This is a genomic window from Vibrio sp. Y10_XG_PY6 (genome assembly GCF_024181795.1).
Lineage (GTDB): Bacteria > Pseudomonadota > Gammaproteobacteria > Enterobacterales > Vibrionaceae > Vibrio > Vibrio diabolicus.
This window is the reverse complement of sequence record NZ_JAMZAQ010000009.1, coordinates 1-52,443: the sequence shown is the minus strand read 5'-3', so window position 1 is coordinate 52,443 and position 52,443 is coordinate 1. Positions and strand designations below refer to the sequence as shown.

The window sequence follows — 52,443 nt, the reverse complement described above, 5'->3', positions numbered from 1 at the left end:
AGCCATTCCTAATGCCTATCGAAGACGTATTCTCAATCCAAGGTCGTGGTACAGTAGTAACTGGCCGTATCGAGCGTGGTATCCTAACTGTAGGTGACGAAGTTGCTATCGTAGGTATCAAAGACACTACTACAACTACATGTACTGGTGTTGAGATGTTCCGTAAGCTTCTAGACGAAGGCCGTGCAGGTGAGAACGTTGGTGCACTTCTACGTGGTACTAAGCGTGACGAAGTTGAACGTGGTCAAGTACTAGCGAAGCCTGGTTCAATCACTCCACACACTAAGTTCGAATCAGAAGTATACGTACTGTCTAAAGATGAAGGTGGTCGTCACACTCCATTCTTCAAAGGCTACCGTCCACAGTTCTACTTCCGTACAACTGACGTAACTGGTGACATCCAGCTACCAGAAGGCGTAGAAATGGTAATGCCAGGTGACAACGTACAGATGACTGTTGAGCTAATCGCACCAATCGCAATGGACGAAGGTCTACGTTTCGCGATCCGTGAAGGTGGCCGTACAGTAGGTGCTGGTGTTGTTGCTAAGATCTTCGACTAATTCATAACGAATTAAACGAAATCTTGCACTCTTCTTCTTTATGAAGAAAGCGCATCGAGAAAGGGAAGCTTAGGCTTCCCTTTTTTATATCTAAATTATATTTGGTTATAAGTGTTCGTAGAAAATACGTTAATTTTTTAATTTAAAAACAGAATATTACCGGCTCTATTTTTCAACACCTTTAGTCGTAACACCTAACCCTCTGATCTTTGCCTACTGTCACCAAATCTATATAACAAAATATTCTGAACAGGCCTATCAATGCGACTGGTAACAAGAACTATTCTTGTTTATATTGGTTGCCACAGGTTAATTTAATAGGTTTTTGAGTATGTACGTTTGTCTTTGCCATGGGGTCTCCGACAAGAAAATTAGGAAGTTGGCGATAGATGAAGGCGTAACGGATATTAAAGGAATCAAAAAATGCACAGCATTGGGTAGCCAATGTGGTAAGTGCATCAGACAAGCCAAGGATATTTTAGCGGAAACCAGTTACACGGTATTCAAACAAGCTAGCTAATTACTGTGAGCATGCGGTAATTAAGTAATTATCTGCCTAGCGTTTTGACACCTTCTCATTTGCTTCTACATTTAAATGAAGCTAAAGAGGAGGTTTTTGTCATGAAAGGCGATCCAATCATCATCCAACATCTCAATAAAGTGCTCGGAAATGAGCTCATCGCTATTAATCAGTATTTTCTTCATGCTCGAATGTATAAGGACTGGGGGTTAAAGCACCTAGCAGATAAGGAATATCACGAATCTATCGATGAGATGAAACATGCCGATCATCTGATTGAGCGTATTTTGTTTCTTGAGGGCTTACCGAATCTACAAGATTTAGGCAAGTTGATGATAGGTGAAGACACTAAAGAAATGCTCGAGTGTGACTTAAAGCTTGAAATGGCCGCCATTCCAGATTTAAAAGATGCGATTGCCTATGCTGAAGACATTCGAGACTATGTGTCTCGCGATCTGTTTCAAGATATTCTTGAAGATGAAGAAGAGCATGTTGATTGGCTAGAGACGCAACTTGGCTTGATTGAAATGTCTGGCATTGAGAACTACCTCCAAGCGCAATACGTAGACGAAGAGTAATAACGTCCAGGATTTTGCGCACTTCAATTGTAAGAAGAAAAGAGCACCTGACTCGAAAATCAGGTGCTTATCCCCGCTATCTGGTCTAATCTCTTTTATTATCGGCTTTTTAAGGATATTGCTCGCAATCTTGCCTATGAAGTTTGATTTCTATCCGATAGAATTTATGCCCCCTTACCTAAAAATAAAAAAGAGAAACGTCCATGTCTGAAGACAATCGCCAAGCAGCCACTCCAGAAGAAGAACATCGCCAAAAAGCATTGGATTACCATGCTTATCCAACCCCAGGGAAGATTGCTGTCGAATTGACAAAGCCTGCGGAAACGGCGGGTGATCTTGCCCTTGCTTACAGCCCTGGTGTTGCAGAACCAGTGCGTGAGATCGCACAAAACCCTGATAACGTGTACAAGTACACAGCGAAAGGCAACATGGTTGCTGTTATTTCTAACGGTACCGCTATTTTAGGTCTAGGTAACCTAGGTCCACTTGCATCTAAGCCAGTAATGGAAGGTAAAGCGTTACTGTTTAAGCGTTTTGCAGGTCTTGATTCTATTGATATTGAAGTTAAGCACCGCACGATCGATGAATTTGTTGATACTGTCGCAAGCATTGCAGACACCTTTGGTGGTATCAACCTTGAAGATATTAAAGCACCAGATTGCTTTGAGATTGAAAAGCGTTTAATTGAGCGTTGTGATGTACCAGTATTCCACGATGATCAGCACGGTACTGCGATTGTAACGGCGGCAGGCATGCTGAACGCGATCGAACTTCAAGGTAAGAAGCTTGAAGACTCAACGATCGTTTGTCTTGGCGCTGGTGCTGCAGCTGTTGCGTGTATGGAGCTGCTGATTAAATGTGGTGCAATGCGCGAAAAAATTTACATGCTGGATCGTAAAGGTGTGATCCACACTCGTCGTGATGATCTTAATGAATACAAGCAGCTATTCGCAAACAACACGGACAAACGCACATTAGAAGATGTGATTGAAGGCGCGGATCTGTTCCTAGGTGTATCTGGTCCAAACCTATTGCCAGCGGAAGCGTTGAAGCTGATGGCAGATAAGCCAATCGTATTTGCATGTTCGAATCCAGATCCTGAAATTAAGCCTGAACTTGCCCACGCTGTTCGTGATGATTTGATCATGGGTACTGGCCGTAGTGATTACCCGAACCAAGTAAACAACGTATTATGTTTCCCATTCATCTTCCGTGGTGCTCTTGATGTGCGCGCAAGTGAAATCAATGATGAAATGAAACTTGCAGCCGTTGAGGCGATTCGTGAGCTAGCAAAAGAGCCTGTACCTGAAACTGTATTGAAGGCCGCAGGCGTCGATAAGCTTGAGTTTGGTGCAGACTACATCATTCCAAAACCAATGGACTCACGTTTACTACCACGTGTTGCAAAAGCTGTGGCTCAGGCGGCAGTTGATTCAGGTGTTGCTCGTATCGAGATGCCTGAAAACTACATGGCAGAGTAATATATCTATTAGATGTGATGTACAAAAAATGGGACGCAATCGCGTCCCATTTTTTATGTCATTCTTTTGTCTCGAGATAAGAATTGCTATCTGAAGCCTCAAGCCTCGCTTTTTTACTCTTCGTCAAACGACTCAAATTCGATGCCCATTTCCGTCATCAGTGCTTTTACTTCTGTTGGAATATCATCTGGACGGTCTTTACGAAGGTCTTCATCTGTTGGAAGTGGCTGACCTGTGTACGCGTGCAAAAATGCTTCGCATAGTAATTCACTATTGGTTGCATGGCGTAAGTTATTGATCTGACGGCGAGTACGCTCATCAGTTAGCACTTTTAAAACTTTTAGCGGGATAGAGACGGTAATTTTTTTTACTTGTTCGCTTTTTTTGCCGTGCTCTGCATATGGGCTAATGTATTCGCCATTCCAGTCAGCCATTGCACACCTTCATTTATGTAATCGGTTAAAAATAATTTAGGTGCTGATTTTAGCTGCATTTACCGCCATAAGCAAAGACATATAGACGTCTAGAAGTGTTGACGTCTCATTTTTTGACGAGTAAAGTGAACAGAACAGCAAAGGAAGCGTGTTGATCACTTTATTTTACTCATTAGATATAGCGCATTCCTATTTAGAAGTCATTACCCGTGAAAGGATACACCCATGAGCTCTCGCAAACCTGCGACCATTGCAGTACGCACTGGTATTGAATCAGACAGCCAATATCACGCTGTCGTTCCACCTATTTATCTTTCCACTAACTATGGTTTCCCTGCCTTTGGTGAAGTACCTAAGTATGATTACACGCGATCTGGAAATCCAAACCGCGGACTGTTGGAAAGTGCGTTATCTGAACTCGAGTCTGGAAAAGGAGCGGTTGTCACGAACTGCGGTACGTCTGCATTAAATTTATGGGTGTCCGCTTTTCTTGGCCCTGATGATCTCATTATTGCTCCTCACGATTGTTATGGCGGCACCTATCGTCTTTTTAATACCCGAGCCAACAAAGGCGATTTTAAGGTTCAGTTTGTCGATCAATCAGACGAGCAAGCTTTGGATGCAGCATTAGCACAAAAACCAAAACTCATTTTGCTAGAAACTCCGTCAAACCCTCTGGTTCGCGTAGTGGATATTGCAGCTACCTGTGAAAAAGCGAAACAAGTCGGCGCGTTAGTTGCGGTGGACAATACCTTTTTGACACCCGTGTACCAAAAACCTTTAGAGCTAGGTGCGGATTTTGTTATCCACTCCACAACGAAGTACATCAACGGTCATTCAGACGTGATTGGTGGCGTGATCATCACCAAAACAGAAGCGCATGCAGAAGAGCTTGCATGGTGGGGAAATTGCATTGGTGCGACTGGCACACCTTTCGATAGTTATATGACGTTGCGAGGCATTCGTACACTTGGTGCTCGCATGCGAGTGCATGAAGAGAGTTCACAGCAGGTACTGGCTTATCTCCAGAAGCAAGGGTTAGTTAAAACCATTTATCATCCAAGCCTGCCGGAGCACCCAGGTCATGACATTGCTAAAAAGCAGCAAACTGGTTTTGGCTCTATGCTGAGCTTTGAGTTTGCCGGTTCGTTTGAGCAGTTAAAAGTGTTCGTTAAAGAGCTCCAACTGTTTTCATTGGCTGAGTCATTAGGTGGAGTTGAAAGCTTGATTTGTCATCCGGCATCCATGACGCATCGCGCTATGGGAGAGGAAGCACTTGCAGATGCGGGGGTATCGCATCAACTATTGCGTTTGTCTGTCGGCTTGGAAGATGCACAAGATCTCATCACAGATTTAGAGCAAGCATTCGCTAAAGCTGCCCAACAATAGGAGACGATAATAATGACTTTACAACGTCAGCTGCATAAGTTTGGTGGCAGTAGCTTAGCAAACCCAGAATGCTATTTACGCGTTGTGGATATTCTTAAGGAGTATTCGACGGAAAATGATCTTGTGGTCGTCTCGGCGGCAGGAAAAACCACTAACCGCTTGATTGAGTTCCTGGAAGGGCTAGACAAAGATGGCCGAATCGCGCATGAAGCACTTCAAAGCCTAAGGCAGTTCCAAACGGAGCTAATAGAAAACTTGTTGGAAAATGAAGTACAAGAAGAGCTATTAGCGTTACTGCATGATGAGTTCAGTACCTTATCTGAGCTGACAGCACCACTCACTGGCGCGCAAAAAGCCGCGGTACTAGGACACGGAGAAGTTTGGTCTGCTCGCCTATTGGCCGCGTTATTATCTCAACGTTCTATCCCCGCTGTTGCACAAGATGCACGAGCGTTTTTACGTGCGGAAGCCGGGACTCAACCTGAAGTTGATCGCGCTCGTTCATATCCTTTGATAAAAGAAGTTCTCGCGCAACACAATCATAAACGTGTGGTAATTACTGGCTTTATGGCTCAGAACGAGGCGGGCGAAACCATTTTACTTGGTCGTAATGGCTCTGACTATTCTGCAACTGTCATTGGTGCTCTGGCTGAAGTGAGCACGGTCACCATTTGGAGTGACGTTGCCGGTGTCTATAGTGCCGATCCGCGTTTGGTGGCAGACGCGTGTCTGTTACCGTTACTTCGATTGGATGAAGCCAGCGAACTCGCCCGTTTAGCCGCCCCAGTCCTACACAGTCGTACACTTCAGCCTGTGGCGCAAAGTACTATGGATCTCAACCTCAAATGTAGCTATCTGCCGGAATCGGGCTCTACTCGTATTGAGCGTGTCTTGGCGTCTGGCCGTGGCGCTAAAATTATTACCTCGCTGGATGATGTTTTATTGGTGCAGCTGTCTTTCATGCATGGGCACGACTTCGAAAAAACACAGAATGATGTATTACAAGCGTTGCAGCGAGCGCAATTGGAGCCATTGGCATTTGAGGCACAGCCCGATCAACACACGTTGCGCTTGGCGTATACCGCAGAAATTTCTGGTGGCGCACTGAAACATTTGCAAGAGCTTGCGGTTGAAGCGGAGATTAAGCTCAAGGAAGGCTACTCGCTCTTAGCGGCGGTAGGCGCTGGCGTTACGAAAAACGCCAACCATTGTTTTGGTTTTTATCAGAAGTTAAAACACTCTCCGGTTGAATTTATTTCTGAAACTGAGTCGGGGCTGAGTTTAGTCGCCGTTTTGCGTCGTACTGATACCGAAGTGTTGGTTCAAACGATTCATAGCCAGTTGTTCCAAGCGCAAAAGCGCGTGGCGGTGGCTTTATGTGGCAAGGGCAACATTGGTTCTAGCTGGTTAAATTTATTTGCAACTCAAAAAGGTGAACTCGAAAAACGTCATGGAATGAGCTTTGACCTTGTAGCGGTCGTGGATAGTCAAACCTACTGGTTCGATGAGCAAGGTATTGATGCAGCAAGTGTTGCTGAACGATTTGATGATGAAAGCCTAGCAAACGATGGGTCTTGGTTGACTCACTTAGGAGCGCTAAAAAATTACGATGAAGCCGTAGTGCTTGATGTGACAGCGAGCAAAGACTTAGCTCAGCGCTATGTAGAAATTGCGCAGCAGGGCATTCATTTGATTTCCGCTAACAAAGTGGCGGGTTCGGCTGATAGCCAGTATTACCATCAGGTTCAAGATGCATTCGCTAAAATTGGTCGTTATTGGCTGTACAATGCGACGGTTGGTGCGGGGTTACCGATAAACCATACCGTGCGAGATCTACGTGAAAGTGGTGATGAGATCGTTGCTCTATCGGGTATTTTCTCAGGGACGTTATCATGGTTATTCCAACAATTTGACGGCTCAGTACCATTTAATGATTTAGTCGACCTCGCTTGGCAGCAAGGTTTAACAGAGCCTGATCCTCGTTCTGATTTAGATGGTTCAGATGTGATGCGTAAGCTGGTTATCTTAGCTCGAGAGTCTGGTCTCGATATTGAGCCGGGCAGCGTTAAGGTTGAATCTCTGGTACCAGAAGAATTAAGAGAACTTAGCATCGATGACTTCTTCGATAACGGAGGGCTGTTGAGTGAAATACTGCAAGAGCGCCTGACAAAAGCACAGAGAAACGACCAAGTGCTTCGCTACGTTGCTCGTTTAGAAAAAAATGGTAAAGCGACGGTGGGAGTAGAAGCGTTATCTCGTGAACATGCACTCGCCAACCTACTGCCGTGCGACAACATTTTTGCCATTGAAAGTAAGTGGTACAAAGATAACCCACTCGTTATTCGAGGGCCTGGCGCAGGAAGAGAAGTGACAGCTGGCGCGATTCAATCCGACCTCAACCGATTAGCCGGTTTATTCTAAAGTTGCGAGATACCTAAAACCCTGGAACCCGACCAGGGTTTTTTATTTTTCCTTCAGTGCCATACTGAAGTATCGGCTTGTGATAAGTGGTGAAATAATGTTCAAGTAATAACTTGAACTATCCTCATTATTAACTTGAGAAAAATTCATAATTACAAGGTTGACATTAAATCGTATTCAATACATTCTGTAGACATATAGACGTCTAAACGTCGATTTAAGGAATTTGTTTTCGTGGCGGAGTGCCACAGGGAGAGTAAGATGGGATACACGCACGCAGGCCATATTGACGCCTTGAACCAGAATATTGCTGAGTTGTCAGACAACATCAATGTATCATTTGAGTTTTTTCCACCAAGCAGCGCTAAGATGGAAGAGACACTCTGGAATTCAGTGCACCGTCTTAAAACGCTCCAACCTAAATTTGTTTCTGTGACTTACGGCGCTAACTCTGGCGAGCGTGACAGAACGCACTCCATCATTAAAGAAATCAAAGCAACAACCGGATTGGTTGCCGCTCCTCACCTCACTTGTATTGATGCGACTCGCGAAGAGTTAATTAATATTGCCGATGATTACTGGAATAATGGTATTGAAAATATCGTTGCTCTGCGTGGTGATATTCCTCCTGGTGGCGGTGCGCCTGACATGTATGCCTCGGATCTGGTTGAGCTGCTGAAATCACGTCACAATTTTGATATCTCAGTAGCCGCGTTTCCTGAGGTTCACCCTGAAGCTAAAAGTGCGCAGTCTGACTTATTGAACCTAAAACGTAAGGTTGATGCAGGCGCAAACCGTGCAATTACTCAGTTCTTTTTTGACGTCGAGTCTTACCTTCGTTTCCGCGATCGCTGTGTGGCGGCAGGAATTGATGTGGAAATTGTCCCTGGTATTTTGCCAGTGTCGAACTTTAAGCAAGCCTCTCGCTTTGCTGCGCAGAACAATGTGAAAGTACCAGGCTGGATGAGTAAACAGTTCGAAGGCTTGGATGATGATCCGGTGACTCGTCAGCTTGTGGGAGCAAGCCAAGCTATTGATATGGTGCGCGTACTTAGTCGTGAAGGCGTTAAGGATTTCCACTTCTACACCCTAAACCGTGCAGAGATGACTTACGCTTTATGTCATACGCTAGGCGTTCGTCCTCGCGCTGCAGTAGGTGCATAAATCGGGTTTCAAAAAGACAAAAGGCTTGCCGAGTGGCAAGCCTTTTTCGTTGTATCAAAGTAAAAGGAAATTAACCAATCACTTCAAGTTCTGTTAGGACTTCTTCAGCCCACGTGATCCACGTTTCACGTAACAGTAGGTTACGACGAAGCGTTAAACGCTCTAGGCGAGCTTGTTTGTCTAAAGTTGACGGCGTTGCGTAGTAAGCCGCTTCAATTTCTTTGTAGTGAGAAACCAGTTTGCGAGACTCTTCAACCAGTTCGGCGAGTTGATCACGGAAAGGTGTTGATGGTTGAACGGCACATGCCATCAATTTCGCTGAAAATTCATCACGAACAGTCGGGTGTGCAGTTGGTTGATCAAACCATTCTCCTAAAGCGCTGCGACCAGCATCTGTGATGGAGTAAACCTTACGGTCTGGTTTGCCTTCTTGAGGTTCTAATACGCAAGTAACCAGCTCTTTCTCGGCCATTTTATTGAGTTCACGGTACACTTGTTGGTGGCTTGCTTTCCAGAAGTAACCGATGCTAGCAGAGAATTCTTTAGTGATATCGTAACCGGTTGCGTCGCGAGTGCTAAGAACAGTTAAGATTACGTGTGGTAATGACATGTCTTCAATCCAAATGGTCAATAAACTTGTAAACAAGCTACCTATACTTTCAGCTGTGCTCTTTCTGGCACTTGAGTTTTTTAATGTATAAGTAGCACCAACAATGTTGGTCCTGTCACCTTAAAGCCGTTTATCACCTAGAGAGATGGGGAGTCCCATCATGGCTGGAGCAGGTATGATTGGATTTATGAGCTCTCAGCAGGCAAGTAGTATATAAATAATAAGCATGAAGTGGAATAGTAGGACAAAATTACCCTAAAAAACTAACATAATAATCAATAGTGTTAACTTGTGGTTTTTTATTCTTTTTGTGTGGTAATTTTTGGGTTTTTTATAGTTTATTAAACTGCCTTTTGGTTGCGCAATTATCCAGCGCCCAAAAAAAGCTGAGCACTTGCTCAGCTTTTTTATTACAAATGAAGCGATTAGCCTGTGTTGCGCATGCCAGCTGCAATACCAGCAATTGTCACCATTAGCGCTTCTTCTAGGTTTGCAGATGCTTCTTCGGTTTGGCGTGTACGGTATAGCAACTCGGCTTGTAGCATGTTCAATGGCTCAACGTAGATGTTGCGCAAGCGAATCGATTCGAGTCCCCAAGGGTCATGCTGCATCAAGTTTTCGTTGTTCTCTACATTCAGTACTGCTTTGATATCTTCTTGAAGCTGAGCGCGAAGCTTTTCACCGAGTGGACGGAGTGATTCATCCACCAATCGCTCATCGTAATAGCGAGAAATATCGATATTACACTTCGAGTACACCATTTCTAACATGCCAAGGCGAGTCGAGAAGAACGGCCATTCACGACACATCTCTTCGAGCAGCGCTTGGTGACCTTTATCGATCGAGTATTGAATTGCTTCACCCGCACCTAACCATGCTGGAAGTACCAAACGATTTTGGCTCCACGAGAAGATCCATGGGATTGCACGTAAGCTTTCCACTCCGCCCTTCGGATTACGTTTTGCAGGACGAGAGCCAAGTGGCAACTTACCGAGCTCGAGCTCTGGTGTCGCTTGACGGAAGTAAGGCACAAAGTCAGGCTCGCCGCGAACTACGTTGCGATAAGACTCGCAGCTAACTTCTGATAGCACTTCCATTAAGTCGCGCCATTCTTGTTTTGGCTCTGGCGGTGGCAATAGGTTAGCTTCTAGAATCGCGCTCGCGTAAAGGTTAAAACTGTTTACGGCGACATCTGGAAGGCCCAGTTTAAAGCGGATCATCTCGCCCTGTTCTGTTACGCGCAAACCACCTTTCAAGCTTTTTGGTGGTTGAGACAGAAGTGCAGCGTGTGCTGGCGCGCCGCCGCGGCCTACTGTACCGCCACGACCGTGGAATAGAGTCAGTTCAACACCTTCTTCTTCCGCCACTTTAACTAACGATTCCATCGCATGGTACTGAGCCCAGCCTGCAGACATGACACCCGCATCTTTCGCTGAGTCAGAGTAACCAATCATGACCATTTGGTGGTTTTGGATAAAGCCACGGTATAGGTCGATACCCATCAGCTGTTTGATGACCGATTCTGCATTGTTCAAGTCGTCTAGCGTCTCGAATAACGGGCAAACATCCATACGATATGGGCAGCCAGCTTCTTGCAGAAGTAGGTGGACTGCTAACACATCTGATGCAGTGCGTGCCATAGAAATAACGTAGGCACCGAATGCTTCACGCGGTTGTGCGGCAATAATCTTACAGGTGTCCAAAACCTCTTTGACAGGTTCTGATGGTTCCCAATCACGAGGCAGAAGAGGACGCTTAGATGCGAGTTCGTTGGTTAGGAAAGCAATCTTATCTTGCTCGCTCCATTGTTCGTAATCACCAATGCCTAAGTAGCGGGTTAATTCAGACAATACGTCTGAATGACGCGTGCTCTCTTGGCGGATATCAAGGCGAACAAGATGAATACCAAATGCTTTTACGCGGCGCAATGTATCTAGTAGAGAGCCATTTGCGATCACACCCATGCCACATTCATTTAGCGACTGGTAACAGGCATACAGAGGTGCCCAAAGTTGCTCGACTTTTTGCAACGGAGCTTTAACGGCCAGTTTTTGACCATGGATCTTAGCATCGAGAATATCTTTGGTTTCGTTCAATAGTGAGCGAAGTTGTTTCAGGATTGCACGATATGGTTCGTGCTGATCTTCGCCAGCAAGTTCACGAACTTGATCGTTTGAAACCGTCATAGACAGTTCACTGATCAACTCGTTGATGTCATTGAGATAAAGATCTGCGGCTTTCCAACGAGACAGAAGCAATACTTCACGTGTCACGCTATGAGTGACAAACGGGTTGCCGTCGCGGTCGCCCCCCATCCAAGAAGAGAAGTGCACAGGGCGTGCATCAATTGGTAAACCTTCACCCAAGTAAGACTTCAGACGATCATTCATTTCACGTAAGAAGTCTGGAACCGCTTCCCATAGTGAGTTTTCAACGACTGCAAAACCCCATTTTGCTTCATCCAGCGGAGTAGGGCGCTGTTGTCGAATTACGTCTGAATGCCAGCTTTGCGCGATCAGTTGCTCTAAACGACGCTCGGTTTTCTTGCGCTCTTTAGAAGAAAGATCACTCAGTTCCAACTTTGATAAGCACTCGTTGATCTTGACCAACTTGTTGATCATCGTGCGACGCGTGATTTCCGTTGGGTGAGCCGTCAAGACCAATTCAATATTCAGATCACGAACCGCTTGCGCAGTGTCCAGTTTGCTCACATCGTTTTGTACCAGTTTAGAAAACAGCGAGTTAATCGCGTCTGGTTCACAAATGTGCTCTTCACAATGGCGTGAAATCGTGTGGTATTGCTCAGCAATATTGGTGAGATTTAGAAATTGGTTAAACGCACGGGTAACGGGCGTTAGCTGCTCATCGGGTAGGTGTTTGATTTCTTCTATCAAGCTTTCCCTGTCTGCTTGATTACCTGCTTGAGCCGATTTGGATAATTTACGAATGGTTTCCACTTTCTCGAAGATTTCTTCGCCATGGGCATCGCGAATGGTGTTACCCAATAAGTGGCCTAACATGCGCACATTACTTTTGAGTGCGGCGTATTTCTCGTTCATTGTCGTCCTGCCTCGTAAAAAAACTACATCCATTGTCCTTGTTAAGACTCCAATCTAGCGAAAAGCACCAGTTATAGTCAAATAAAGCAGACTAAGTTTGCAATTATTCCGCTGTCTCCTGATTTAGAGCAAATTTACGGCAGCTGTAGAATAAGAAGTGAAAATTAATTACAAAATAACAAGTTAAAGAAGTGTTAAGGCTAGCGCTAAATTGTGAAGATAAAAAGATGCAGCTCAATCGAGCTGCACTGACTTTTGAGTTTATTCGCGTATTAACAGCAATACTTGACCATTGCCTTTGAAAGCACATCAATTGTGGGATCGATAAAATCAAATGAGAGAAACTCATCCGGTTGGTGCGCTTGGTCAATTGAACCCGGGCCAAGAACTAAGGTTGGACAGAGCTGTTGTAAGAAGGGCGCCTCAGTACAGTAGTTCACGGTTTCTGAACTGGTTTGGCAGATCTCTTCAACACCACCGATAAATGGGTGGTCATGTTGGCATTCGTAACCCGGAATTGGTTCATGTAACGGAATTATCTCCAAGCGTCCAGGCCACTTTGTTTCGACTTCTTTTAATGCTCCGCGCAGCATATTTTCTAGGCCATCCAGGCTGATCCCTGGTAGCGGGCGAACATCATAGTGCAGCTCACAGCAACCACAAATACGGTTAGCGCTGTCACCGCCGTGAATGTGTCCAAGGTTTAGGGTAGGGCTTGGAATGGCAAAACCCGGGTGGTGGTATTCTTTCACCAATTTATCGCGCAGTTGCATCATGGCAAACATCACTTCATGCATGATCTCAATCGCGTTAACGCCTAAGGCAGGATCGGATGAATGGCCTGACTTACCCGTGACCCGAATTGCATTCGCCACATGACCTTTGTGGCCGCGAATAGGAACGAGGCTGGTAGGCTCACCAATAATGCAGTAATCCGGCTTAAAAGGGGCGTTTACGGTGAAATGTCGTGCACCCAACATGGTGGTTTCTTCGTCACAAGTGGCTAACACGTATAGCGGCTTGGTTTGTTTGCTCCAGTCGACTTTTTTGACGGCTTCGTAAATAAAAGCAAAAAAGCCTTTCATGTCTGCCGTGCCTAAACCGTAAAAGCGATTGTCTTTTTCAGTCAGCTTATGTGGATCAAAATTCCATCGTCCTTGATCGAATGGCACGGTATCACTATGGCCCGCAAGTAAAAGGCCGCCTTCACCCTCACCCATACGTGCAATCATATTGTGCTTGCCTGGCTCGACCTCGATCACTTCAACGCTAAAACCCAGATCTTTAAACCAAGATGCGAGTTTTTCGATGACTTTTGCATTGCCCTGATCCCAGCTCGGATCCGTGGAGCTGATAGAAGAGGTGCTGATGAGTCCTTCATAGACCTCTAGAAAAGTTGGTAATTGCATGGATTCTTCAAATCTCCTGTTGACAGACAGACCACAAAAATGTAAAACACATATTAAATCATATTTAATGAATAAAAAATCAAAATAAAGCAAAAATTAAATATGAATAGTCATTTGAGCCTTTAAGTATATGGATGTCACACAATGCTAAAAACCACGATTATTGGAGCCAGCGGTTACACCGGCGCAGAGTTAGCGTTAATGGTTAATAAACACCCACAACTCACGCTATCAGGTTTATACGTTTCCGCCAACAGTGTTGATGCAGGAAAGAATATTGCGCAGCTGCACGGTAAGTTAGCAGGCATCATTGATATTCCGGTCTCGCCACTAACGGATCCACTGCAAATCGCTCAAGAATCGGATGTGGTGTTTTTAGCAACGGCTCATGAGGTGAGCCACGATCTAGCCCCAACTTTCTTGGAGGCAGGCTGTCAGGTATTCGATTTATCGGGGGCATTCCGCGTCCAAAGTGAAGGTTTTTACAACACCTTTTATGGCTTCGAGCATCAACATAATAACTGGCTAGATAAAGCTGCATACGGCTTAGCAGAGTGGAACCAGGAATCAATTAAAACTGCTCCCTTAGTTGCTGTAGCTGGTTGCTACCCGACTGCTTCGCAGTTAGCCATCAAACCTCTACTCGAAAATGCATTAGTGGATACCAATCAATGGCCTGTCATTAACGCGACCAGCGGTGTGTCCGGAGCTGGGCGTAAAGCTTCTATGGTGAACAGTTTCTGTGAAGTGAGCTTGCAACCTTATGGTGTATTTACTCATCGTCACCAACCAGAAATTGCTCAGCACTTAGGTTGCGATGTGATTTTTACTCCGCACCTAGGCAACTTTAAACGCGGCATTCTTGCCACGATCACCATGAAGCTAGCATCAGGCGTTACAGAGCAACAAGTCGCTCAAGCATTTGAACAAGCTTATCTAGGAAAGCCAGCCGTGCGTTTAAAAGGCGATGGTATTCCACGTATTCAGGATGTCGAAAATACCCCTTTCTGCGATATCGGCTGGAAGGTACAAGGCGAACACATCATTGTGATTTCAGCCATCGACAACCTACTCAAAGGTGCATCAAGTCAAGCGATGCAATGTCTCAATATTCATTATGGTTACCCAGAACTGACAGCGTTGCTGTAGTCGTTGAAAGAGGGAAATGCGATGACGCAAACCAATCAAGCTCCTTTAGTCATTAAGCTAGGCGGTGCTGCTCTATCTTGCACTCAAACCTTAAGCCAACTGTTTGGTGCCATTGCGGCTTACCAAAAATCGGCACAGCGACAAATTGCCATCGTTCATGGCGGTGGCTACCTAGTTGATGAGTTGATGGCAAAGCTTCAGCTTGAAACCGTAAAGAAAAACGGTTTACGCGTAACGCCTTACGATCAAATTCCGGTGATTGCAGGCGCGCTTGCAGGCACAGCGAATAAGCTACTTCAAGGTCAAGCCATCGCAGATGGACTCAATGCAGTAGGTCTTAGCCTTGCGGATGGTGGTTTGTGTCTTGTTGAAGAACTTGACCCAGAGTTGGGCGCGGTAGGTAAAGCATCACCGGGTGATTCAACGCTATTACAAGCGGTATTAAACACAGGCGCACTGCCGATCATCAGTTCAATTGGCTTAACCACAGATGGCCAGATGATGAATGTGAATGCTGACCAAGCCGCAGTCGCGGTTGCGGGCGCATTAGATGCGGAGTTGGTCCTGCTATCAGACGTGAGTGGTGTATTAGATGGTAAAGGCCATTTGATCAAAACCCTGTCGGAACAACAAGCGAACATGTTGATCGATGGACATGTGATCACAGACGGCATGATCGTCAAAGTTAAAGCTGCTTTGGAGGCGGCCAATGATCTTGGTCGCCCTATCGAAGTCGCGACCTGGCGTTACCCAGAAAAATTAGTACAGCTATTCGCTGGTGAAAGTATTGGAACGCAATTTTTGCCTCAATAAGCATCAGCAAAAGAATTCAATATTAGGAAGTAGTAGTTGGCACTGACCGCCGAGCGCAGCGCCAGTTAAGTTTGGAGAAGAAAGATGAGCAAAGTGAACGTAAATAAAGTGGTAGTCGCATACTCAGGCGGTCTAGATACCTCAGTAATTATCCCGTGGCTAAAAGAGAACTACGATTGTGAAGTCGTTGCTTTCGTTGCCGATGTTGGTCAAGGCGCAGAAGAGCTAGAAGGTATTGAAGAGAAAGCAAAAGCTTCAGGTGCTTCTGAGTGTTACATCGCTGATCTGAAAGAAGAGATGGTGGCGGATTACATTTACCCAACGCTAAAAACCGGCGCGTACTACGAAGGTAAGTACCTGCTGGGTACATCAATGGCGCGTCCAATTATTGCTAAAGCACAGGTTGAAGTCGCACGTAAAGTGGGCGCGGACGCATTGTGTCACGGCTGTACAGGTAAAGGTAATGACCAAGTTCGTTTCGAAGGTGCATTCGCAGCACTAGCACCAGATCTACAAGTGATTGCCCCTTGGCGTGAATGGGACCTAGTGAGCCGTGAAGAATGTTTGGATTACCTAGCTGAGCGTAACATTCCTTGTTCAGCGTCTCTTACTAAGATCTACTCACGTGATGCAAATGCATGGCATATTTCCACTGAAGGTGGCGTCCTAGAAGATACGTGGAACGCACCAAACGAAGATTGCTGGGTATGGACTGTAGACCCAGAGCAAGCACCAAACGAAGCGGAATACGTCACGCTGAAAGTAGAAAAAGGTGAGGTGGTCGAAGTTGATGGCGAAGCGATGACACCATACAACGCGTTGGTTTATCTAAACGAAAAAGGTGCGAAGCACGGTGTTGGTCGTATCGATATCGTTGAAAACCGTCTAGTAGGAATGAAATCTCGTGGCTGCTACGAAACACCGGGAGGCACCATCATGATGGAAGCGCTGCGTGCCGTTGAACAGCTCGTGCTAGACAAATCATCATTCGAATTCCGTGAAGAGCTGGGGCTAAAAGCGTCTCACCTTGTGTACGATGGTCGTTGGTTTACGCCGCTATGTAAGTCGATCCTTGCCGCTTCAGAAGAGCTAGCGCAAGACGTGAATGGTGAAGTGGTTGTTAAGCTCTACAAAGGCCAAGCCACGGTAACGCAAAAACGTTCTGACAACAGCTTGTACTCAGAAGAGTTCGCAACTTTTGGTGAAGATGAGGTTTACGACCAAAGCCATGCGGGTGGTTTCATCCGTCTTTACTCGCTATCAAGCCGTATCCGTGCGTTGAACAGCCAGAAGAAATAATCTCTCCACATCTCGGATTGAGTAAAGACCTGCTATTGGCAGGTCTTTTTTGTTGGCTTAAGTCTATGAGCACAAAGATGCAAATACATTCCTTTTGAATATATATGTAAAAATATTGAATTTATACTTTATTTTTTGTCGAAATTGCCGTAACGTTGACCCATAAGAAAAAGTGAGCAAATGACCATCAAATTGGTTACTACTCATTCGAGAACGTTAGAGTAAGCAATAGTCATCAGGAGAAACGCAATGGCATTATGGGGCGGAAGATTTACCCAAGCGGCAGACACTAGATTTAAAGAGTTTAACGATTCGTTGCGTTTTGACTACCGATTGGCTGAGCAAGACATCGTAGGTTCAATCGCATGGTCTAAAGCTCTGCTTTCTGTAGATGTTCTATCGGCAGAAGAACAGCAAAAGCTGGAACTTGCTTTAAACGAGCTGAAGTTAGAAGTGATGGAAGATCCTCACCAAATTCTTCGCTCAGATGCAGAAGATATCCACTCGTGGGTTGAACAGCAGCTGATTAGTAAAGTGGGAGATTTAGGTAAAAAACTCCACACTGGGCGTTCTCGTAATGACCAAGTAGCGACAGACCTAAAACTTTGGTGTCGTCAGCAAGGCCAGCAACTGTTGATTGCTTTAGATCGTCTGCAAGCACAAATGGTTCATGTTGCTAAGCAGCACCAAGGCACTGTATTGCCTGGCTATACTCATCTTCAGCGAGCTCAACCTGTCACCTTTGCTCACTGGTGTTTGGCTTATGTTGAAATGTTCGAGCGTGACTACTCTCGTCTGAATGATGCCTTACAGCGTCTCGACACTTGTCCACTTGGCTCGGGTGCTTTAGCTGGCACGGCTTATCCGATTGATCGTGAACAATTAGCTCATAACCTTGGTTTCCACCGCGCTACGCGTAATTCACTCGATTCGGTTTCGGATCGTGATCATGTGATGGAACTGATGTCGGTGGCCTCGATTTCTATGTTGCACCTTTCTCGTCTTGCAGAAGATATGATCTTCTACAACTCAGGGGAGTCTAACTTTATTGAGTTAGCGGATACGGTGACGTCTGGTTCGTCATTGATGCCACAGAAGAAAAATCCGGATGCACTTGAGTTGATCCGTGGTAAGACAGGGCGTGTCTATGGCGCATTATCGAGCATGATGATGACAGTGAAAGCCCTACCATTGGCGTACAACAAAGACATGCAAGAAGATAAAGAAGGGTTGTTTGATGCGTTAGATACATGGAATGATTGCATGGAAATGGCAGCGCTGTGTTTTGATGGCATTAAAGTGAATGGTGAGCGTACGCTTGAAGCTGCGAAGCAAGGGTATGCGAACGCGACTGAGTTAGCTGATTACTTAGTGGCGAAAGGCATCCCATTCCGTGAGGCGCACCATATTGTGGGCGTAGCGGTGGTAGGGGCAATTGATAAAGGCTGTGCGCTGGAAGAATTGTCTCTGCAAGAGCTAAAAACCTTCTCTGAGGTGATTGAAGATGATGTGTATGACATTCTGACAATAGAGTCTTGTTTGGAAAAACGTTGTGCGCTGGGTGGCGTTTCGCCTCACCAAGTCGCTTATGCGGTAGAGCAAGCGGATAAACGTCTGAGCCAGCGTGACAGCTCGGCAGTGAAAGTGCGTCCTGCACGTTTGACGGACATTGAAACACTAGAGGGCATGGTGGCTTATTGGGCGAATCTCGGTGAGAATCTACCCCGCTCTCGTAATGAGCTCGTGAGAGATATTGGCTCCTTCGCGGTGGCTGAGCATCATGGTGAAGTGACAGGTTGCGCTTCTCTATATGTGTATGACTCAGGGTTGGCTGAAATACGCTCTCTTGGTATCGAAGCAGGCTGGCAAGGTCAAGGACAGGGCAGTGCAATCGTAAATCACTTGGTTGAGAAAGCACGTCAAATGGCGATAAAGAAGGTCTTTGTCCTCACTCGAACGCCAGAGTTCTTTATGAAGCAGAGCTTCTTACCAACATCGAAGTCGCTGTTGCCAGAAAAAGTCTTGAAAGATTGCGATCAGTGTCCACGTCAGCACGCGTGTGATGAAGTGGCGCTAGAGATCAATTTAATGGAGCAAGTGATCCAAAAATCGTATGTGGCATGAGCTGAAATTTCGGAGTGATTTTATTAGCATTCAATGACATAGTTATTCTCTGATTCACTTACATCAGTATTTGCTAAAAAAATCGAAAAAATTTGGAACCTTTGAGAGGAAGCTCGGTCTATTAAAGTACCACTGCTTTTTCTTAGAAGAATCTAAGAGAGCCCCAGAACTGATATTGGTTTTGGGGCTTTTTTCTATCTGCCACTTTACTCTTTTTTATCCGTCTCTTTTCGTCCTCGCCGACGTTGCCACGGCAAGATGACAAAACGCATCCATAAATGCAAAAACAATAAAATATTGAAAGCGAAACCAGCAAAGATCAAAGCGATCGACTCGATGCTTTGTGGATCATCTTTGAACGCAAACCACCACACAATCCAGCACAGTACCGAAAGCACCGTTAACTGATCCAAGCATCGTTGGCAACGCCCAAGCTTTTTCCAAAACCAATGTTCCTCGCAACGGCGACAAGTCATAGTGTTTTCCAAGGCATCAGTGTTGCTTCAGATTATATACCCAACACAAAGAGAGAAAGCGTTTTTTGTCGCAGCTTAGAGCGCAGGAACACAACCAAAAATGGAAAGTTAGCTTTGTAGAGCTTATGTGGCACGTGATTGATGTATGGTGCGCTGTCAGTCTTTAATAGGAAAAATAATCATGTCGACAGAATTGAAATTTGCGCTGAGTATCGCTGGTGGCTTTTTTACGATCGGTGTAGTCGCGATCATCATGGTAAGTCGTTACGCAATGATGGCAGTGTAGTACTTATGTAATCGCCTCAAAGTAGTCAACAGAAAGCCTCGTTAATCACGAGGCTTTCTGTTTTGTTTGGTATGTAAAGACTGGCTCGATTGAGCATGAAAGCGTTAGCAACCAGGCCCACAGTCAAGGCAATGTTTCACCATTTCTGGCCCTAAGTGTAGTTTTGCATTCAAATCACGTAGAGCGGTGCGGACACCCTCTTCGATCACTGGATGATAGAAGGGCATATCTAGCATCTCAGAAACCGTCATTCTATTTTGGTGTGCCCAAGCCAAAAGATGCGCGAGGTGTTCTGCGTTAGGCCCCATCATCTCTGCACCTAAAAAGCGTCCAGTACCTTGCTCGCCATAGACATGTAACATCCCTTTGTTTCGTAGCATGACACGCGAACGTCCTTGATTCTCAAACGAGACTTCACCAGTAACAAAACAACCACAGCTTCCTAAGCGAGTTTCCAGTTGTTTGAAAGTTTCACCGACCATAGCTATTTGCGGATCGGAGAATACAGCTGAAATTGGCGAACGACGCAGACCTGCACGAATATCCGGGAAACGACCAGCATTATCACCAGCAATGCGACCTTGGTCAGCGGCTTCGTGCAGCAGTGGAACTTGGTTACTTGCATCACCCGCAATAAAAATACTCTCTACGGAGGTTTGCAATGTGTAGTGATCTGCGGTTGGTACACCGCGTTCATCTAATGCTACATTGGTGTTCTCGATCGCTAGCTTATCTACGTTAGGACGTCGTCCAGTGGCTGCTAAAACGTAATCAACAATAAAGGTTTCTAATTCACCGTCGTGGTTAATGAATTGGATTTCAACTTTGTCTGCGCCTGCTGTATTCGATGATGGTATGCGCTTCATGCTTTCTACTTTTACATCGGCATCAAGATAGAACTCTTCTTTAAAAGTTTTATCTGCGTAAGCCATCACCTCTGGATCTGTCAGTGGACCAACTTGACCACCAAGACCAAAGAGCTTCACTTTCACCCCTAGGCGGTGCAATGCTTGACCGAGTTCAAGTCCGATCACTCCGGGGCCAAATACCGCAACGGACTCAGGCAAATCATCCCAATCAAAGACATCATCATTAATTACGAGACGGTCACCCAACTCATTCCAAGCTGCTGGATAGGCAGGACGAGAGCCCGTCGCGATCACAATCCGTTTTGCGGCGACCTGAGTATGGTCATCTATGATAAGTGTATGATCATCGGCAAACTTCGCGTAACCTGACAACTTGTCTTCTGCGGGAATATCCTCGACGCTTTCAAGCACAAAGCCAACAAAACGATCACGTTCGCGTTTTACACGATCCATGACTTCTTGTCCGTTAATGCGTATTTCACCTTGCGGATGGATCCCAAATCCAGGCGCTTTTTCGATTTGGTGGACACTTTCTGCGGCCGCAATCAACAGCTTAGAAGGCATGCAACCGACGCGAGCACAGGTTGTTCCGTAAGGGCCGCCTTCAATCATTACTACGCTATTAGTATGAGCTTTTGCTGCTCGATAAGCGCCAAGACCAGCAGTACCACCACCAATAATCGCTACGTCGACATTAACTTGTTTCATCGTGAACTCTCGCTTTTTGTTTTTAAGCCAAGCTAGCTACATTGAGCTTGGAGAGTGAATTGGGTCGTTGAATCTGTATAAGGAGTCACCTTATCGGTAGACGACTACTTATCTAGACTAGTAGAAGAAGTGAGTTAGGGTTGGCCTCCGAGCCAAAGGCACCGGAGACCGAGGGTGTAGGCTATGGACAGCTTAGCCTAGATACGCTTCTAGCTCTTCGCTACCGCCGATGTGCTTGCCACCGATAAAGACTTGTGGAACAGTCGTGCGACCAGATATAGCTCGTAGACTAACTGTCGTTGCGTCTTTACCCAGAATCACTTCTTCATATTGAAGACCGTGGTCAATCAGGTTTTGTTTCGCTTTCATACAGAAAGGGCAGCCTGGCTTAGTGAATACCGTGATGGACTCTTGCGTTTTGTAGTCTGGCGCAATGTAGTTCAGCATGGTGTCTGCGTCTGACACTTTGAATGGGTCGCCAGGTTCGTTTGGCTCAATGAACATTTTTTCCACTACGCCGTCTTTTACTAGCATGCTGTAACGCCATGAACGTTTGCCAAAGCCGATGTCGTTTTTATCCACTAACATGCCCATGCCATCGGTGAACTCACCATTACCGTCAGGAATAAAGGTGATGTTTTCTGCTTCTTGGTCTTGTTTCCATGCATTCATCACGAACGTATCATTGACTGAGACACAAATAATCTCATCCACTCCGTGCTCTTTAAATACAGGGAACAATTCGTTGTAACGAGGTAGATGGCTTGATGAACAGGTTGGAGTAAATGCACCCGGTAAGCTAAATACGATAACGGTCTTACCTTTAAATAGCTCATCAGTCGTTACATTCATCCAAGAGTCACCTTGACGAACTGGAAAAGTAACTTGAGGGACTTGTTGACCTTCTTTAGATACAAACATAATGATTTCCTTTAACTATTTTAAATTATGCGTATAGAGCTTAGCGTTTTTCTTTGCTCTGTTTCGTTCTGTTGAGCCCATTATTGTAAAAATCCTTTGATAGCTCTAATCGTTTGGTGTTATGGTTTTGATAGGTATTAGCTATTGTTAAAAGAAGCGAATTGTGAGTTATGAATATTCGAGATTTTGAGTACTTAGTTGCACTTGCGGAACATAAGCACTTTCGCAAAGCGGCAGAAGCATGTTTTGTTAGCCAACCAACATTGAGTGGACAAATTCGTAAGCTAGAGGATGAACTCGGTACCACGCTTTTAGAGCGAAGCAGCCGTCGCGTTTTGTTTACCGATTCAGGGTTGCAGTTGGTGGAGCAAGCTAAGCGTATCTTAAGTGAAGTGAAAACTTTTAAAGATATGGCGAGTGGTCAGAGCGGAGCAATGACTGGGCCTATGCATATCGGTTTCATCCCGACGGTAGGTCCGTATCTACTACCCAAAATTCTGCCGCAGATAAAAGAAGCATTTCCTGAACTGGAGCTGTTCCTGCACGAAGCTCAAACACATCAGTTGGTGCGTCAATTAGAAGAAGGTAAATTGGACTGCTTGGTCTTGGCTTCGGTTGATGAAACGGCACCTTTTAAAGAAATCGAAGTGTATAACGAGCCGTTAAGCGTTGCGGTGCCATGTGATCATGAGTGGGCCTCTCTCGACCATGTTGATATGTTGGAGCTGAATGGTAAAACCGTTTTAGCGCTAGGAGACGGTCACTGTCTGCGTGATCAAGCGTTAGGTTTCTGTTTTGCTGCCGGAGCGAAAGACGACGAACGCTTTAAGGCAACCAGTTTGGAGACACTACGCAATATGGTCGCTGCTGGTGCAGGGATTACGTTATTGCCTCAGCTTTCTATCCCTAATGAGAAGCAAAAAGATGGCGTGTGCTATGTACCAGCCGTTAACCCTACGCCTTCGCGCAATATAGTGCTTGTATATCGCCCAGGCTCACCACTGCGTGCAAGGTTTGAAGCTTTGGCGGCGAAGATTAAAGAAGTATTGGCTTCTTACCCTTCATTGAACGCCGCGGCGTAAAAGCCGACATAAAAAAGGGAGAGCGAATGCTCTCCCTTTTGCTTTAGTGATTTAGAACAGCTCTTCTGCGCCAGAGCCGGAAGAATAAATACTGTCTTCCAAACGGTCTCCAGCGTATTCGGTAGGCTCAGTGCCTTTTTCAAAGTATTCGAACATCGATGTGCTGTCTACTTTGTGCGTTAGCATGCCAGTGTTGCGATCAATACGAACACGAATGATGTTATCTGGAATATTTTTACCTTGCTCAGGTGTTTCTTCTAGTGCAACGCGCATAAAGTCAATCCAAGCGGGTTCTGCGGTTTTCGCACCCGATTCAGCACCAGAAATTTGGCCTTTGCCTAGGTTGCTATTAACCGTTGTGCGACCAAGTGCGCGTGAGTGATCATCAAAACCAACCCAAGCAATGGCAACAACACCAGGACCATAGCCGTTGTACCAAGCATCTTTGGAGTCATTCGTTGTACCCGTTTTACCACCGATATCACGACGCCCCAGTTTTTGTGCACGCCAGCCAGTACCGTTCCACCCCGTACCTTCACGCCAGTTACCACCACCCCAAATGTTGCTGTACATCATCTCACGCATCAAGAATGCATTTTGCTCAGAGATAACCTGTGGAGCATATTGAGGTTCATCATTTTCCAGTGCGTTGTCTGTTGCCAAACCATCAATCGCGACGTCTTGTTCGCCAAACTCATCGGCATAGCGATTGTCTGGCTCATCGCTCATTTGTGGGCAATCCTTATGACAAACGCTCTTTGGATTCGCTTTAAACAGCACTTCACCGAATGCATCTTCCACGCGTTCTACGTAGAACGGTTCGACGTAATAACCTCCGTTCGCAAATACAGAGTAGCCTTGTGCCACTTTCATTGGTGTTAAGCTACCAGCACCGAGCGCGATGGTCTCTGAACGTGGTACTTGGTTAATATCAAAACCAAAACGAGTAAGGTACTGACGAGTCTCATCAAGGCCTACTTCACGCAGCGTACGCACTGCCATCACGTTCTTTGACTGAGCTAAGCCGAGGCGAAGGCGAGTTGGACCGCCATAGGTTGGTGGTGAGTTTTTAGGTCGCCAAGCCGAACCAGAACCTGCGTCCCATTTGTTAATTGGCGCATCGTTGATCAGAGTGGCTAAGGTAAGTCCCTTGTCAATTGCGGCTGAGTAGATAAATGGTTTGATACTTGAGCCAACCTGACGCACTGACATAGTGGCACGGTTAAACTTACTATGAACAAAGTTAAAGCCACCCACTAACGACAATATCGCACCATTTTCCGGGTTCATCGCGACAAACGCGGTGTTCGCTGTTGGCACTTGGCTCAGTTTCCAGCTTTGTGTCGTGTTGTCATCTTCATTGGCTTCGCTCACTTCGCGAACCCAAACTTGTTGACCTGTCGCTAGCACATCATGCGCTGATTTTGGTGTTGAGCCTTGGCGGTTTTCGGTGATGTATTTACGTGCCCAATGCATTCCAGTCCAAGGAATGGTCTGCTCTTCATGGTTTTTAACCCAAACTTGTGCAGTCTTATCATCGACTTTTGTCACGACGGCAGGATAAAGGTCACCATAAGTTGGTTGCTTCTTAAGATGCTTTTCTATTTGCTCGCTGTTCCAAGCGGTTTCACCTTCTTTCCAAAGCACTTTTTCCGCACCGCGGTAGCCGTGACGTTCATCGTATGACAGCAGATTATTTACCACGGATGTATTCGCGGCATCTTGCAGTTTAGAGTCCACCGTCATGTAGATATTCAAGCCAGAGGTATAGGCTTCTTCTTCACCGTACTCTTTCACGGCCCATGCACGAGCTAGTTCCGCCACATAAGGAGCGGAAAGTTCAATTTCAGCACTGTGGTAACGTGCCACGATAGGTTCGTTGCGTGCTTCGTCATACTGTTCTTGCGTGATGTATTTTTCATCAAGCATTCGCATTAACACGACGTTACGGCGTTTTGTCGCACGCTCAAGAGAGTAAATTGGGTTCATCGTTGATGGCGCTTTTGGCATCCCTGCGAGTGTCGCAAGCTCGCTTAACGTCAATTCATCAAGGCTCTTACCAAAGTAAACTTGAGCGGCCGCACCAAAACCATATGAGCGGTAACCAAGGAAGATTTTATTGACATAAAGTTCCATGATTTCTTGCTTACTCAGAAGCTGCTCAATGTGGATAGCAATGAAAATCTCTTTAATCTTACGCATGATCTTCTTCTCATTAGATAAGAAGAAGTTACGCGCTAGCTGTTGCGTAATGGTGCTTGCGCCCTGCTTAGCTGAACCTGAAATCGCAACTACAACGGCTGCACGAGTGATGCCGATAGGATCTATACCTGGGTGTTCGTAAAAACGGCTATCTTCGGTTGCGATTAGCGCATGAATTAAGTCTTGAGGAATTTCATCATAAGTAACAGGAATACGACGCTTTTCACCGAACTGTGCGATCAGCTTCCCGTCTTGACTAAACACCTGCATAGGTGTTTGTAATTCAACGTCTTTTAGAGTTGCAACATCTGGCAATTCAGGCTTCACGTACTGATAGAAGCCAAATATTGTGGTGACTCCAAGAATTATGCAAATCAATGTTAAAAATAATAAACGCTTTATGAACTTCACCGGAGAATCCCTGATTGGTTGAGGCTGTGTAACGGCAAACCCTTGTACTCTTAGGTCAAAAATTTAGCACATAGAGATATTAACTCTTATTTGGGTGCTAATAACAACCTTTGCACGAAGAAATTTCGGAGCGAGAGTAAGAGATGGATAAGCTAATCGTTACCGGCATCGATATAGGCCATAACAGCCTCAAAGCCGTAGTACTTAAACCCACAGGCAACAATTACGCTCTGTTGGGTTACAAAGAAATATTACTAAAGGAAGGTATTGTCGCTGAAAATAACACTATAAATCATCAAGAAATTGTAAAGACCCTAAAGCTGATTAAAAAAGAACTGCCTTTTGGTGCTAAAAAGGTCGCAATTTCAGTGCCTGATAATTCGGTGATCAGTAAAAAACTGCAAATAGAACAAAACCTTGAAGATAGCGAAGTTGAGTTTGCTGTGATTCAGGCATTTTCTCATCAATCGCCATTCCCTGTCGAAGAGCTGAGTTTAGACTTCGTCCGTCTTCGTGCCGAAGATGGGTTGCGTGGGACTGATAACTATCAAGTGTTTGCGACAAGAAAAGATGTGGTCGATAGTCGCGTGGATGCATTACAAAAATCCGGACTAAAACCCGTTTTAGTGGACGTGCATTCACAAAGTCTTGGTCATATCTGGAAGCTCACCGCCGATCGCTTTCCTGACAAAAATAAGTACTGCTTACTCGATATTGGCACCTCATCGAGCTCCTTTACCATGTTTACCGAACAAGGTGAGCTGTTTCACAAAGAGTTTGCTTGCGGCACTCGAGGAGCAAACAGCCCTGTTCAAGATGATTTGATGTCCGATGATGCTCAGGAGAAAACAGAGCTGTTTAATCGCCAAATCGTGGAACGGGTGAAACGTCAGATGCAGCTCTACACCTCAATTAATGGCTCGCAAAATATCAAAGGTATCTGGTTATCAGGGGAAGGAGCTTCGACACCAATGCTCGCGGAAGAGTTATCTCAGCAACTGTCACTAGAGTGTGAATTGCTAAACCCGCTAGGGCTATTTGAAATGAAGGTGTCCAAACGTAAACGTCGTGCCGCGGATTGGCAGCATTTCTCTACAGCCGCAGGACTCGCGATTCGTGGCATTCATTGGCTAGGAGGTGCGCGTGCTTTATCGCATTAATTTACTTCCTTGGAGAGAGAGCCAAAGAGAAGAGCACCGACGTCGTTTCATTAGCTTGGTCGCGTTAGGCATGTTGGTTGCCATTGGTATTCAATGGGGTATTGGAAAGTTTTTTGAGTACCAACAAGATCAGCAGCAGGAGCGGCTTGATTACCTTACTCACTACATTGCTGAGCTCGACCAGCGTATTGAAGCAATGAAAATCGCCGAGCAAGAGCACAGCAAAATCCTCGAACGTTTAAAAGTGGTTGAAGGGTTACAAAACGGTAGAAACAAAACGACCGAGTTTATGAACTTGATGCCAGCCGTCATTCCTGAAGGTGTATATGTCGACAAGATCAAAATGAATGATCTGGAAATTGAGATCTCAGGGATCTCTGATAGCACACCAAAACTTGCCACGATGCTGGACAACATGGAGCGTTCGGCCAAGTTGAATGATGTAGAAATGCACTCCATCGTTCACGGAAAAGCGCGTTTTGGAAAAGAGTTCCAAACGTTCAAAGTGTCTTTCATGTTCAAAGTGCCGGAGAAGAAAGTGGAGGCCCAGCATGGTTGATTGGCAGGATCTCGAAATAGATGAAATGGCAGAGTGGCCATTGTTGCCTCAGCTTGTGGTTATCGCGCTGCTGATTTTCCTAATTCAAGGTTTTGGCTATTGGTTTTACCTTAAGCCAAAAGAAGAGCAATTGAATAACTTGGTCCAGCAGGAGCAGACGCTCAAGGTGGCATTGAAGATCAAAGCGAACAAAGTAGCAGCATTGCCTCAGCTTCAATCTCAATTGGATGAACTCACCACGCGTTACGAATTATTGCTACAACAACTGCCCGCGCAAAAAGAGTTGGCTACGATGCTCGCTTCGGTGAATGAACTCGGTATCGACAATAAGTTGACCTTTACCCGTATCGACTGGGGTGAAAAGCAATCAGAGCATTTCCTCTATCGTCTTCCTTTAAACATTGAGTTAACGGGGGATTTTCATGACATCGGACATTTTTCTCAGGCGATAGCAACGCTACCTCGAATCATCACGTTTAAAGATGTGACTTGGCAGCGTGTCAGCCAAGAAAGTGAAACTCTGCACTTTAGGGTACGAGCCAATACCTATCAGTTTAAGCCAGAGGAGACGAACAATGACAAGTAAGCATTTGTTACTGGTACTGATGGGGTCTCTGCTACTTGGATGTCAGGCGAATGATGAGTCATTAACGGATTTTATTCGAGGGGTGGAGAGTCAGGCGCGTCGAGATGTCGAGAAACTTAAGCCTGCAGATAAGTATGTTGCCGTCACGTACGCACCTGAAGTACAGCGTGCGCCCTTTGAGTTACCAAAAGAAGCCACGATCGCCACTCAGCCCGTTGCAAGAAAAGATTGCTGGCAACCGCCTTCAAGAAGGCGCACTGGCAAATTAGAAAAATTCCCATTAAGCCAATTACGTTTGAAAGGAGTTATGGGCATGGGTAATACGGTTTCTGGTCTCGTTCAAGCACCCAACGGCACCGTTTATAAAGTGAAGCCGGGGCAATACCTCGGACGCAACAATGGCAAAGTGACCCACGTCAGCCATTCCTATTTGTTAATTAATGAAACGTTGCCCGACGGCTTAGGGTGTTGGCAGAAGCGTAAAGTTAAGTTGGCTTTGAGATAGCCCCATTTATTTTTGATATTGAGTAATGAAAATGAGACAAGGATTAACACGTACAACAAGGATACTAACTGGGCTCTTCTCCTTATGGTTGTTTGTATTTTTAGCCCCTTTAGTGGCAGCAGAAGAAGTATCGTCTAATGCCTTAAAGAGTATCGACTTTCGCACTAATAAAGATAAAGACGCCGTTATAGTCGTTGAACTGGCGTCACCTGCCGCGATTGTCGATGTCAAACGCGTACAGGAAGGGTTAAGTATCGATTTGCTTAATACTTCGGTAAAAGACGAGCAACTGTATCTCCTAGACGTAAAAGATTTCTCGACTGTGGTTGAAAGCGTAGAGGTGTTTCGCGATACCTCAACTACGCGCTTGGTTGCGCACATTAATGAAGAATATACGCATGATTACCGTTTAACGGGGCGATTCTTGGAAATCAAAGTGGCTAAGATCAAACCCAATGAGAAAGCCCCGGATAAAAGCATTCTAGAAAAAGAAGGCAAGCTCATTTCGATTAACTTCCAAGATATTCCTGTACGTAACGTGTTACAGCTGATTGCTGACTACAACCAGTTCAACTTGGTTGTCTCAGACTCTGTAGAAGGTAACCTCACACTTCGTCTTGATGGTGTTCCGTGGCAGCAAGTGTTGGATATTATTTTGCAAGTTAAGGGGTTAGATAAGCGTGTTGATGGCAACGTGATTCTGGTTGCTCCAACAGATGAGCTTGATCTGCGCGAAAAACAGCAACTCGAAAAGCAGCAGCTAGAACAAACGATGGGAGAGCTTTCGTCTGAAATCATCAAGGTAAACTTCGCTAAAGCATCAGATATTGCAGAGATGATCAACGGAGAAGGGAACATCAGTATGTTGTCTGAGCGAGGCAGTATGACCATTGATGAGCGGACTAACTCGTTATTGATTCGTGAGCTACCTGAAAACATTGAAGTGATTCGAGAAATTATTGAATCTTTGGATATCCCGGTGAAGCAGGTTCAAATTGAAGCGCGTATTGTGACCATCAATGAAGGCAACATGGACGAGTTGGGAATTCGCTGGGGCTTTACCTCTATTAATGGCAATAACACGGTTGGTGGTTCTATCGAAAACAACCTTGCCACGATCGGTTTATATAACGGTGGTGGTGAAGGAGAAGACGGTGGTGACGGTGATGGAGTAGGTATCGATGACTTCCTAAACGTAAACTTAGCTGCAACCAGTCCAAACGCGACTAGCATTGCTTTTCAGGTTGCAAAATTAGGCTCAGACACCTTGTTAGACCTCGAGCTTTCTGCGCTGCAACAAGAGTCCAAAGCTGAGATTATCTCAAGCCCACGTTTGATCACTACTAATAAGAAGCCTGCCTATATTGAGCAAGGTACCGAGATACCTTATCTAGAGTCCTCATCAAGTGGTGCTACGACGGTAACGTTCAAAAAAGCAGTATTGAGTTTGAAGGTTACGCCACAAATTACACCGGATAACCGTCTTGTGTTGGACTTAAGCGTTACGCAAGATAGACCTGGACAAGTCGTGAAAACAGGCACTGGTGAAGCCGTTGCGATTGATACTCAGCGTATCGGGACGCAAGTGTTAGTAAATAACGGTGAAACCGTCGTTCTTGGTGGTATTTTCCAGCACAGCATTACTAACTCGGTGGACAAAGTGCCTTTGTTAGGCGATCTGCCACTATTAGGTGCGCTTTTCCGTCGAAGTTATGAAAATGTTGGCAAAAGTGAGCTGTTAATTTTCGTCACCCCTAAGGTGGTGATTCAGTAGTTCTACCTCGTGAAAAACTGATTAAATCAAAAATAAAGTTGCAATAGTGGCACCATGCTTGGATAATTTCGGGTCTTATCACGAATTATCTGTGAGGAACTGGTGCCACAAGCCTTGTAGAACAGCGATTTAGCTGTGTTTTCTTGTGGCGATCTTATTGAATCAATGTTGTAAATTACTGCTAAACATGGCTGAGAAACGTAATATTTTCCTTGTTGGCCCAATGGGCGCCGGCAAAAGTACAATTGGTAGACATCTAGCACAGCAACTGCATATGGAGTTTGTTGACTCCGATACAGTGATCGAAGAACGCACTGGTGCAGACATCTCTTGGGTTTTTGATGTAGAAGGTGAAGAAGGCTTCCGCAAGCGTGAAGAAGCGGTACTTGAAGACCTAACACAAGAGCAAGGCATCGTGCTTGCGACTGGCGGTGGCTCTGTTAAGAGCAAAGAAAACCGTAATCGTCTTTCGGCACGTGGTGTTGTTGTTTACTTAGAAACGACGATTGAAAAGCAACTTGCGCGCACAAACCGTGACAAGAAGCGTCCTCTACTTCAAACGGACAACCCTCGCGAAGTATTGGAGCAATTAGCTGAAGAACGTAATCCTCTGTATGAAGAAGTAGCGGATTACACTGTTCGCACTGACGATCAGAGTGCAAAAGTGGTAGCCAACCAGATCGTAAAAATGCTAGAAGAGAGATAAGTTTTTATCTTTTTTTTAATTGGAGCAAACCGATGGAACGGATTACGGTCAACCTAGCTGAGCGTAGCTACCCAATCTCTATTGGCGCCGGGTTATTTGAGGACCCGGCGTACCTCTCTCAAGTTCTCTCAAACAAAAATGCAAAACAAAAAGTTGTTGTGATCAGTAATGTCACAGTGGCGCCTTTGTATGCAGACAAAATTTTAAAGCAACTCGAGCAGCTCGGTTGTAGTGCATCCTTGTTAGAATTGCCTGACGGCGAACAGTACAAAAACTTGGATGTGTTTAACCAAGTGATGAACTTCCTCCTCGAGGGGAATTACGCTCGTGATGTTGTGATCATCGCGTTAGGTGGTGGCGTTATTGGCGACCTTGTGGGTTTTGCTTCTGCCTGTTACCAGCGTGGGGTCGACTTTATTCAAATACCAACGACATTACTATCTCAAGTGGACTCTTCGGTGGGTGGAAAAACCGCGGTTAACCATCCGTTGGGTAAGAACATGATAGGTGCGTTTTACCAACCTAAAGCCGTGATCATCGATACCAACTGTTTATCGACGTTGCCTGGGCGTGAATTCGCAGCAGGTATCGCAGAAGTCATTAAGTACGGCATCATTTACGATGTAGACTTTTTTGTATGGTTGGAAGAAAACCTTGAACGCTTGTACGCGTTGGATGAAGAAGCGCTAACTTATGCCATTGCACGTTGCTGTGAAATAAAAGCGGAAGTGGTGGCTCAGGATGAGAAAGAATCGGGCATCCGCGCTCTGCTCAACTTAGGTCACACCTTTGGTCATGCGATTGAAGCTGAGCTTGGCTACGGCAATTGGCTGCATGGTGAAGCGGTTTCTGCTGGCACGGTTATGGCGGCCAAAACTTCGCATCTGCGCGGTCTTATCTCAGCAGAGCAATTTGAGCGTATTGTTGCGATTTTGCGTCGTGCCAAACTGCCTGTTCATACTCCAGAAAGTATGAGCTTCGATGACTTCCTCAAACATATGATGCGAGATAAAAAAGTCCTCTCTGGTCAATTAAGATTAGTTCTACCTACAGGCATTGGTAGTGCCGAGGTCATTGCTGATACGACACAAGACGTACTCAAACAGGCGATAGACTTCGGTCGCGATATTTAACCTTGTAATGGCGCCTTTGGGCGTCATTCTTGTAGTGTATTAAGGTTATTAGATGAGTGTTGCTCACGTTCTGGAATTAGATTCTCAAATCGAGTTGCTTGATAGGTTAGGATTGCTGACTAATTTTGGTTCCAATTTCATTGCGATTAATGGTCATGATGGTTATGGAAAATCTTGGTTAGCGCAGCGATACCTTGAAGTGGGTGCCAGTAACAAGAATCAATGTTTGTTACTTTGTCATTCTAATCAAGATGATGTGCAGCGCCGCATCCTTATTTTGAGTCAACTGGTTTCGGACGCATTGTTTAATCAGCAAGAGCCTTTACTTGATAGCCTCGAAAGACTATTGGGTGATGAGCCTTGTGATATCGCGATTGTGGTTGATGATGCGCATTTATTAAGTGAGACGCTCGTTTCTGAGCTTTGGATGCTGGTTTTAGAGGCGCATCATAAGCCGAATTGGACCATCAATGTCTTATTATTTACGCAGTCTGGGCGCTTAGAAGGATTGCTGTCACGTCTCAGTTACGGACAAGAGATAAAGCCTGTTGAGCTTGATATTGATATGTTGTCCGAAGTGGAAGCCCGTCGTTTCTTTGAATCACTTGTTGCGCGCTATGTTGATGATGAGGCGGAGAAGCGGGTTCGAGATGCATTTAAAAAAGTTGACCCAGTACCGGGTGACATCATGGCGTTAGGAGAGATGAAAGTGGAAAAAAGGATCATTATCCGCTCGATTGTCGGTTCACCGCTGAATATTGCGTTAGTGGTATTAGCATTACTGTTGCTTGCTGCTGGTGGCTATTGGTGGATGTATAATCAACCAAGCCCTGATGATAAAGCGCAGCAAATTGCTGGTAGTTTAGAGCAAACGGCTATTCCAACTTTTGAAGAGTCAGGAATCAGTGCTGCGCAGTCTTCACTACAATCTGTGACTGATGACACTAGCAGTGGCCTTGATGGCTCTGGCGCGATTGATGATTCTGATTCATTACCGCCAGCAGTAACGGAAGAAGTGGCGAGCGTTGGCAGTGATGACAATCAACAGAGAGTGGTGATTGAGTCGAATGTGGTCGATGCATTGCTTGAAGGTAAAGCTGATTCAGCAGACACAAAAGCGATTGATGATGTCGTGGGCGTTGAGAAGCAAGACGCCACTGATGAAACCAGCTCACCCTTAATAAAAGTCGTAAAACCAAATCAAGGTATGACGCAAACTTCTGCTCAGCCAGAAGAAGACGGTGCGAAGCAGTCTGTGGTTAAGTTTTCATTTGCTCGCGAAGAATTAAAAGCACTATCACCAAGAGCCTATACACTGCAGCTTGCTGCTATGACGTCAATGGACGATGTACAAGCCTTCCTCGATGAGCATCAGCTGAATAATCAAGTACGAATTTATCCTACCGTTCGCAATGACACCGAGTGGTATATCATCACATACCAAGATTATCCGACAATTCAAATGGCTCGCGATGCCGTTGCAAGCTTGCCTGATTCGGTTAAGTCGGTGAGTCCTTGGGCAAAATCACTCCGTCAGGTTCATCGCGAAATTGATCGAGTGAAATAAACCTGAGCTTCGCTGAAAAATATGTTACATTCCGCAGCCTTAATTTTTGGTCGATAGATAGAGCAGTAGATGAAAAAGCAACGAGCCTTTCTTAAATGGGCAGGAGGAAAATACGGACTGGTTGAAGACATCCAACGTCATTTACCGCCGGCTCGAAAGCTAGTTGAACCTTTTGTTGGCGCGGGCTCAGTGTTTCTGAATACCGACTATGACCATTACCTACTGGCAGATATCAACCCAGATCTGATCAATCTGTACAACCTACTAAAAGAGCGCCCGGAAGAGTACATCTCTGAAGCGAAGCGTTGGTTTGTTGCCGAGAATAACCGTAAAGAAGCCTACTTACACATTCGCGCTGAGTTTAATAAAACCGATGACGTGATGTACCGCTCTTTGGCGTTTTTGTACATGAACCGCTTTGGTTTTAATGGTTTATGCCGTTACAACAAAAAAGGCGGTTTTAACGTTCCGTTCGGTTCATATAAAAAGCCTTACTTCCCAGAGGCGGAATTGGAGTTTTTTGCCGAAAAAGCCAAGAAAGCCACGTTCGTTTGTGAAGGTTATCCAGAAACTTTTCGCCGAGCACGTAAGGGGAGTGTGGTGTATTGCGATCCTCCTTATGCACCGCTTTCAAACACGGCAAATTTCACCTCATACGCAGGTAATGGTTTCACGTTGGATGACCAGGCTGCATTAGCCGACATTGCTGAAAGAACGGCGACTGAGCGTGGTATTCCGGTTTTGATTTCTAACCACGACACTACGCTGACGCGTCGGTTGTATCACGGTGCGGATCTCAATGTAGTAAAAGTGAAGCGCACCATTAGCCGCAATGGCAGTGGTCGTAATAAAGTCGATGAGCTGCTTGCGCTTTTTCATGCCCCTGAGATGGATCAACCAAGCTCTTAGTTCTCACACTATTAAATCTAAATAGTGGATCTCCCCACTAGCTTCGGTAGAATTGCGCGCAGATTGTTTGCTCATTACTACTGAGGTCAGGTATGAAAGATTTTCTTATTGCTCCATCCATTTTATCGGCAGATTTTGCTCGTCTCGGTGAAGATGTCGAGAAAGTACTCGCAGCGGGTGCGGATGTGGTGCATTTCGACGTTATGGATAACCACTATGTACCAAACCTGACTTTTGGTGCGCCTATATGTAAAGCACTACGCGATTACGGCATCACAGCGCCAATCGATGTTCACCTAATGGTGAAACCGGTTGACCGTATTATTCCTGATTTCGCAAAAGCGGGTGCGTCGATGATTACATTCCATGTGGAAGCTTCTGATCATGTAGACCGTACACTGCAGTTAATTAAAGAGCACGGCTGTCAGGCTGGTGTGGTACTAAACCCAGCAACGCCACTTGCGAGCCTTGAGTTCATCATGGACAAAGTCGACATGATTCTACTGATGTCGGTTAATCCTGGCTTTGGTGGTCAATCATTCATTCCTCACACACTAGATAAACTGCGTGCAGTTCGTAAGATGATCGATGAGTCTGGTCGCGATATCCGTTTAGAAATTGATGGCGGTGTGAAGGTTGACAACATTCGTGAAATCGCAGAAGCGGGCGCAGACATGTTTGTTGCAGGCTCGGCGATTTTCGGTCAGCCAGATTACAAACAAGTGATCGACCAAATGCGCACGGAACTGGCTGAAGTGAAATAAGTCCTGATATACGCGCGATAATGCCCTGATTTTAAAGGCTGTCACTTTATTGGCAGCCTTTGTTATTTCTAGCGTTGGATGAAATAAAATATCCCCTGCGTTGAGCAAATAATCACTTGCCTATTTTGCGCCCTTTCTGTACTATTCGTGCTCCTTAAACTCAGTCAATTATCTTTAGTTCCTTGCTTCCTCTGGACGACTGAGCCATTTGTGGAAGCTGAATAATCCGTAAGGAGCAACCAATGCGTCATTACGAAATCGTATTCATGGTGCACCCAGATCAAAGCGAGCAAGTTGCTGGCATGATCGAGCGTTACACTGGTTCAATCACTGAAGCTGGCGGTAAAATCCACCGTCTAGAAGACTGGGGCCGTCGTCAACTGGCTTACCCAATCAACAAGCTTCACAAAGCTCACTACGTTCTTATGAACGTTGAAGCTGACCAAGCTGTAATTGATGAGCTAGAAACTGCTTTCCGTTTCAACGATGCAGTTCTACGTAACATGATCATGCGTACTAAAGCAGCGATCACTGAGCAATCTATCATGCTTAAGCAAAAAGAAGAGCGTGCTCCACGTCGTGAAGAGCGTTCTGAAGCTAAGCCTGAAGCTAAGTCAGAAGCTGCTGAGTAAGTTTTCTTATGGCCAATCGAATGGAGCTGAGCGGCACCATTGCCAAACCGCCCATTCGTAGTAAAAGCCCTGGTGGCATTGAACACTGTCGGTTTTGGCTGGAGCATCGCTCTACTATTATCGAAGCTGACTTACCTCGACAAGTTTATTGTCGTATGCCGGTAGTCGTCAGCGGGCTTGGGTCACAAGCACTAACTCAGAATTTAGTTCAAGGCAGTAACATTAAGGTAAGTGGTTTTGTCACTTATCAAACCGGCCGAAATGGCGTGGGAAAATTAGTGTTACACGCCGACAACATTACTCAAATTTAAGATCAGGAGATAGCCCATGGCTCGTTTCTTCCGTCGTCGTAAATTCTGCCGTTTCACTGCAGAAGGCGTACAAGAGATTGATTACAAAGACGTAGCAACTCTTAAAAACTACATCACTGAAGCTGGTAAAATCGTACCTAGCCGTATCACTGGTACAAGCGCTAAGTACCAGCGTCAACTAGCACGTGCTATCAAGCGTTCACGCTACCTAGCTCTACTACCGTACACTGACAAGCATCAGTAATCGGTTCATTTTATTAAGAAAGAGGATTAAGCAATGCAAGTTATTCTACTTGATAAAATTGGTAACCTAGGTGGTCTTGGCGATACTGCAAACGTTAAATCTGGCTACGCTCGTAACTTCCTTATCCCACAAGGTAAAGCAGTTATGGCAACTAAAGCTAACGTTGAAATGTTTGAAGCTCGTCGTGCTGAACTAGAAGCTAAAGTTGCTGAGCAACTAGCTGCTGCAGAAGCTCGCGCAGAGAAAGTTAACGCTCTAGAAGCTGTAGTAATCGCTTCTAAAGCTGGTGACGAAGGCAAACTATTCGGTTCTATCGGTACTCGTGACATCGCTGACGCTATCACAGCTGCAGGCGTTGAAGTTGCTAAGAGCGAAGTTCGCCTTCCTGAAGGTGCTCTACGTACAACTGGTGAGTTCGAGATCAGCGTTCAACTTCACTCTGAAGTTTTCGCAACTGTGAACCTACAAGTTGTTGCTGCTGAGTAATTCAGTATCAAGACGAAATACTAAAAAGCACCTCTTCGGAGGTGCTTTTTTTATTTCTAAAACTGGGAGACAAAACGGGTTAAAAAGCGAAGAGTAAATTAACGGAAAATACGCTATCCGCTTTGCTTAAGCCTTCAGGCACTTTATCGTGATACTGACGAGAGTGTGCCAGTTTCAGTGCAATATCTTCAGTAATATCATTGGTCACGCTGAGTTCACTATCGGCCCGAGTGTTACTTTTACCTGTTACCAACGTAATATCAGCCGCGAAACTCAAATTATCTAGTGCGTGCCAAGTCGTATTGATATTCCCTCGAAAAATGCCTTCTCGAACGATATCGGGAAAGACAATGTCGTCATCATCTATCTCATCTAAATTTGGTTCTTGATAACGAAAACCAGGACCAACTTCTACCTCTAAAATGAAGTTTTCAGTGTAGGAAAACTGGTAACCCAAACCACCTGATAAGGTGTAGTCTTTAAAATAGGCACTGTAACGAGAATCCACCCCTTTAAAGCTGCCATACAAATACGTTTTAGGACCTAACTTGTAGTCACTCTGTAGGGCGTAGGTGGATGAGCGTTTGTCTTCTTCACCGTCTTTGTACAAGTTGTAGTACTTCCATTCACCATTAGAACGGTGTCGACCTGACGTATATTCAGCACTCAAACGAGCATTCAGGGAACGAGAGTCCGTGTTACCTGTGTGAGCTTGATAGCCGAACTCCACCTCGGTTTTTAATGGGTCGGGCACATCAATATTTTGCTCTGGCTGTACTGATTCGTCAGCATACGATGCACTAGCGCATAGTAAGCTAAAGCTAAGTAACCAGTATCGGGACACATCAACCTCGAACGTAATTAAAAAGGAGGGGCATGATACTGATACAGATATTTTGTTGGGTCAATGGTAGGTTAATTTTTATTAGAGCTGGGCGGAAGAACCAGGCTATTACTTGTGCGGTTCGCATGTTGATTTCTTAACAAGTAATTGTCTCTTCGGGGAAGCATCTCAGTTAGGTTAAGGTTATAATCGTGGGTCAATAGTAGTTATCGAGCAAAGTCATGGCGGAAAACAGAAATCGCAAACCTTCAGACAGTCAGGTCGACGCAATCAAAGTGCCACCTCACTCACTAGAAGCCGAGCAATCAGTAATTGGTGGTCTTTTACTGGACAATGAACGTTGGGACACCGTTGCCGAACGTGTTGTAAGCAGTGATTTCTATAGTCGTCCGCATCGCCTAATTTTTGAAGGTGTAAAAACCATTCTTGAAGCGGGCAAGCCTCTCGATCTTATTACTTTATCGGAATACCTGGAGCGTCACGAGCAATTAGAAGATGTGGGCGGTTTTGCTTACCTTGCAGATTTGGCGAAAAACACGCCAAGCGCCGCTAACATTAATGCGTACGCTGATATTGTTGCCGAACGTGCGATCGTCCGTGGTTTGATCGGTGTCGCGAATGAGATTGCGGATGCGGGTTACGATCCTCAAGGTCGAAGTTCGGAAGATCTGATTGATATGGCGGAGAGTAAAGTTTTCGCCATCGCTGAGTCACGAACCAGTGAAAACGAAGGGCCACAAAATGTTGATAACATCCTCGAAAAGACGTTAGAACGTATCGAGTTGTTATATAAAACACCGCAAGATGGTGTAACGGGTGTCGACACAGGTTTCACTGACCTCAATAAGAAAACCGCAGGTTTGCAAGGTTCTGATTTGGTGATTGTCGCGGCGCGTCCATCGATGGGTAAAACGACTTTTGCGATGAACTTGTGTGAAAATGCGGCCATGCAACAAGAGAAACCTGTGCTTATTTTCTCGCTAGAGATGCCGGCCGAGCAGTTGATGATGCGTATGTTGGCCTCTTTGTCTCGCGTTGACCAAACCAAGATCCGTACGGGTCAGTTGGATGACGAAGACTGGGCGCGTATTTCTTCTACTATGGGTATCTTGATGCAGAAGAAAAACATGTACATCGATGACAGCTCCGGTCTAACTCCGACCGAAGTGCGTTCACGCGCTCGCCGTATCGCACGTGAACATGGCGGTCTGTCGATGATCATGGTCGACTACCTTCAGCTTATGCGCGTGCCTGCACTCTCTGATAACCGTACGCTGGAAATTGCGGAGATTTCACGCTCTCTGAAAGCGTTGGCAAAAGAGCTGAATGTGCCCGTCGTGGCGCTGTCTCAGCTTAACCGTTCCCTAGAGCAACGTTCAGATAAACGCCCAGTAAACTCGGACTTGCGTGAGTCGGGCTCTATCGAGCAGGATGCCGACTTGATCATGTTCATCTACCGTGACGAGGTGTATCACCCAGATAGCCCATACAAAGGCACGGCAGAAATCATCATTGGTAAGCAACGTAACGGTCCTATCGGCTCTGTGCGTCTCACCTTCCAAGGTCAACACTCGCGCTTTGACAACTACGCGGGTCCTGCATTCGATATTGATGATGAGTAACCCCATGAGCTATATGAAAGCGGCCAAGGCGTGCATTGATTTGTCTGCGTTGCAGCACAACTTACAGCGCGTGAAAGCGCAAGCGCCCCAAAGTAAAGTGATGGCTGTAGTGAAGGCCAATGGTTATGGTCACGGATTACGTCATGTCGCAAAACATGCTAACCATGCGGATGCGTTTGGTGTGGCTCGCATTGAAGAAGCATTGCAACTGCGCGCTTGTGGAGTAGTAAAGCCAATTCTATTGCTAGAAGGTTTTTACTCCCCAGGTGACTTACCTGTTCTTGTGACGAACAACATCCAAACGGTGGTGCATTGTGAAGAGCAGCTTATCGCTTTGGAGCAAGCTGACCTTGAAACTCCGGTTGTCGTGTGGCTTAAGATTGACAGTGGGATGCACCGTCTTGGCGTTCGCCCTGAGCAATATGATGAGTTTGTCACGCGGTTGAAAGAGTGTCCAAACGTAGCCAAGCCGTTACGTTACATGAGTCACTTTGGCTGTGCAGATGAGCTGGATAGCCATATCACGCCCCAACAGATTGAGCTGTTTAAGTCGTTGACCTCTGGTTGTCAGGGGGAGCGTTCACTCGCGGCATCTGCGGGGTTGTTGGCATGGCCTCAAAGCCATTTGGATTGGGTTCGTCCGGGCATCATCATGTATGGTGTATCGCCATTTGATGACAAGACCGCACAAGATCTGGGGTATCAACCCGTGATGACACTTAAATCCCATCTTATTGCGGTACGTGAAGTTAAGAAGGGCGAAAGTGTTGGCTACGGCGGTATGTGGACCAGTGAGCGAGATACAAAAGTCGGTGTCATCGCAGTAGGGTATGGCGACGGTTACCCAAGAAGTGCCCCGAACGGCACGCCGGTGTGGGTAAATGGTCGTAAAGTACCTATCGCAGGTCGAGTCTCTATGGATATGCTGACGGTCGATTTGGGACCAGATGCAACGGATAAAGTCAGCGACGAAGCGATTCTTTGGGGGAAAGAGCTCCCAGTAGAAGAAGTGGCGGGTCACATTGGTACCATTGCGTATGAACTCGTGACTAAGCTAACGCCTCGCGTCGAGATGGAGTACTCAAAATAAACAGCGAAAGGCTAACCTAAGGTTAGCCTTTGTTTTATCTACTCACCGTTAATCGTAGCAATAACGCGGCGGCCGCCGCCAAAGTCTCGGTGCTCACCCAAGTAAATGCCCTGCCATGTTCCTAAAGCTAATCGACCATTTTGGATTGGTATCGTCACACTACTGCCAAGTAGGGATGCTTTAATGTGTGCTGGCATGTCGTCATCACCTTCATAGGTGTGCTGATAATAAGGAGCACGCTCTGGTACAAACTTGTTGAAATGCGCTTCCATGTCCATACGCACGGTTGGATCAGCATTCTCATTTAAGGTCAAACTGGCGGAGGTATGCTGAATAAATAGGTGTAATAAACCTACTGAAAGCTCGTTTATTTGTGGTAATTGTTGTTCAATTTCATCAGTTATTAGGTGAAAACCGCGGCTTCTCGCTTTTAATTGCAGTGTTTTTTGTGCCCACATACGTGTTCCTTTGGAAATTTATAAATTGGCGTCTATCCTATTCCAATTAGAGCCTGTCATTAGTAAGTGATATGATTCTTGTCATCGTAAATGAATTGTTCATTTTCAGGGCAGGGAACGTGACCTAACTCAATGTGAGTGTAAATACTCTCAGTCATAATCGGCACCTGAAAAAAAATTACAAAGACTTGTTTTGTGGCAATTCGCCCAAACATCTAATTAATATTCTATTTGCTAAATCGGGGATTCCACAGTTTTCGCTAGACTGTAAGGAATGGAACCTACTGTAACATCGGGATAAAGACCATGTTGAAAAATATCAATCCAACGCAAACACAAGCTTGGAAAGCGCTAACGGCGCATTTCGAATCTGCACAAGATATGGATCTTAAAGAGTTATTTGCTCAAGACGCAGCGCGTTTCGACAAATACTCTGCACGTTTCGGCTCAGACATCCTAGTCGATTACTCAAAGAACCTCATCAATGAGGAAACTCTGAAGCACCTGTTCGCTCTTGCGAACGAGACTGAGCTGAAATCTGCAATTGAAGCGATGTTCAGTGGCGAAGCGATCAACCAAACAGAAGGTCGCGCTGTTCTTCACACTGCACTACGTAACCGCACGAACACTCCAGTAATGGTAGACGGCGAAGACGTAATGCCAGCAGTGAACGCGGTTCTAGAAAAAATGAAATCATTCACTGACCGCGTTATTGGCGGTGAGTGGAAAGGTTACACTGGTAAAGCAATTACAGATATCGTGAACATCGGTATCGGTGGTTCTGACCTTGGCCCTTACATGGTGACGGAAGCACTAGCACCGTACAAAAATCATCTAAATCTTCACTTCGTATCTAACGTTGATGGTACTCACATCGTTGAAACGTTGAAGAAAGTTAACCCAGAAACGACGTTATTCTTGATCGCGTCTAAGACGTTCACAACGCAAGAAACCATGACTAACGCGCACACCGCACGTGATTGGTTCTTAGAGTCAGCGGGCAATCAAGCTCACGTGGCTAAGCACTTTGCTGCACTTTCAACGAATGCGACAGCCGTGTCTGAATTCGGTATCGATACAGCGAACATGTTCGAATTCTGGGACTGGGTTGGTGGCCGTTACTCACTATGGTCTGCAATCGGTTTATCAATCGCATTAGCGGTAGGTTACGACAACTTCGTTGAGCTGCTTGAAGGTGCTCACGAGATGGACAAGCACTTCGTATCAACAGACCTAGAAAGCAACATCCCTGTGATCCTTGCGCTTATCGGTATTTGGTACAACAACTTCCACGGTGCGGAATCAGAAGCTATCTTACCTTACGATCAGTACATGCACCGTTTCGCGGCGTACTTCCAGCAAGGTAACATGGAATCAAACGGTAAATACGTTGACCGTGAAGGCAATGCTGTGACTTACCAAACGGGCCCTATTATTTGGGGTGAACCAGGTACCAACGGTCAGCACGCGTTCTACCAACTGATTCACCAAGGCACTAAGCTGATCCCGTGTGACTTCATTGCACCTGCAATCAGCCACAACCCAGCTAGCGATCATCACCAAAAACTGATGTCCAACTTCTTTGCGCAAACTGAAGCACTAGCGTTTGGTAAGAGTGAAGAAACCGTGAAAGAAGAGTTGGTGAAAGCAGGTAAGAACGCTGAAGAAGTGGCAGCGATTGCGCCATTCAAAGTGTTTGAAGGTAACCGTCCAACAAACTCTATCCTAGTGAAGCAAATCACGCCTCGTACGCTAGGTAACTTGATCGCAATGTACGAACACAAAATCTTCGTACAAGGTGTTATCTGGAACATCTTCAGCTTTGACCAATGGGGCGTGGAGCTAGGTAAACAACTGGCTAACCAAATCCTACCTGAGCTTGCAGACGAGTCTCAAATCAGCTCGCATGACAGCTCAACAAATGGTCTAATCAACGCATTTAAAGCGTTCAAAGCTTAATGTTTGGTTTGAATAGATAAAGAAAAGGTCAGCAAATGCTGACCTTTTTTATTGCCTGAGGCAAAAAAAATAGGTTGGCCAGTGCCAACCTATTTTTTTCTCTTTTATTCGAAGCAAATTTCGATAAAGGCATTTCCCCATTGGGAAGAGAAAGGCATGATGATGATTGAGCCCTCACACTTGTGGCGAATCGTATGGCCTCGGCCAGAAACCACTACGGGTGTTGCCATATCAAAATCAAAACCACTTTCCGCCAGAATGCGTTTCGCACCACCAGTAACCATGTTGGTGATCTCACCCACCATATCGGTGACCTCTTCATTGAGTCCATTTGGACGCTCACCAAGCATGTTCTGCATGATTTCTAGAGCTAGCGCTTCATCAAAGGTAATCGACATTGAACCACGAGTTTGTGGACCTACCATGCCAATCAGACCAGAAACGTCACCTCGTGCGATCTCATCTTTTTTGATTCGCGGTTTTTGTGGCTTCAGCTCAAGAGAAGCCATGGTTTTTAGCACGTTCATTAAAGAAGCTAAAAACGGGTTTACAAATTCAGCGCGCATAACGTTCTTCTATACTTTTTCTTTCGTCTCGGAGGAACAGGCCTGGCATTCACCATGAGTTTCAATAACTTGGTTGGTCAGTTTGAATCCATGCTTCTCGGCGTTTTCGGCTAACAAGGATATCAGCGTCTCATCTTCGAGTTCAACGACATCACCACATTTATCGCAAATTAGTAATTGGAAAAAGTGCTGCTGAGTATTGAAAGAACAACAAGTAATAAAGCTATTTGTCGATTCCACTCGGTGGATGAAGCCTTGCTCTAGGAGAAAATCTAATGCTCGATAAACAGTGGGAGGCTTAGCCTGAGGCTCACTCTCTTTTAGTTGCTCCAATAGCTCATACGCACTTGAGGCGCGGCGATTAGAACAAATGAGTTCAAATACGCGTCGGCGTTGCGGAGTCAATCGTACTCCACGCTCTGCGCAGATACTTTCAATTTGTTCAATGATTGTTGGGTTCAAACCTTTCACCATAACTATCGGACGTGCTCTATGATAAATCATTTCTATACGAAGTTCGTTTAGAAATGCTTCATTTTACCCACTATCAGAACGAAAATCATGAATTAAAGCAAGTCGGTGGTGGTGTGAAGTCGGAATAGTCATCACAGAATGAATCAACGAGTGACAGATTCGTAATACTGCTGCGTATTCCTAAGCATTTGGCTAGCCAGCCAACCAAATCATTCTCGCTGAAACTAGCACCTAGAGGTGCTTGGGTATACAATACCCGACTTATTTTTTGAGCGTACTGCTGCGCTCGACCTTGGCAACATAAAAACGGGTGTTTATATCATGACTCATTCTTGCAGGCTCTCCGTAGCACCAATGCTCGACTGGACCGATCGTCATTGTCGCTACTTCCATCGCTTAATGACCAAAGAAACCCTGCTGTACACTGAAATGGTGACGACAGGTGCGATCATTCATGGAAAAGGAGATTTCCTCGCTTACAACGAAGAAGAGCATCCGTTGGCCCTTCAGTTGGGTGGTTCAAACCCAGAAGATTTGGCAAAGTGCGCTAAACTGGCTCAAGAGCGTGGCTACGATGAGGTTAACCTCAATGTGGGTTGCCCGTCTGACCGTGTACAAAACGGTCGCTTTGGTGCTTGCCTAATGGCGGAACCACAGTTGGTTGCGGATTGTGTCGCTGCAATGAAGGATGTGGTTGATATTCCTGTGACAGTCAAGACTCGTATTGGTATTGATGATCAAGATTCTTACGAGTTCCTAACGGATTTTGTTTCTATTGTCTCAGAAAAGGGGGGCTGTGAGCAGTTCACTATCCACGCGCGTAAAGCTTGGTTAAGTGGTCTTAGTCCGAAAGAAAACCGTGAGATCCCACCATTGGATTACCCACGCGCTTACCAATTGAAGCAAGACTTCTCACACCTAACGATTGCGATTAACGGTGGCGTGAAATCATTAGAAGAAGCAAAAGCACATCTTCAGCATCTTGACGGTGTGATGATTGGTCGTGAAGCATACCAAAGCCCATATTTACTGGCATCGGTAGACCAAGAGTTGTTTGGCTCTAATGCTCCAGTGAAGAAACGCAGCGAAGTTGTTGAAGAGATGTATCCATACATTGAAGCGCAATTAGCGAAAGGTGCGTACCTTGGTCATATTACCCGTCATATGTTAGGTTTATTCCAAAGCATGCCAGGTGCTCGTCAATGGCGTCGTCATATCAGTGAAAATGCGCACAAGCCGGGTTCTGGTTTAGAAGTGCTGCAAGACGCGTTAGCGAAGATTCCAAAAGAATTGAATGTGTAAAATTCACCAGTGGTTGGCTAAAATTGCCAACTAAAGAATGATAAAGCCAGAGTGCAGAAATGCCTCTGGCTTTATTTTTGAATAAAAATCATTGTGTTATCGTCATCTTGGTAAGTTGGTATGGAAACTGCTCTGTTTATTAAAAACAAATGGAGAAGTGATTATGTTGGAGCTAATCTTTATTTTAGTCTTTGCGGCGACCCTATTGGTTACCGGTATCACAATGATGACCGTATTCGCAGCAACCGGTATCGCGTTAGTTGTGATGTTTTTACTGGGAATGGTCGGAGCGGTACTCAAACTATTGCCATGGTTAATCGTGATTGCATTGGGTGTTTGGTTCTTCAAGAATTACGTTGCCCAGCCCCGCTATAAATAATGAGTGACATGATTTAGTTGATAGAGAGACGTGAGAGTATGGTATATTTCCTCTCACGTCTTCAACGTGAACATCAGCTATCTCGGAGTACACACTACATGACAAATAAAGCGACCATCGCTTTAACAGCATTATCGTTGGCAGTATCTTTTCCTGTTTTTGCAGAATATTCTGTATTGACGAAAGTCGGCGCAGAGATCTGGGCTGCTGACACTAAAGTAAATGAAGTAAGACGAGATAGCAGCACAACAGGCGCATTTTACGCGGCGATTGAGCATGATGTGAAATACGTTCCTAATGCGCGTTTTCGTTACTCGAGCATTGATGCTGATTATATGGGGTTCGATAAGCTCGATTTCACCATGTACTACCAAGTTCTGGAGCATGATTTATTGCATTTTGATGCGGGTGTTACATTCAGTAATTTAAGTGACACTAAATACATTGATGCTGGCTCAAACAAGCGTATAGAAGAGTTTGATGAGCTGATTTGGGCTTGGTACGGTTACGCAGAGATTCAAGTTCCGGACACAAATTTTGATGTGATTGGTGAGATAAACTTTGGTGACAACAAAGGTATCAAAAGTACCGATTTCATGGCCGGTGTTCAATACCATGTACCGCTCGAAAAAGCTCAACTGGCTTTTCGTGGTGGTTACCGCGTGATTGATTTGGAGTCCGAGAAATTCATGTCGGATCTAGGGAAAGAGTTTATTTTTGCTAACGGCTTTTTTGTGAGTGCAGAATACGCATTCTAAATGCAGCCAGATTAGATACTCGATTTTTTAAAACGTCGCTTTATAAGCGGCGTTTTTTTATATCACTTCATTATATCCAATCGAATTTTCTGCCTATTTTGCTGACTTAGACCATGCTTACCTAGGAGCAATGTGAAAATTAAAGCAGGGATAGCGATGACAATAAACGAACTAAGACATCTATTCCGTGAAAACCAGCTTGTCGAAGCGATTATTGAACCTGCAATCCAAGAGGGTGGCTGGGTTGTGGAGTTCAGACATGCGCGCGGTGGTTTTGTTTTTCTGACGGACAGTCATGGTGAAGAATGTCTTTATGAAGATTTGGATGCAGCGTCAAAATCGGCAATGGCAGTAGGCTTTCAACAAGTCCGCATTGAAGATCGATGAGCAAAAAGTAAGCCGTTCTTACTTCCAAAAAGTTATAAAACATTCACTTCTATTCTTTCTTGTTATTAAGGAGAGTGGGTACTCTATCGTCACGCAATGAATAGGGATGTCGTGATAATGTCTTTTCAAAAGAATGAGTATTCTCACAAGAATGTGTCTGAAGATAATAATGGGCAAGGAGGAACTCCTCCAATCGCAAGCCCTCTGAATGACCAACAAATTAGCTCACTCCAACAAACTGTCTCTGAGTTGTCTTCACAGCAACTTGCTTGGGTCAGTGGGTATTTTTGGGGATTAGCTCAAAATCAACCAAATACAGCGGTAACGCCAATTGCACAAGCGACGGCAGCCGTATCAGCGAAGCCAGCAGGTAAGTTGAGTATTATTTTTGCTTCCCAAACTGGCAACGCTAAAGGCGTTGCTGAAGCTCTAGAACAGGAAGCAAAAGCAGAAGGAATTGCTGTCGAACTTTTTGATGCAAGTGATTACAAAGGTAAAAACTTAGCCAAAGAAACACATGTCATTATTGTGGCATCGACGAACGGCGAAGGCGAAGCACCAGATAACGCTATAGAGCTACACGAGTTTTTGCAATCTAAGAAAGCTCCTAAGCTGTCAAACCTTCAATATGGCGTTATTGCTCTGGGTGACTCGAGCTACGAATTCTTCTGCCAAACCGGTAAAGACTTCGACGCTTACCTATCAAAGTTAGGCGCGACCCCATTTATCGATCGTCTTGATTGCGATGTGGATTATGAAGCACCAGCAGCTGAATGGCGTAAGAATGCGTTAGGTAAGGTAAAAGATACGCTTTCTTCTGGCACTGAAGCGGATGTGGTTCAGCTTCCTGTGGGTCAGGCGGCGACTGCGCACTCTCCTTACAATAAACAAAACCCATACACAGCGACGTTACTGACCAGTCAAAAAATCACGGGTCGTGATTCTGGAAAGGATGTTCGTCATATAGAAATTGACTTGGAAGGTTCGGGGTTAACGTATCAGCCTGGTGATGCGCTAGGTGTGTGGTTTGAAAATAGTTCAGAACTTGCTAATGCCATTCTTGGTAAGGTCGGTTTGTCTGGGGTTGAAACCGTTGATGTTGATGGCGAAAGCTTGTCAATCCATAGTGCTCTCGTGAGTAAATATGAAATCACAACATCTAACCCTCAGCTCATTACAAAGTTTGCCGAGTTATCCGGTAGCAAGAAGCTACAAAAGCTGGTTGACGATAAAGATAAACTTCGCGAGTACTCTGCAAATACTCAAATTGTTGATGTATTGGCAGAGAAGAAAACCAAGTTAACCGCAGATGAGTTGATTAGTTTGCTTCGTCGTCTTACTCCTCGCCTTTACTCTATTGCATCAAGCCAAGAAGAGGTCGATGAAGAAGTACACCTAACGGTTGCTTTGGTTGAGTACGAACAAAACGACGAAAAACGATATGGTGGTGCGTCGAGCTTCTTAGCACAGCGTCTCGAAGAGGGAGATGAAGTTAAAGTATTTGTTGAGCATAACAACAACTTTAAACTGCCGGAAGATGATAGCACTCCAATTATCATGGTTGGTCCAGGCACAGGGATCGCACCATTCCGTAGCTTTATTCAGGAGCGTGAAAACCGCGATGCTGAAGGCAAAAACTGGTTGTTCTTTGGTGATCGTACTTTCACTCAAGACTTCTTATACCAAGTTGAATGGCAAAAGTACCTCAAGTCAGGAGTACTAAGCCGATTGGATGTTGCTTTTAGTCGTGACCAAGTAGAAAAAGTTTACGTACAACATCGCATCTTAGAAAACGCAGCTCAAGTGTGGCAGTGGATCCAAGAAGGCGCTTATATCTATGTCTGCGGTGATGCAACTCGTATGGCAAAAGATGTGCACGACGCACTGGTTATCGTTGCTGAACAAGAAGGCAAGATGCCGCGTGACGATGCGGAACAATTTATTAATGACCTACGTAAAGCGAAACGTTATCAGAGGGATGTGTACTAATGACTTTTTCTACGGACAATAATAAGCAGGTTGTATTAGGTGAAGAGTTAGGGCCGCTATCTGATAACGAGCGCCTGAAGCGAGAAAGTAACTTATTACGTGGCACCATTGAGCAAGATTTACAGGACCGTATTACTGGTGGCTTTACTGCCGATAACTTCCAGTTAATTCGTTTCCACGGTATGTATCAACAAGACGACCGTGATATCCGTAATGAACGCACAAAGCAAAAACTGGAACCATTACATAATGTGATGCTTCGTGCTCGTATGCCTGGAGGCATCATCACGCCAACGCAATGGTTAGCGATCGACAAGTTCGCAACGGAGCACTCTTTATATGGAAGTATTCGTCTGACGACTCGCCAAACGTTCCAGTTTCATGGGGTATTAAAACCGAATATTAAGTTGATGCATCAAACGCTCAACAGTATTGGCATTGATTCGATTGCAACCGCGGGTGATGTAAACCGTAACGTGTTGTGTACCACTAACCCGGTCGAATCAGAACTTCATCAAGAAGCTTATGAATGGGCGAAGAAGATCAGTGAACACCTGCTTCCAAAAACACGTGCTTACGCTGAGATTTGGCTGGACGGTGAGAAAGTAGAAAGCACTGAAGAAGATGAGCCTATTCTGGGTAAAAACTATTTACCGCGTAAGTTTAAAACGACGGTGGTGATCCCACCGCAAAATGACGTAGACGTGCATGCCAATGATCTTAACTTCGTAGCAATTGCGGATAACGGCAAGTTGGTTGGTTTTAACGTCCTAGTTGGCGGCGGTCTAGCGATGACACATGGTGATACGTCAACTTATCCGCGCCGCGCTGACGACTTAGGTTTCATCCCATTAGAGAAAACGCTTGATGTTGCAGCGGCGGTGGTTACCACTCAGCGTGATTGGGGTAATCGCTCAAACCGTAAGAATGCCAAAACCAAATACACACTTGACCGTGTAGGTACTGATGTCTTTAAAGCCGAAGTCGAAAAGCGAGCAGGCATTCAGTTTGAAGCAAGCCGCCCGTACGAGTTTACTGAGCGTGGTGACCGTATTGGTTGGGTAGAAGGAATTGATGGTAAACATCACTTAGCACTTTTCATCGAAAATGGTCGTCTGCTGGACTTCCCAGGTAAACCACTTAAAACGGGTGTTGCTGAAATTGCCAAAATCCATAAAGGCGATTTCCGTATGACTGCCAACCAGAACTTAATTGTTGCGGGGGTACCTAAAAGCGAAAAAGCGAAGATTGAAAAGATCGCTCGTGAACATGGCTTGATGGATGACAATATCAGTGAGCAGCGCAAAAACTCAATGGCGTGTGTTGCCTTTCCAACGTGTCCGCTAGCGATGGCAGAGGCAGAGCGTTTCCTTCCTCAGTTTGTTACTGATGTGGAGGGGATTTTGGAAAAGCACAACCTACCAGAAAATGACAACATCATTTTGCGTGTAACTGGGTGTCCAAACGGTTGTGGTCGCGCCATGTTGGCTGAAATTGGTTTAGTGGGTAAAGCGCCAGGTCGTTACAACCTACATTTAGGTGGTAACCGTGCTGGTACTCGAGTACCAAAAATGTACAAAGAGAACATCACGGATAAGCAAATCTTAGAAGAGATTGATCTGCTGGTGGCTCGATGGTCGAAAGAGCGTGAAGAAGGCGAAGCCTTCGGCGATTTCACAATTCGTGCTGGTATAATCCAAGAAGTGCTCGTATCAAAGAGGGACTTTCATGCTTGATTCTGTAGCATCCAGGCTTGAGCTTACAGAGTTATTGACATTAACAAAGACGGAGCAAATCCTCCGTCTTGCTCAAATTAATGTCGAGCTCGAAAAGCTTTCGGCACAAGATAGAGTAAAGTGGGCTTTAGAGAATCTAGAGGGCGAGTTTGCGGTTTCTTCTAGTTTTGGTATTCAAGCCGCGGTTATGCTTCATTTAGTTACTCAAGTCAAAGCGGATATCCCCGTCATTCTAACCGATACAGGATACCTGTTTGCTGAAACCTATCAATTCATTGATGAGCTGACAGATGCTCTCAACCTAAATTTAAAAGTTTATCGAGCCAAAGAAAGTGCGAATTGGCAAGAAGCTCGATATGGAAAGTTATGGGAGCAGGGTGTAGAGGGAATTGAAAAATACAACAAGCTCAATAAAGTTGAGCCGATGCGTCGAGCGCTAAAAGAGCTTAATGTTGGAACGTGGTTCTCTGGACTACGTCGAGAGCAAAGTAAATCACGAGCAGGTTTACCGATACTATCAATTCAGAACGGTGTGTTTAAGTTTTTGCCAGTAATTGACTGGACTAATAAAGACGTCCATTACTACTTAGAACAACACGGCCTTAAATACCACCCATTGTGGGATGAAGGTTACCTTTCAGTTGGTGATACTCATACCACTCGTAAATGGGAGCCGGGAATGTCTGAGGAAGAAACTCGATTCTTTGGTTTAAAACGAGAGTGTGGTCTACATGAAGATGATGGTTCAGAACAAGATGGGTCCGGCATATAACCATAATGACCTTTAAATCGAGTTTAGAGTAAATAAAGAAAGCTGCAATAAAGCAGCTTTCTTTATTTATAGCACCTGAAAAACACGCTTTATAGAATAACTCTGTGGATAAGTTGTGCGAGTTCTTGGGGTAAAGTTGAATAAATAAAGCTTTGATCGAAAACTCATCGCTTAACCATTATTTTTGCAATTTTTGAAAAATAACGCTTGCCAATGTGAGCGCGATCTCTATAATGCCTCCTCGTCGACAGGGCAAGGGCTCACAAGGGTTTAAGCAAAGTCGGCAAGGCTGAAAAGAAAAACGAAATAATTTGAAAAAGTGTTTGACACAACAAATTATATCGCTAGAATGGCCGCCTCTTCAGAAGTGATGTTAATCACAAAGAAGAGTTGCTCTTTAACAATATAAACCTATCAATCTGTGTGGGCACTCGTTGATGATAATCCAATTAGAAACTTCGGTTTCAAATTAGGTTTCAATGAAACGAAGTGACCATTGAATCTTCGGATTCAGCACAGTCAATTCAAACATTACTTTATGTAATGTTCAGTATTCATTGAGCCGACAAAATCTTAAATTGAAGAGTTTGATCATGGCTCAGATTGAACGCTGGCGGCAGGCCTAACACATGCAAGTCGAGCGGAAACGAGTTATCTGAACCTTCGGGGAACGATAACGGCGTCTAGCGGCGGACGGGTGAGTAATGCCTAGGAAATTGCCCTGATGTGGGGGATAACCATTGGAAACGATGGCTAATACCGCATGATGCCTACGGGCCAAAGAGGGGGACCTTCGGGCCTCTCGC

General features: G+C 45.3%; 48 protein-coding genes and 1 rRNA gene. 37 read left to right on the top strand and 12 right to left on the bottom strand.

From position 1 onward, the window contains the following. From NL644_RS22610 to NL644_RS22595, 4 genes are all read left to right on the top strand, one after another. Window positions 1–560, top strand: a 560-nt coding sequence (locus NL644_RS22610) for an EF-Tu/IF-2/RF-3 family GTPase (protein WP_253645130.1), incomplete at its 5' end; no start/stop codon positions are given. A 331-nt stretch (window positions 561–891) separates the two neighbouring features. Further along, window positions 892–1,080, top strand: coding sequence for a (2Fe-2S)-binding protein (locus NL644_RS22605; protein WP_031780493.1), 189 nt, complete (start codon window positions 892–894; stop codon window positions 1,078–1,080). A gap of 101 nt (window positions 1,081–1,181) precedes the next feature. Next, entirely contained in the window at window positions 1,182–1,658 is a 477-nt protein-coding gene (gene bfr, locus NL644_RS22600) for a bacterioferritin (protein ID WP_005395745.1), read from the top strand. A gap of 203 nt (window positions 1,659–1,861) precedes the next feature. Continuing rightward, window positions 1,862–3,139 carry a malic enzyme-like NAD(P)-binding protein gene (locus NL644_RS22595; RefSeq protein ID WP_006742766.1) on the top strand — a complete coding sequence of 426 codons (1,278 nt, stop codon included), beginning with the start codon at window positions 1,862–1,864 and terminating at the stop codon, window positions 3,137–3,139. Between the two features lie 113 nt (window positions 3,140–3,252). On the opposite strand, the gene metJ is transcribed toward NL644_RS22595, so the two are convergent. After that, the gene (gene metJ / locus NL644_RS22590) at window positions 3,253–3,573 is read right to left on the bottom strand and encodes a met regulon transcriptional regulator MetJ (RefSeq protein ID WP_005381353.1); all 321 of its coding nucleotides are present in this window, start codon (window positions 3,571–3,573) and stop codon (window positions 3,253–3,255) included. 225 nt (window positions 3,574–3,798) lie between these two features. Between metJ and NL644_RS22585 the strand changes: the two genes are divergently transcribed. The 3 genes from NL644_RS22585 to metF all read left to right on the top strand — a co-directional run bounded on the left by NL644_RS22585 (window position 3,799) and on the right by metF (window position 8,547). Continuing rightward, window positions 3,799–4,962: an O-succinylhomoserine (thiol)-lyase gene (locus NL644_RS22585; protein WP_225462315.1), complete on the top strand. Its 1,164-nt coding sequence runs from the start codon at window positions 3,799–3,801 to the stop codon at window positions 4,960–4,962. Between the two features lie 12 nt (window positions 4,963–4,974). Continuing rightward, window positions 4,975–7,383, top strand: a complete 2,409-nt coding sequence (locus NL644_RS22580) for a bifunctional aspartate kinase/homoserine dehydrogenase II (RefSeq protein WP_046874623.1) — start codon at window positions 4,975–4,977, stop codon at window positions 7,381–7,383. Between the two features lie 261 nt (window positions 7,384–7,644). Continuing rightward, a complete protein-coding gene (gene metF, locus NL644_RS22575) occupies window positions 7,645–8,547 on the top strand; it encodes a methylenetetrahydrofolate reductase (protein WP_253658816.1) in 903 nt (300 codons plus the stop codon). Between the two features lie 70 nt (window positions 8,548–8,617). Here metF and NL644_RS22570 read toward each other — a convergent pair whose 3' ends face one another. From NL644_RS22570 to argE, 3 genes are all read right to left on the bottom strand, one after another. Continuing rightward, window positions 8,618–9,157, bottom strand: a complete 540-nt coding sequence (locus NL644_RS22570) for a PadR family transcriptional regulator (RefSeq protein ID WP_005395734.1) — start codon at window positions 9,155–9,157, stop codon at window positions 8,618–8,620. A 425-nt stretch (window positions 9,158–9,582) separates the two neighbouring features. Next, a complete protein-coding gene (gene ppc, locus NL644_RS22565; RefSeq protein WP_253658815.1) occupies window positions 9,583–12,216 on the bottom strand; it encodes a phosphoenolpyruvate carboxylase in 2,634 nt (877 codons plus the stop codon). 272 nt (window positions 12,217–12,488) lie between these two features. After that, on the bottom strand, window positions 12,489–13,625 hold the full coding sequence (argE, locus tag NL644_RS22560) for an acetylornithine deacetylase (protein ID WP_253652405.1): 1,137 nt from the start codon (window positions 13,623–13,625) through the stop codon (window positions 12,489–12,491). Between the two features lie 144 nt (window positions 13,626–13,769). Here argE and argC point away from each other — a divergent pair, with 144 nt between their 5' ends. From argC to argH, 4 genes are all read left to right on the top strand, one after another. Continuing rightward, entirely contained in the window at window positions 13,770–14,774 is a 1,005-nt protein-coding gene (argC, locus tag NL644_RS22555; RefSeq protein ID WP_237312723.1) for an N-acetyl-gamma-glutamyl-phosphate reductase, read from the top strand. 21 nt (window positions 14,775–14,795) lie between these two features. Next, a complete protein-coding gene (gene argB, locus NL644_RS22550; RefSeq protein WP_048626700.1) occupies window positions 14,796–15,587 on the top strand; it encodes an acetylglutamate kinase in 792 nt (263 codons plus the stop codon). An 84-nt stretch (window positions 15,588–15,671) separates the two neighbouring features. Then, entirely contained in the window at window positions 15,672–16,886 is a 1,215-nt protein-coding gene (locus NL644_RS22545; RefSeq protein ID WP_065645889.1) for an argininosuccinate synthase, read from the top strand. A gap of 249 nt (window positions 16,887–17,135) precedes the next feature. After that, a complete protein-coding gene (gene argH / locus NL644_RS22540; RefSeq protein WP_253658814.1) occupies window positions 17,136–19,010 on the top strand; it encodes an argininosuccinate lyase in 1,875 nt (624 codons plus the stop codon). Window positions 19,011–19,216: 206 nt separating this feature from the next. Here argH and NL644_RS22535 read toward each other — a convergent pair whose 3' ends face one another. The 3 genes from NL644_RS22535 to NL644_RS22525 all read right to left on the bottom strand — a co-directional run bounded on the left by NL644_RS22535 (window position 19,217) and on the right by NL644_RS22525 (window position 22,270). Then, window positions 19,217–19,486, bottom strand: coding sequence for a DUF3624 domain-containing protein (locus NL644_RS22535; protein ID WP_012841349.1), 270 nt, complete (start codon window positions 19,484–19,486; stop codon window positions 19,217–19,219). A 390-nt stretch (window positions 19,487–19,876) separates the two neighbouring features. Beyond that, on the bottom strand, window positions 19,877–21,349 hold the full coding sequence (locus NL644_RS22530; RefSeq protein WP_253658813.1) for a dihydrolipoyl dehydrogenase: 1,473 nt from the start codon (window positions 21,347–21,349) through the stop codon (window positions 19,877–19,879). Between the two features lie 192 nt (window positions 21,350–21,541). Beyond that, window positions 21,542–22,270: a redoxin family protein gene (locus NL644_RS22525; protein WP_005395721.1), complete on the bottom strand. Its 729-nt coding sequence runs from the start codon at window positions 22,268–22,270 to the stop codon at window positions 21,542–21,544. 170 nt (window positions 22,271–22,440) lie between these two features. On the opposite strand from NL644_RS22525, the gene oxyR reads away from it, so the two are divergent. Beyond that, window positions 22,441–23,352, top strand: coding sequence for a DNA-binding transcriptional regulator OxyR (gene oxyR, locus NL644_RS22520; RefSeq protein ID WP_005395720.1), 912 nt, complete (start codon window positions 22,441–22,443; stop codon window positions 23,350–23,352). Between the two features lie 51 nt (window positions 23,353–23,403). On the opposite strand, the gene NL644_RS22515 is transcribed toward oxyR, so the two are convergent. Continuing rightward, window positions 23,404–25,965, bottom strand: coding sequence for a penicillin-binding protein 1A (locus NL644_RS22515; RefSeq protein WP_048626702.1), 2,562 nt, complete (start codon window positions 25,963–25,965; stop codon window positions 23,404–23,406). Window positions 25,966–26,108: 143 nt separating this feature from the next. Between NL644_RS22515 and pilM the strand changes: the two genes are divergently transcribed. From pilM to rplI, 14 genes are all read left to right on the top strand, one after another. After that, a complete protein-coding gene (gene pilM, locus NL644_RS22510; protein ID WP_005395718.1) occupies window positions 26,109–27,125 on the top strand; it encodes a type IV pilus biogenesis protein PilM in 1,017 nt (338 codons plus the stop codon). Further along, on the top strand, window positions 27,109–27,684 hold the full coding sequence (locus NL644_RS22505) for a PilN domain-containing protein (RefSeq protein ID WP_253658812.1): 576 nt from the start codon (window positions 27,109–27,111) through the stop codon (window positions 27,682–27,684). The genes pilM and NL644_RS22505 overlap by 17 nt, the downstream gene beginning before the upstream one ends. Further along, a complete protein-coding gene (locus NL644_RS22500; RefSeq protein ID WP_012841351.1) occupies window positions 27,677–28,270 on the top strand; it encodes a type 4a pilus biogenesis protein PilO in 594 nt (197 codons plus the stop codon). Before NL644_RS22505 ends, NL644_RS22500 begins: the two co-directional genes overlap by 8 nt. After that, window positions 28,260–28,775: a pilus assembly protein PilP gene (locus NL644_RS22495; protein ID WP_005395715.1), complete on the top strand. Its 516-nt coding sequence runs from the start codon at window positions 28,260–28,262 to the stop codon at window positions 28,773–28,775. The genes NL644_RS22500 and NL644_RS22495 overlap by 11 nt, the downstream gene beginning before the upstream one ends. Before the next feature lie 31 nt (window positions 28,776–28,806). Beyond that, window positions 28,807–30,549: a type IV pilus secretin PilQ gene (locus tag NL644_RS22490; protein ID WP_080955983.1), complete on the top strand. Its 1,743-nt coding sequence runs from the start codon at window positions 28,807–28,809 to the stop codon at window positions 30,547–30,549. A 187-nt stretch (window positions 30,550–30,736) separates the two neighbouring features. Further along, window positions 30,737–31,255, top strand: a complete 519-nt coding sequence (gene aroK, locus NL644_RS22485; protein ID WP_005381319.1) for a shikimate kinase AroK — start codon at window positions 30,737–30,739, stop codon at window positions 31,253–31,255. 32 nt (window positions 31,256–31,287) lie between these two features. Beyond that, window positions 31,288–32,388: a 3-dehydroquinate synthase gene (gene aroB, locus NL644_RS22480; protein ID WP_253658811.1), complete on the top strand. Its 1,101-nt coding sequence runs from the start codon at window positions 31,288–31,290 to the stop codon at window positions 32,386–32,388. A gap of 52 nt (window positions 32,389–32,440) precedes the next feature. After that, window positions 32,441–33,955 carry an SPOR domain-containing protein gene (locus tag NL644_RS22475; RefSeq protein ID WP_006743221.1) on the top strand — a complete coding sequence of 505 codons (1,515 nt, stop codon included), beginning with the start codon at window positions 32,441–32,443 and terminating at the stop codon, window positions 33,953–33,955. Between the two features lie 69 nt (window positions 33,956–34,024). Beyond that, window positions 34,025–34,864: a Dam family site-specific DNA-(adenine-N6)-methyltransferase gene (locus tag NL644_RS22470; RefSeq protein ID WP_005395710.1), complete on the top strand. Its 840-nt coding sequence runs from the start codon at window positions 34,025–34,027 to the stop codon at window positions 34,862–34,864. Window positions 34,865–34,956: 92 nt separating this feature from the next. Next, window positions 34,957–35,628: a ribulose-phosphate 3-epimerase gene (gene rpe, locus NL644_RS22465; RefSeq protein WP_114324103.1), complete on the top strand. Its 672-nt coding sequence runs from the start codon at window positions 34,957–34,959 to the stop codon at window positions 35,626–35,628. Window positions 35,629–35,870: 242 nt separating this feature from the next. After that, entirely contained in the window at window positions 35,871–36,260 is a 390-nt protein-coding gene (rpsF, locus tag NL644_RS22460) for a 30S ribosomal protein S6 (protein WP_005381299.1), read from the top strand. Window positions 36,261–36,268: 8 nt separating this feature from the next. Further along, window positions 36,269–36,571: a primosomal replication protein N gene (gene priB, locus NL644_RS22455; RefSeq protein WP_005381298.1), complete on the top strand. Its 303-nt coding sequence runs from the start codon at window positions 36,269–36,271 to the stop codon at window positions 36,569–36,571. A gap of 16 nt (window positions 36,572–36,587) precedes the next feature. Beyond that, complete coding sequence (gene rpsR, locus NL644_RS22450; protein WP_000090472.1) at window positions 36,588–36,815, top strand: 30S ribosomal protein S18; 228 nt, start codon at window positions 36,588–36,590, stop codon at window positions 36,813–36,815. Window positions 36,816–36,848: 33 nt separating this feature from the next. Further along, window positions 36,849–37,301 (top strand): 50S ribosomal protein L9, encoded by a 453-nt coding sequence (gene rplI / locus NL644_RS22445; RefSeq protein WP_005381278.1) that lies wholly within the window; start codon window positions 36,849–36,851, stop codon window positions 37,299–37,301. Between the two features lie 79 nt (window positions 37,302–37,380). Here the strand turns inward: rplI and NL644_RS22440 are convergent, their stop codons facing one another. Next, entirely contained in the window at window positions 37,381–38,145 is a 765-nt protein-coding gene (locus NL644_RS22440; protein WP_006743223.1) for a DUF481 domain-containing protein, read from the bottom strand. Between the two features lie 221 nt (window positions 38,146–38,366). On the opposite strand from NL644_RS22440, the gene NL644_RS22435 reads away from it, so the two are divergent. Together NL644_RS22435 and alr are read left to right on the top strand one after the other, a co-directional pair. Then, window positions 38,367–39,767, top strand: a complete 1,401-nt coding sequence (locus NL644_RS22435; RefSeq protein WP_005395704.1) for a replicative DNA helicase — start codon at window positions 38,367–38,369, stop codon at window positions 39,765–39,767. Between the two features lie 13 nt (window positions 39,768–39,780). Further along, the gene (gene alr / locus NL644_RS22430; protein WP_114324107.1) at window positions 39,781–40,857 is read left to right on the top strand and encodes an alanine racemase; all 1,077 of its coding nucleotides are present in this window, start codon (window positions 39,781–39,783) and stop codon (window positions 40,855–40,857) included. A gap of 38 nt (window positions 40,858–40,895) precedes the next feature. Here alr and NL644_RS22425 read toward each other — a convergent pair whose 3' ends face one another. Then, complete coding sequence (locus NL644_RS22425) at window positions 40,896–41,315, bottom strand: secondary thiamine-phosphate synthase enzyme YjbQ (protein ID WP_046874640.1); 420 nt, start codon at window positions 41,313–41,315, stop codon at window positions 40,896–40,898. A gap of 306 nt (window positions 41,316–41,621) precedes the next feature. Between NL644_RS22425 and pgi the strand changes: the two genes are divergently transcribed. Next, window positions 41,622–43,274 (top strand): glucose-6-phosphate isomerase, encoded by a 1,653-nt coding sequence (gene pgi, locus NL644_RS22420; protein WP_114324104.1) that lies wholly within the window; start codon window positions 41,622–41,624, stop codon window positions 43,272–43,274. 104 nt (window positions 43,275–43,378) lie between these two features. On the opposite strand, the gene NL644_RS22415 is transcribed toward pgi, so the two are convergent. Together NL644_RS22415 and zur are read right to left on the bottom strand one after the other, a co-directional pair. After that, window positions 43,379–43,840 (bottom strand): chemotaxis protein CheX, encoded by a 462-nt coding sequence (locus NL644_RS22415; protein ID WP_005381269.1) that lies wholly within the window; start codon window positions 43,838–43,840, stop codon window positions 43,379–43,381. Between the two features lie 9 nt (window positions 43,841–43,849). Beyond that, window positions 43,850–44,314, bottom strand: coding sequence for a zinc uptake transcriptional repressor Zur (zur, locus tag NL644_RS22410; protein ID WP_005381268.1), 465 nt, complete (start codon window positions 44,312–44,314; stop codon window positions 43,850–43,852). A gap of 321 nt (window positions 44,315–44,635) precedes the next feature. Between zur and dusA the strand changes: the two genes are divergently transcribed. From dusA to NL644_RS22370, 8 genes are all read left to right on the top strand, one after another. Next, on the top strand, window positions 44,636–45,616 hold the full coding sequence (gene dusA, locus NL644_RS22405) for a tRNA dihydrouridine(20/20a) synthase DusA (protein WP_114324108.1): 981 nt from the start codon (window positions 44,636–44,638) through the stop codon (window positions 45,614–45,616). A 163-nt stretch (window positions 45,617–45,779) separates the two neighbouring features. Continuing rightward, the gene (gene pspG / locus NL644_RS22400; protein ID WP_005398086.1) at window positions 45,780–45,995 is read left to right on the top strand and encodes an envelope stress response protein PspG; all 216 of its coding nucleotides are present in this window, start codon (window positions 45,780–45,782) and stop codon (window positions 45,993–45,995) included. 98 nt (window positions 45,996–46,093) lie between these two features. Beyond that, the gene (locus NL644_RS22395) at window positions 46,094–46,753 is read left to right on the top strand and encodes a TIGR04219 family outer membrane beta-barrel protein (protein ID WP_114324105.1); all 660 of its coding nucleotides are present in this window, start codon (window positions 46,094–46,096) and stop codon (window positions 46,751–46,753) included. Window positions 46,754–46,909: 156 nt separating this feature from the next. Beyond that, window positions 46,910–47,140, top strand: a complete 231-nt coding sequence (locus NL644_RS22390; RefSeq protein WP_005455817.1) for a hypothetical protein — start codon at window positions 46,910–46,912, stop codon at window positions 47,138–47,140. 117 nt (window positions 47,141–47,257) lie between these two features. After that, entirely contained in the window at window positions 47,258–49,129 is a 1,872-nt protein-coding gene (locus NL644_RS22385; protein ID WP_048626709.1) for an assimilatory sulfite reductase (NADPH) flavoprotein subunit, read from the top strand. Then, window positions 49,129–50,865 carry an assimilatory sulfite reductase (NADPH) hemoprotein subunit gene (gene cysI, locus NL644_RS22380; RefSeq protein ID WP_109170352.1) on the top strand — a complete coding sequence of 579 codons (1,737 nt, stop codon included), beginning with the start codon at window positions 49,129–49,131 and terminating at the stop codon, window positions 50,863–50,865. The genes NL644_RS22385 and cysI overlap by 1 nt, the downstream gene beginning before the upstream one ends. Next, window positions 50,858–51,637 carry a phosphoadenylyl-sulfate reductase gene (locus NL644_RS22375; protein WP_006743230.1) on the top strand — a complete coding sequence of 260 codons (780 nt, stop codon included), beginning with the start codon at window positions 50,858–50,860 and terminating at the stop codon, window positions 51,635–51,637. The genes cysI and NL644_RS22375 overlap by 8 nt, the downstream gene beginning before the upstream one ends. A 575-nt stretch (window positions 51,638–52,212) precedes the next feature. After that, window positions 52,213–52,443: ribosomal RNA gene (locus tag NL644_RS22370) — 16S ribosomal RNA — on the top strand; the annotation flags it as partial.

What these genes read in the sequence shown, in the direction of transcription:
- NL644_RS22605 (WP_031780493.1), top strand. Translation starts at nt 892, where the DNA reads ATGTACGTTTGTCTTTGCCATGGGGTCTCCGACAAGAAAATTAGGAAG.
- bfr (WP_005395745.1), top strand. Translation starts at nt 1,182, where the DNA reads ATGAAAGGCGATCCAATCATCATCCAACATCTCAATAAAGTGCTCGGA.
- NL644_RS22595 (WP_006742766.1), top strand. Translation starts at nt 1,862, where the DNA reads ATGTCTGAAGACAATCGCCAAGCAGCCACTCCAGAAGAAGAACATCGC.
- metJ (WP_005381353.1), bottom strand. Translation starts at nt 3,573, where the DNA reads ATGGCTGACTGGAATGGCGAATACATTAGCCCATATGCAGAGCACGGC.
- NL644_RS22585 (WP_225462315.1), top strand. Translation starts at nt 3,799, where the DNA reads ATGAGCTCTCGCAAACCTGCGACCATTGCAGTACGCACTGGTATTGAA.
- NL644_RS22580 (WP_046874623.1), top strand. Translation starts at nt 4,975, where the DNA reads ATGACTTTACAACGTCAGCTGCATAAGTTTGGTGGCAGTAGCTTAGCA.
- metF (WP_253658816.1), top strand. Translation starts at nt 7,645, where the DNA reads ATGGGATACACGCACGCAGGCCATATTGACGCCTTGAACCAGAATATT.
- NL644_RS22570 (WP_005395734.1), bottom strand. Translation starts at nt 9,157, where the DNA reads ATGTCATTACCACACGTAATCTTAACTGTTCTTAGCACTCGCGACGCA.
- ppc (WP_253658815.1), bottom strand. Translation starts at nt 12,216, where the DNA reads ATGAACGAGAAATACGCCGCACTCAAAAGTAATGTGCGCATGTTAGGC.
- argE (WP_253652405.1), bottom strand. Translation starts at nt 13,625, where the DNA reads ATGCAATTACCAACTTTTCTAGAGGTCTATGAAGGACTCATCAGCACC.
- argC (WP_237312723.1), top strand. Translation starts at nt 13,770, where the DNA reads ATGCTAAAAACCACGATTATTGGAGCCAGCGGTTACACCGGCGCAGAG.
- argB (WP_048626700.1), top strand. Translation starts at nt 14,796, where the DNA reads ATGACGCAAACCAATCAAGCTCCTTTAGTCATTAAGCTAGGCGGTGCT.
- NL644_RS22545 (WP_065645889.1), top strand. Translation starts at nt 15,672, where the DNA reads ATGAGCAAAGTGAACGTAAATAAAGTGGTAGTCGCATACTCAGGCGGT.
- argH (WP_253658814.1), top strand. Translation starts at nt 17,136, where the DNA reads ATGGCATTATGGGGCGGAAGATTTACCCAAGCGGCAGACACTAGATTT.
- NL644_RS22535 (WP_012841349.1), bottom strand. Translation starts at nt 19,486, where the DNA reads ATGACTTGTCGCCGTTGCGAGGAACATTGGTTTTGGAAAAAGCTTGGG.
- NL644_RS22530 (WP_253658813.1), bottom strand. Translation starts at nt 21,349, where the DNA reads ATGAAACAAGTTAATGTCGACGTAGCGATTATTGGTGGTGGTACTGCT.
- NL644_RS22525 (WP_005395721.1), bottom strand. Translation starts at nt 22,270, where the DNA reads ATGTTTGTATCTAAAGAAGGTCAACAAGTCCCTCAAGTTACTTTTCCA.
- oxyR (WP_005395720.1), top strand. Translation starts at nt 22,441, where the DNA reads ATGAATATTCGAGATTTTGAGTACTTAGTTGCACTTGCGGAACATAAG.
- pilM (WP_005395718.1), top strand. Translation starts at nt 26,109, where the DNA reads ATGGATAAGCTAATCGTTACCGGCATCGATATAGGCCATAACAGCCTC.
- NL644_RS22500 (WP_012841351.1), top strand. Translation starts at nt 27,677, where the DNA reads ATGGTTGATTGGCAGGATCTCGAAATAGATGAAATGGCAGAGTGGCCA.
- NL644_RS22495 (WP_005395715.1), top strand. Translation starts at nt 28,260, where the DNA reads ATGACAAGTAAGCATTTGTTACTGGTACTGATGGGGTCTCTGCTACTT.
- NL644_RS22490 (WP_080955983.1), top strand. Translation starts at nt 28,807, where the DNA reads ATGAGACAAGGATTAACACGTACAACAAGGATACTAACTGGGCTCTTC.
- aroK (WP_005381319.1), top strand. Translation starts at nt 30,737, where the DNA reads ATGGCTGAGAAACGTAATATTTTCCTTGTTGGCCCAATGGGCGCCGGC.
- aroB (WP_253658811.1), top strand. Translation starts at nt 31,288, where the DNA reads ATGGAACGGATTACGGTCAACCTAGCTGAGCGTAGCTACCCAATCTCT.
- NL644_RS22475 (WP_006743221.1), top strand. Translation starts at nt 32,441, where the DNA reads ATGAGTGTTGCTCACGTTCTGGAATTAGATTCTCAAATCGAGTTGCTT.
- NL644_RS22470 (WP_005395710.1), top strand. Translation starts at nt 34,025, where the DNA reads ATGAAAAAGCAACGAGCCTTTCTTAAATGGGCAGGAGGAAAATACGGA.
- rpe (WP_114324103.1), top strand. Translation starts at nt 34,957, where the DNA reads ATGAAAGATTTTCTTATTGCTCCATCCATTTTATCGGCAGATTTTGCT.
- rpsF (WP_005381299.1), top strand. Translation starts at nt 35,871, where the DNA reads ATGCGTCATTACGAAATCGTATTCATGGTGCACCCAGATCAAAGCGAG.
- priB (WP_005381298.1), top strand. Translation starts at nt 36,269, where the DNA reads ATGGCCAATCGAATGGAGCTGAGCGGCACCATTGCCAAACCGCCCATT.
- rpsR (WP_000090472.1), top strand. Translation starts at nt 36,588, where the DNA reads ATGGCTCGTTTCTTCCGTCGTCGTAAATTCTGCCGTTTCACTGCAGAA.
- rplI (WP_005381278.1), top strand. Translation starts at nt 36,849, where the DNA reads ATGCAAGTTATTCTACTTGATAAAATTGGTAACCTAGGTGGTCTTGGC.
- NL644_RS22435 (WP_005395704.1), top strand. Translation starts at nt 38,367, where the DNA reads ATGGCGGAAAACAGAAATCGCAAACCTTCAGACAGTCAGGTCGACGCA.
- alr (WP_114324107.1), top strand. Translation starts at nt 39,781, where the DNA reads ATGAAAGCGGCCAAGGCGTGCATTGATTTGTCTGCGTTGCAGCACAAC.
- NL644_RS22425 (WP_046874640.1), bottom strand. Translation starts at nt 41,315, where the DNA reads ATGTGGGCACAAAAAACACTGCAATTAAAAGCGAGAAGCCGCGGTTTT.
- pgi (WP_114324104.1), top strand. Translation starts at nt 41,622, where the DNA reads ATGTTGAAAAATATCAATCCAACGCAAACACAAGCTTGGAAAGCGCTA.
- NL644_RS22415 (WP_005381269.1), bottom strand. Translation starts at nt 43,840, where the DNA reads ATGCGCGCTGAATTTGTAAACCCGTTTTTAGCTTCTTTAATGAACGTG.
- zur (WP_005381268.1), bottom strand. Translation starts at nt 44,314, where the DNA reads ATGGTGAAAGGTTTGAACCCAACAATCATTGAACAAATTGAAAGTATC.
- dusA (WP_114324108.1), top strand. Translation starts at nt 44,636, where the DNA reads ATGACTCATTCTTGCAGGCTCTCCGTAGCACCAATGCTCGACTGGACC.
- pspG (WP_005398086.1), top strand. Translation starts at nt 45,780, where the DNA reads ATGTTGGAGCTAATCTTTATTTTAGTCTTTGCGGCGACCCTATTGGTT.
- NL644_RS22395 (WP_114324105.1), top strand. Translation starts at nt 46,094, where the DNA reads ATGACAAATAAAGCGACCATCGCTTTAACAGCATTATCGTTGGCAGTA.
- NL644_RS22390 (WP_005455817.1), top strand. Translation starts at nt 46,910, where the DNA reads ATGACAATAAACGAACTAAGACATCTATTCCGTGAAAACCAGCTTGTC.
- NL644_RS22385 (WP_048626709.1), top strand. Translation starts at nt 47,258, where the DNA reads ATGTCTTTTCAAAAGAATGAGTATTCTCACAAGAATGTGTCTGAAGAT.
- cysI (WP_109170352.1), top strand. Translation starts at nt 49,129, where the DNA reads ATGACTTTTTCTACGGACAATAATAAGCAGGTTGTATTAGGTGAAGAG.
- NL644_RS22375 (WP_006743230.1), top strand. Translation starts at nt 50,858, where the DNA reads ATGCTTGATTCTGTAGCATCCAGGCTTGAGCTTACAGAGTTATTGACA.